Raw genomic sequence first — 57,671 nt, forward strand, 5'->3', positions numbered from 1 at the left:
AGCGCCGTATTCATTTTGGTCAGCTGAGTCCAGCACCAGCGAAGCATACCCACGAACCCGAGGGCTGGCGCATCCTTGCGCGCTGATTTACCGGTTTTCTTGGTCTTCTCGGATGCGTTCACGGCACGCCCGGCATCTGCGGTTTTGCCCGCCTTGCGGTTTGCGGTGTTTGTATCCTTTGCCTCTGTTGAAGTGTTTTCATCGTCGCTGTGTTCGGAAACCATGACAGCCCTCCTTTCTTAGATCGGTAGTTCGTAGGCGGGTAATGCCGCCTGTATCCATGACATCAGCTCGGTCCACAGCCCCGTCATGAGCAGTACCCCGATCAGGATGAGTACGGCACCGCCCACCCGCTGTATGCCCAGGCGATGTTTTCGCGCCCACGCCAGGGTGCTCACTCCCCTGCCCATGCCCCATGCCACAAGCAGAAAGGGAACGCCCAGACCCAGACAGTATGCGAGAGTCAGAACGACTGCCTTGCCGGTGCCGGAACCGCCCGTATATACGAGGGTCTGCACGGCCGCGAAGGTCGGCCCGATGCAGGGTGCCCACCCCAACCCGAAGGTTATGCCCAGAATCGGTGCACCCCACAGCCCGGCGACCGGGCGGCGATGCAAGCGCTTATCGGTCTGAAAGATCGAGAACCCGCCCAGAAATACGACTCCCATAAGCACAACCAGCGCGCCCAGAATCATCGTGACCCAGGACTGCCCCTTGAGCCAGGGTGCGGTGCCGAGCTGGGCGAGGACAACAGAGAGAAGCACGAAAATAGCGGAGAATCCCGCAATAAACAGGGCAACTCCGGCGAGTAACCGCCAGGTGGTTTTGCGGCGAGTTACAGCATACTCATTCGGCGTCTGAGCTTTACTCTCTGTTGTTATGGGCGCAGAAGCGCTGTGATTGTCTACTACATCCTGTGTTTGAGGCACCGTTGACGCTAAACGCCGCGCCGCCGCCGAGTTCACGAGGGCGAAAGTTTTCGCATCCACGGGCTCCTCCGCATGCCCATCAGCTTGTGATGCGCCCGTTGCCGGTATATTCGCCCCGGTCAGCCCCGCAACATATCCTAAATACCCCGGAACCAGCGGCAGCACGCATGGAGAGGCAAAAGAAATAAACCCCGCGAGCGCGGCAAGCGGTACCGACAGCCACAGCGAGCCATCTAGCACGGTCGAGCTGATGCTCGCCACGGGGAGCACCCCTACCCCGGCAATAGCGATGAGCGGCTGAACGGGCGTGTGCGGCACGCTAGGCACCCTTCGTCACGGTCTCGACAAGGGTTTTCAGGATGGATGGGTTAGCCTGCCCCAGCACGCGGGATGCCACGCGCCCCTTCTCGTCCAGGATGACGGTGGTGGGCACCGCCTGCGCGGGTACGTATTTGCTGAGCGAGAGAAGAACCTTGCCCGTAACGTCTTTGAAGGAAGGGTAGGTGACGTTGAAGCTGCGCTCGAAGGCTTCTGCCGTGTTCTTCTCATCGCGCACGTTCACGCCGTAAAAGGCGATTTTATCTTTGAATTCCTCGGAGAGCTTCTGCAGGTCGGGCGCTTCGGCGCGGCAGGGGGCACATCCGGCGTACCAGAAGTTCAGCAGTACCGGTTTACCGCGCAGGGATTCGGCGGTTACAGTTTTTCCGTCGAAGAGTTCGCCGGTGAAGGCGACAGGGTCACCGCGTTCGGCTTCCTGGTATTCGGTGACGGAACCATCGCCCGCGATATAGCCTTTGTTATCACCCGAATTCGCCTGTTTCGCCAGGGAATCATCGCTGGATGAGCACGCCGAGAGGAGCACGGCACCGGCGGCGGTGGCGCAAATACCCGCACCCGTGTGCAGAAGCGCGCGGCGAGTGAGTGGGGTATTTGGCGTCGTGGGTTTTGGCATAGGGTTCATGCTTTCCTTCCGTGCCAGCTGGCGGCGGCATCGGTGTGTGCGAAGGCCTGCGTTCTTAAACTATAGGAGACTAGCTTCCGGGAAGCTGAATTACACCGCCGTACAGGGGCGAGGCGGGTTCGGAGTATCCGCTCACCTGCGGCATTTCATGATCAAAATCCGTGCTCTTAAAGTCGAGGGAGGTGATCGAGGCAAGGTTACACTGGCGTGTGCGCGGGTCATGCTGCAGCAAGCGGCCTTCTAACCCCAGACGGGTGACCCAGATGGGCAGCTGATGCGAGACAATAATCGCTTGTGCGCCTTCGCCGCCTTTGTCGTAGGCGGTGCGTGCTGCATCCTGAATAGCGGATGCCATGCGTTTTACCTGGTCAAGGTACGGTTCCCCCCAGGATGGGCGTAGCGGGTTGTAGAGTTTGCCCCAGTGTTTACGGTTGCGCAGAAGACCCTGCCTGGTAACGTGCTCGCCCTCAAAATAGTTATCGGCTTCGATAACCCGCTGATCCGCATGTGCTTCCAGACCCAGCAGCTCGGTGATTGGCGCGGCAGATTCGCGGGTGCGCAGCAAGGGTGAGCATACCAGATGCACAATCTTGGCACCATCCTGCGCGCGCTGAGCAAATTCTTGGGCGCTCATGCGCACCATCTGCTGCCCCTTCTCGGAGAGAGCGTAGTGCGGCAGACGGCCGTAGACAATGCGTTCGGGGTTGTGAACTTCGCCGTGGCGCATCAGGTGAACCGTAACCGTGAGCTGAGTAGTCATTCTCTCAGTTTCTCAGACTTTCGGCGCTACCCCAAAATATATTGCGAAGTGTCCGGTTAGCGGGCAAGTTTCTTGTCGAGAATCTTACGCATGCGTTTGGGGTTAATACGCCAAAAATCCTTCGCTTCGCCGTCGATGCACAGCACCGGAATTTCGGTCTTGTGGCGTTTGAGTAGATCCGGGTTATCGGTAATATCGAGCTCGGTATAGTCCAGGCCGTATTCAGCGCAGATTTCGCTCACGGTTAAGCGCGCATCCTCGCAGAGATGGCATCCGGGACGGGTCAGAAGTTCAATGACAGGTTCAGGCATAGTTCCCAGTGTATACCCGTGCAGCTTCTTGAGGTTCTGTCACGCTGTCTTGTGTGCCCACGTCTGCACGCGATATATGTCTGATAGTTATGTTCCCCTGTGCTCTATATTCTTGTTCGCACATATGCTCGGTCGGGAATATATACAGGTCACAGCACCACATCTAGGTTTACGCACTGGTGTGCCAGAGGCAAAACGCCCCGCATCCTTGCGGTTGAACCTGCTGGATGCGGGGTGCAGAAGCCTTAATTACTTCTTATTGCGGCGCTGGTGGCGAGTCTTGCGAAGCAGTTTACGGTGCTTCTTCTTGGACATACGCTTGCGGCGCTTCTTAATAACGGAACCCATAGGATTTCCTCACTTTTCTAGACCCGGCCAAACCAAACCGGTTTGGTAGCTACCCGGGTATGTTTATACCGGTATAAACGCTCTAAAAGGCATTTTAGGCACAGCAGTGCCCAGGCGTTTTGAGAACGCTACCTTCCTAGGGTACAAGGTAATAGCCTATTTTCACCATTTGAGGGACAGAAAACCTTCGATTTTGCGAGCTTTCTCTCGCCCTCGGTGTCTTTTCCACCGCAGCTGATATACATGAGGCGGCGAGAACCACGGATGCATACTCCCGAGTTCCCGCCGCCCCAGATGGTGGCGCGATAGCGCTAGTGGCGCCTCTTGCGGTTCTTCTTCCCCTTCGAGAGGGCACTGGCGCCCTTAGAAGTACCGTTCTGAGCCGGTTTTTTAGCCTCGCTTGCGGAGCCCTGCGTCTTTGCCTGCTTCTTCTGAGCAGCAGCCGCTTCCGCCGCGTGCGCCCGCTCGACCGCTCCCAGGACGTCGAAGCCCTCAAAAGGATTCGGAGCACCGTTAGCGTCTACTGCCGTCAGAGCCTTCTTGTTAGCCGATGCAGACTTCGAAGCGCTACCTGCTACGGGCGCAGGCTTTTTCGTCTCGGGTTTCTTCGAAGCCGGTTTTGCTGATGCCTGGGCAATCTCCGAAGGTGACGGGGCGGGTTTTACCGGTGTTTTCTCGGTATCTGCCTGAGCCTTCTGCTTGGGTTGAGAATCCGCAGGCTTATTCTCAGTTTCGTTCACCGCAGAAGCAACCGGAGTCGAATCGACACCGCTCAGATTAGCCGTTTCTGGGCGGGCAACCGCTGGAACGGGCTGCGGTATGGCTGCAGCCGCAACCGAAACATTCTTCGCCGGAGCCTGAGAATCTGAATCCTTGCGATTGGGGCGTTTAACCGCCACGGGCTCAGCGGTCGGGGTCGGCACCGAATCGGGCGAAGGCTCGTCCAGAGTAATCGCGCTCTGCAACTCAGAACGTATCTCTTCCGGAGTTTCCTCCAACTCGACATTCGCCGCCGCCCTCTGAACGGGCGCATCCGAAGGATCTGCCTTCACAGCGTCAGAAGAATCCGTCTGAGGGGTCTCTACAGCGGGTTTCTCGCGCTTCGCAGAATCTACGCTCTGTGCGGGGGCGGATGCGGACTTTTCCGCAGGCTTAGCAGGCTTCGAATCTGTCTTATCCGAAGGTGCTGCCTCCGGCGCGGGCTCGGCGCTCTTAGAAGTTGCATCGCTCGATGGCTTCGAGGATTTCGGCGCCTCAGCAGGCTTGGGAGCCTCTGCCGCCTTCGCGGGCGATGGCTGAGCCGCTGGTTTCTTCGGTTCTGTGGAGGCTTCCCGCTCTTGCTCAGCCGCCGAAGACTTGGAAGTCTCGGCAGAGGCGGCGGCAGGGGCATCCTCAGGCGATGAAGCAGAAGCGGACTTAGGCTCTACCTTAGGAGGTTCTGTCGCAAATTTCGCGTTGTCTGCGGCTTTCTGCTCGGCCGCCTCCTGTGCCTCAACCAGCTTGACTGCCTGGGTATGCGGCAGGTCAAGACCGAAGTAATGGCGAACGCGGCGAATCAGGCTGATGCGCTCGCTCGCGGGTTTCTCCGCTTTCTCTGGCTTTTCGGACTTGCGCGGCGAGAATTGCGCGGGTCGCACGGGCGGCACGTTTCGGCGCAGGGGCGCACGAATAACATCGTCCTCCCCCTCAGCTTCGGTCTGGGTTGAGGTTCCGTTCTCGGCTTGCTGTCCCATGGTGCGCCACGGAATAAGGCCGGTCGCCACAAGCTCTTCGGCGGAAATTTTACCCACCGGAGCCTTCTCGACATAGACTTCCCTGACGTGTTCTTGTTCGTCAGGCGTCTCTTCAGCGTCTTTATCCTCGGTGCTTTCGATCGAGTCTTCGTGAGAGGCAGAGTCGTCCTGCGATGTGCCCTGCGCCTCTTCCGAAGACTTGGATTTTTCGGATCCGTCAGCAGACTTGTCGGGAGCCTTTTCTGCCGTTATCTCTTCAGCAGGCTCTTTGTCCTGTGCATCGTCAGATGCAGACTCACTGGACTCGTCAACCGGTAGAACGTCATCCTCAAATTCGGGCTGCACGCTCTCAAGCTGGGGTTCGTGCGCCGCGGTTTCCTCAAGGGGATCGATTGGAGACTCGTGGGTGCTCTCGACGGTTTCCTGCTGCTCGGGAATGTCAGCCGTGGGAGTATCACCCGTGCTCTCGGCGGATGCGGTTTCCTCTGCCTCATCTTCCTCGAAGCCCACGGCCACCGGGGTCGGCACGCGCATACGCCCTTGACGACGGCGTGAAACGGTGCTTCCTTCACGAATAATTTTTGGAAGCTGCGCGGCCGGAGATTTCTCCTGCTCAGCCTTATATTCTGATTCGGGAATATTCTCGTCGGTATCCTGCTCTGCTTCCGCTTCCTCGTGTTCTTCCACGTCAGCGTCGGCTTCGGGCTCTTCGGAAGAATCAGTGCTTTCCTCGGAGTATTCCTCCTCCTGGAATTCCTCGTCGTCCTCAGAGGGGTCACCAGGCATACCGTTCGGGGTATTTGCCGCCTGATCCAGCTCTATGCCAGCTTCGGAGTATAGCTCTTGCAGCTGGTGGGCAATTAGCTCGCGCGCGGTGCGGGCATCGCCATCTTTGACAGCGTCTACAATGGCACGGTTTTCCACCCGGATGCGCGTCATCGTGCTGCTCCACAGCGGCAAACGTCCCATAAGCGACAGCAGGGAATCGAAGGAAGACTGGCGGATCGCAACCAGCAAGCCCACGACCAGTTCGTTACCCGCCAAACGCACCAGCCGGTGGTGGAAGGTCAAAAGCTGGTCAAGAAACTCACCAATACTCAGAGTATCGTCTTGGAGCGTCTCAAGGGCCTCATCAACCTCATCAAATGAGACCTTGTCGGGGTCAATATTAGATACCGCCCAGCTCTCAAGCAGGATGCGGGTCTGCAGCATATCGCGGGTTGGGTAACGCGATGTAGACATGTGCAGACGAATAGGCCCCGCAGCCGCAGCCGCCGGTTCCTCATAGAGATAAGGAATGATCTCTTTACCGCGACCAGAGTACAGGCGCATCAATTCCATATCTTCAAGGGTTTTGAGTGCATCTCGGGTTCGGGAACGCCCCACACCGATGGCGTGGGCAATCCGCTGATCGTCAGGAAGGCTTTGACCGAGCTGAATATTGCCTTCAAAAAGCTCGGTCTCAAGCCAGCGCAGAATCTTGCGATGAATAGCCAATGAGAACTCCGTTTATACGAGTTAGAGGTGGGATGCTATGAGAACCGTCGTGCACGCGTGCGGTCTATACCGCACAACACCACGAGACGTATGCTGTGAAATATCCATGTTACCGGCGCCTTCCGAAAACGCGTGAAAGCAGCCCGCGCGGGGGTTCTTTCGGGGTATCTGCAGTGCCAAATGCTGAGGTGTATTCCGTCTGCGTCTGGTACGGAAGTTCCTCGTTCTTACCAGATTTTTCGGATGCCGCACTCTTCATCTTGTCAGAGGCATCGGCTGCCTCTTCGTCCTCTTGAGGACGGGCACCCTGCACGGAACTCATTTCCGGGGTGACGACGGGCAGCACCGCTGTGAAGGTCACGGAATCTGATTTGACCGGCGCATTCTCGGCGAGTTTAGCTTCCACAGCCTTAGCCTCTTCGGATTGTGCCTGCGTCATATTCTGTGCGGCAGCAGGGGCGGCTTCCACTGGGGTTTCAGCACCCGATTTTTGCGGTTCCTGAGCGGTTGACAATGACTCTTCCACCTGAGCCGCCGGCTTTTTCTCGGGCTCCTGAGTTTTTGCTGCAGCACCTGTGGAGGCGGTACCTTTAGCAGACCTAACCGTTGCGGGTTTTGCCGGTTCCTTGGTATCGGGCGAGCCAGCGTTCCCCTGACCTTTCTCGGTCTGCTTTTTCTGCGCAGTACCCTGTACCGCACGTTCCCCATTTTCCGTGCTCTTTTCGGCAGTGTCGATGCCGTAGCTCACGGTAGAAGATGTGCCGGGCTGGGTCGCGGTTTGTGCGTTGGTCGCCGTGGTTTCGGCGGGCTTATCCTCGGGTTTCTTCTCGGATGCAGCCGCCTGTATCGGGGATTCGGCGGGTTTCGCAGCCTGGGCTGGGGTTTCTTGAGAACCAGTGTGCGCTTCGGTTTTCGCACCGGGTTTTCCGGTATGCGCCTGCGCCGCCCGTTCCGAACCCGGCTTCGGGGCAGAAACCTCTTCACGGATCGATTGTGCCTGAGCCGATTCTGTTTTCGCGGCAGTTTGAGCCTGCGGCGAAGGTGATTCGGGTTTCTGAGGCTTTGTCTGAGCACTCTTGTGAGCATCCTTCACGGGCTTTTGCGCTTCGGCCTTCGCTACATGAGAGGCCTGTTTAGACTCGGCAGAGCTCGGTTTCGCGGGCTTAGCACTCTCGGATTGCTGGGCAGGCTGCTGAGCGCCCGAAACGTGCGTGTGCTCTTGAGTCTGTGCTTCAACGTGAGGCTGCTTCGTATCGTGCGAACGCGCGGGAGCCTTAGTCTGCTCGGCGCCCTTCACAGACGGTTCAGCGTCCTTCTGAGCTGACACGCCCTTGTCGGTCTTCTCGCTCTTCACTGCCTCCGGCTTTGCCTGTGCGGTGGTCCTATCCTGCGACTTTGACCGGGGAACAAAGCCGCGAGCCTCGGGCGAGAACCCCTGCTGACCGTCATCAATTCCGTCGTCATACCCATAGGACTGCTGCGGTTTCTCCTGATAGGAAGACCCCGAAGGCGTGAAAGGACGCATGGGAATAAATTCGTTTTCCTCAACGGTTCCGGCGGTTTCTGTGCCCTCTTCCGATGCGGCGGGTGCCGCCTGCTGAGCGGGTTTTGACACGATGCGCGCGGCGGATTTAGTCGAGGTCTTCGGCCCCAGACCGGAGGTCACCGAACTCTCGGCAGAACGTGCCTCATCATCAAAAATGGCGGGTTTTGCAATCGCGGCGGTCGTCGTCTTCTTCTTAGCCGACGATTCGCCCTCAGCGTGCGAATCATGAGCGCCAGCCTCGTGGGAAGCACCCTGCCCATCGCGATCTTTCTGCCCGGAAGCCTTCTCTGCATCCCGCTCGCCCGAAAGGCTCGCTCCGGGCTTCACGCCAGCGTTCGCGGAACCGGTAGAACCCGGGAAAGCCTCGAAACGCTTGCGCTGCGAGAGAGCCTTGGATACACGTTCCTGAGGCGTCGGCTCGGGCTGCTCAACGACGGACGAGGATTCAACGGGCTGGGCGGGTGCATCCGAATCCGAGGTCTTATCTTGATCTTGTACATCTTGAGCATGGGCAGTGGCAGCTTCACCAGCGGTTTCATCGGTAGTTTTACCGATAGCTTTAGGGCGCTGCTCTGCATCGCGTTGCTGATGCTCGTCAGTATCAGACTCGCCAGCGTGCGCAGTTTTCTCAGTCTTGACCTCTTTCTCAGTCTTGGCCTCGGCGCTGGGCTTTTCAGTCTTTTCGGTTTTCGCGGTGTCATCGTCTGAGGACTCGACAACATCGACAACCTCAATCACGGAAGCCTGTTTAATCTGTGACTCCCGCTGTTCCTTCGTGCTGTGTGCAATCGCCTGTATATCGGCAACCCAGGCGGTGATCTCGTCAAATACTTCAGGGTTCAGCGAATAGAGGCGGCGCTGCCCCTCGACCAGCACGGTGACTGCCCGTGCCTCACGTAGAACCTTAAGGTGCTTTGAGATAGTGGGTTGGCTCATGTTCAAGTGCTCAACAACGGCACCAACAGTACGTGTTTGTTCAGCCAGAAGATGAACGATATTGCGGCGGGTGGGGTCCGCGATCACTGAAAAAACGTCTGATTGCATATAGCGATTATGACATATTTCGGCGTATGCTCGATACCTGTTTTATGGGTTCTAGCCCGAAACTACGCGGTTTTTCGCTAAGCTTTCCGCGTATATTACCAAATGCTCATAATATTCCGTTCTAGCTATATACCGTTTAGGGCATATACACGCCCACACAGTGCATGCACCACAACAACCGTTCCAACATTATCCCTAGAAATACCTATGATGTTCCGCTCAGCTGCATGCCTGGGCGATACACTAGAGAAAGCTAAACATCCCCACCACGACCGTACCCCGCCCAAACTCTGCGCACGATCGGAAAGGAGGCACCCGTGGGACGCTATCTACGTCGCCTGCGCGCGCATCAGCGCAAACGGGTGCGCGATTTTTCTGAAGGTCGCATCTCCACCGCTATCGGCAAGGTTCCGCCTACATCGCCGATGATGTATGAACAGGAAGAGGTCACTCGCCGCTTCAACCCCTTCGATATCCGAAGCTACGAGAAGTTGCGCAACCTTATTGATACGACTGTCTTCTCTTCACCCTCACGAACCGCTATCGCGTCCTTCTTTCTGGTGATCGTTTTCTTCACCGTAACGTTGAGCCTGCCGATTTCTTCGGTCACGGGCGAACCTGCGCCATTTCACCATGCGTTCTTCACCGCCACCAGCGCGGTGACCGTGACCGGTTTGACGACCGTTTCAACAGCAGCCCAGTGGTCCGTATTCGGGCAGGTTATGATTCTGCTCGCCTGTCAGATTGGTGGTTTAGGTGCGTTGACCATGACCTCGCTTCTTGCCCTGGCGATCGGGCGGAAAATGGGTTTGCGCTCTAAACTTATCGCGCAGGAAGAGCTCAGTATCGGGCGTCTCGGTGAAGTCGGCAGCGTGCTTCGCACCGTCGCTTATACCTCAATCGGGATCGAATCGACGATCGCCCTCGTTCTTACCCCGCGTTTTCTGCTTCTTGGCGAGAATCTGCCCACCAGCCTGTGGCACGGTATTTTCTACGCCATTTCGTCCTTTAATAACGCCGGGTTCACCCCGCATTCTGATGGCTTAGTACCCTATGGGCACGATTTTTTCGTGCTCGCACCCGTGAGTATCGCCGTGTTCTTGGGGGCACTCGGATTCCCTGTGCTGATGACGATTCAGCAGAAACCCTTCCGCCCCCGCGACTGGACTCTAACGACCAAACTCACGGTGACGACTACGAGCATCCTGTTCGTGCTGGGTGCCCTGCTCTGGGGCATAGCCGAATGGGCAAATCCGCGTACTATCGGCAATTACGGCGCGGGTGAGAAGATTCTCAGCTCGATTTTCGCTTCCATCATGACGCGCTCGGGCGGGTTCAACCTAGTCGACATGAACGATATTCGCCCGGTCACCGGCCTCATAACCGATGTGCTCATGTTCATTGGCGGCGGCTCAGCATCTACCGCAGGCGGCGTGAAAGTCACCACTATTGCCGTGATTATGCTTGCAATTATTGCGGAGGCACGCGGCGATCAATTTGTGATGACTTTCGGGCGCACGATCCCGGTGTCGGCGCTGCGCATCGCCATTTCGGTGACGATGATGAGTACCGGAATTGTACTTGTGGGCACCGGAGTTCTGCTGGCGATAACAGACCAGCCGCTCGTGCGCGTGCTCTTTGAGGTCATTTCCGCCTATGCAACCTGCGGACTGTCAAATGGGCTCTCCACGGAGCTGCCGCCCTCGGGCATCTATGTGCTCTCCCTGCTCATGTTTATTGGACGAATCGGCACCATTACCGCCGCCACCGGTTTGGCGCTGAGGTCTCGCCGCCGCCTGTATAAGTACCCCGAAGAAAGGCCCGTCATTGGCTAGTAACCATAACGCCCCCGTACTGATTATTGGGTTGGGACGGTTCGGTTCGGCGACCGCCGCCCAGCTTCACGCCCAGAATAAAGAGGTTCTCGCCATTGAGAAAGACCCCGAAATTGCGCAGAAATGGACGGGCGTGCTCACCCATGTGGTCTCGGCAGATGCTCGCGATATTGATGCGCTCAGGCAGCTGGGCGCGAGCGATTTCGGGTCTGCGGTTGTGGGTGTGGGTACCTCAATTGAGGCTTCCGTGCTGATTACCGCGAACCTGGTCGATCTGGGGGTTGAGCGGATTTGGGCGAAGGCGATCACCCCCTCACACGGCAAGATTCTAGAGCGTATTGGCGCGCATCATGTGGTCTACCCGGAGGCGGATGCGGGGCGCCGCGCCGCGCACCTGGTGTCGGGACGCATGCTGGACTATATCGAATTCGACGACGATTTCGCGATCGCCAAGATGCGCCCGCCGAAGGAGACTCACGGGTTTACCCTGGCAGAGTCGGATATTCGCGCGAAATACGGGGTTTCTGTGGTGGGTATTAAGTCTCCTGGCGAGGAGTTTACCTACGCGGATGCGGCAACGCGCATCCATTCCCGGGATATTCTGATTGTCTCGGGGCAGGTGGATCTGATCGAACGTTTCGCGGCCCGCCCGTAGGTTCTGTCTTCCCCTTCTTCGTCATAAAAAGAGCCTTTATTTGAATAAAGGCTCTTTTTATGTAGGGAGAGGTAGGCAGGAGGCGGGGGCTAGTCAGCCGTGTACTGTTCGCTCAACTCAGCGGAACGAGCGGCGCAGGCGCGCATCGCATCCTCGGTGAGATCGAAAAGTCCCTTGTCAATAAAGGTATTGATAGCGCGCTCCGTGGTTCCATTCGGGCTGGTAACAGCCTTGCGCAGGGCGGCGGCATCCGGGTTACTATCCAGCAGGTACCCGGCGCCCGCAATCGTCGCGGATGCGAGCCTCTGTGCGGTCTCTTCATCCAGGCCGAGCTTCACACCGGCACTCGCCATAGTCTCTGCCAGCAGGAACCCGTAGGCGGGACCGGACCCCGAAACGGCGGTGACCGCATCCATCTGATCTTCTCGAACCTGCACTACCAGACCCACGGTCTCTAGGATCTTCTCGGCGAGCGCAAGCTGCTTCTCAGTCACGTTCTCACTCACCGAGATCGCCAACACGCCCTTACCCACGCTTGAGGGCGTATTGGGCATGCAGCGGATCACCGGCTGACCTGCAGGAAGAGCCTTCTGCAGCGTATCGAGGGTGACTCCTGCCGCCACCGAAATGACGAGCGCATCCGGGGCGAGAGCGGGCGAAATTTCGCGTGCCAATTCAACGATTCCATAGGGTTTAACCCCCAGAAGCACTACGGATGCGCCGCTAACCGCCTCACGGTTGGCTTCGGGCTTGAGCTCGCACCCGATCACGACGGCATCTCGCCCCTTAGGCCCCAACTGATGGCGCAGGCGGTCTATGGAGTTTTTGCTGCGCACGGTGGCGCGGATGGCCTCTGCGGGGTATCCGCCCGCGATGAGCCCGGCTGCGATGGAACCGTTCATGGAGCCGGTGCCGAGGAATGCTATATGTTCGGTCATCTTCGATCCTTACTGTCTGCTTCGTTCGTGTCGCGGGGCGCATGCCGCCCGCACCACAGGGTATGTTATCTAGCATACAATCCAACACCGGCTCCGGCGGCTCCCCGTATGTACTCCGGTACAAACAAGGGCTGCGGTTCGCGGCTAGAATGTAAAACGATGAAAACACGTCTGATTCGCTGTGCTCACCTTCTGCTGTGCACCGTGCTGATTGGCGCGGCCACCGGTGGCGGGGCGATTATTTTGCACTACCTCCTGGATATCATGCAGGAGGTCACGTTCGGGCATACGGAGGCGGAGCATCCGATCGTGACGGATCACAGCGATATCGTTCGACGTGTACTGGTGCTGATCGCGGTGGGCGTGGTGGTCTCCATCATCTGGTTTTTACTTCAGCGGCGCACTAAGCTGGTGTCCATTAAGGCGCAGATTCGCGGCGAAACTCCGCAGGAGCGCCACCCGGGATTTCTACGGCAAACCCTGCACAGCCTCACTCAGATTGTGGCCGTGGGTGCGGGTGCTCCGGTGGGTAAAGAGGTTGCCCCGCGCGAGCTGGGCGCACTGTTTGCTGGGCGTCTGGCGGATCTGATGCGCATCCCGCAGACCGTGCGCCCAGTGTTGGTAGCCTCGGCTGCGGCGGCGGGTTTAGCGGCTGTGTACCAGGTTCCGGTGGGCGGTTTTGTTTTCCTATTTGAGGCTCTCGGTTTAGCGCTGTCGCTGCGCAATATTTTCACGGGTGCGGTCCTGGTTCTTGTGGCAACCTGCACCGCGAATCTGGTGATTTCGGATGCGCCCACCTACCCCGTCCCGCAGCTGCAGACCACCGGTGAATCGCTGCTGCTCGCGGTTGTTCTTGGTCTGGCTATCACTCCCCTGGCGCTGTGGTTCCGGGCGGCGTCTCAACGCGCAGAGAGCCGCAAAACTACGAATCGGAACGTGCTCTGGCGGCTTCCCCTGGTACTTGCGTTGGTGGCGGTGACCTCGATTTTCCTGCCGGAGATTCTGGGGAACGGCCGCCCGCTGACCCAGCATATTTTCGATGCCGCATCCGGTTTATCTTCGAGCTCCGGCAGGCTTGACGCGACCGCCTTAGGCCAGGCTCTTCTCTATGCTCTCGCACTGCTGGCAGCCAAAGTGATCCTGGTGGTGGCGAGTCTGCGCAACGGTGCCTACGGGGGCACGCTCACACCGGGGCTGGCCCTGGGTTCCGCCTGCGGTTTCGTGCTTACGGGCGCTCTAATCCTCGTGTTCCCGACGCTGCTTCAGCTTCCACCGGGCGCGGGAGCGTTTCATGCGTCAGAACTTCTCGGGATCGCCGGGCTGCTGGGCGCGGTCACTTTCCTGAGCCTGTCGATGAACGCCCCGCTGAGTGCCTGCGCCCTGATTCTTGGGTTCGCCGGGCAAGACTGGCAGGCGTATGCGCCTTTCACGGTAGCGGTCGGCACGGCATGGGGTGTCAAATACCTGTGGATGCGCTTAGGTAACAAAACACAGCACGCCCCGCAGACCGTAGCGCCTAGTCAGCGTTAAGACTCGGCTGGCTGAGGCTGAGCACCTGTAAGGGAATTTCGCGTGCTTTACGCGTGTCGCACAAGCGGCATGCACGGGTTTCTTGTGTGGATGCGGCTATAATAATTTACTTTACAGTGCATCTATTTTAGGTGTGTTCAGGTTCTTCTACCCGCCGTCGGCTTCATGCCTACGGTACCGCGGGCGAAGATTCACCGGGTTTTCCGGGCGATGCACACACCCGAAAGAGGGTGCCTGCCGCGCATCCGACTGCAGGCTCAAGCTCGACTATACATATGGTGTTGTGCAAGGTAACTTCGTGTTGTACGCTGACTTGGAGATATCTCTCGCTATCCTTAAAGAGCCCAATATTTCCGGGGTGTTTAGGCAACTCGTGCCCGTTTTGGGTACTATTGCAGAGGTTATCCCGCGAAATTCCAGTTCGCAGCCTAGCCATACCGCTAACCGCGCCTTAGCTGAGCTCTTACCGGTGCCTAGCACCCGCTGGATTTTCTAGGCGGAAAACCACCCCGCCCGCACCGGCTCAACACCTGCCCACAGACTTTAACACCAGCCACAGCATCCGAGGGAGACACGATGAGCGATAAGAATCCTCATACCTCTGAGCGCATACAGGATTCGCACCACCAGGGAGGTGCTCCTTTCAGCAATCCTCGACGCTCTCAGACTTCGACGACTGTGCAGCACGCGCAGGAAGAATCACCTGCCCAAAACTCGCTGCCCCCTCAGGATGCCGGGCCGGATGCGACCGCCCAGACCCCGCAGGCGGCGCAGGATCCGCAAGACGCGAAGACTCAAGAGTCCGCTCAGAAATCTGCCGAGGATTCCTCTGCCGAGAGCGCTCACGCTACCCAGTCCACACCGTGGGGTTCACAGACCTCAAAGCCCCAGCCTGCCGAGGCCGAGAGCGCTCAACCCGCCGCCGTTGAGATCGATACGAACACCCCTGCGGAGGCGCTTCCCCAGAGTATTTCGCGCCCGGATGCTGACGAGGCTGTTCACCACGAAAATACTCAGACCCGTCAGCTGCCGGTGCAGAGCCGACCTGAGCAGGGCCCGCTGAGCTCGTATCTTTCGGAGAAGCCACAGGATTCTGAGGCTCCTGATCCTGCCGCTGCACACGCGGAGGCACCGGAGGCTGAACCTGTCGATAACATTCCGCAGTCCATCTCGCGCCCGGATGCTGACGAGGCTGGCGACGCGGAAGACGTGAGGACCCGCCAGCTTCCCGCCCAGGCCCAGGAACAGGGCGCATTCCAGTCCATCGCCGATACGATGTCTGCCGCTCGGGCAGAGCGCGGGTCTAGTGCCCCTGCCGACTCCGCCGCATCCGAAGCGCAGGCTTCCGCAGAGAAAACTGGGGCTAAGAAGGTGTATGAAGACACCATGCCCGCATCCGCAATTCCGATCATTACGGCGAACACCCCGGCGGTATCGGTCGGGGCACCGGCAAGCGGTCAGATAGCCGCGACCACGGGTTCGGTGCCTGCGGGTGCCGAGAAAACCCCCGAGCAGAAACGTTCGCGCGAGCTCAAGACCATTGTTACGGTGACCGCGATTCGTACCGTTCTGCTTGCCGCGTGCCTGGTGATGTATGGCTTCGGCTTTGGCGGCGGCGGAACCTTCAACATGATGCTTGGCTACGGCGGCGCTGTATATATGCTCGTGCAGATTGTGGCGTGTATTTTCGCAGTGCGCTCGAAGTCTACGAAGGGTATGCGCATCCTGAATGGAATTAGTGCCGGATTGGGTATTATTCTGCTGATCGTCACGGCGATCGTCTATGCTGGCTGGTCGGGTGAGGATTCTTCAGCCGGGGCCTATATCTTCATCATGGCGGATATTATTCTGAGCGTGATTATTGCTTCGGCTCGGTCGATTATCGAGCAGCCGAAGGAGGACGTTGAACCCGAGAGGTTAGCCCGCGAATAGGCGATCGCTTTCCCCTATAGTCTAAGGTCGGATGCACCGGGTACGGTCCTGGCGCATCCGACTTTTGTGTACACTCTTGTGAAAACACCAGGCTCTGCGGCGGAAAACTATCGGCTGGTACGGTTTGGGACTAAATGCCTGTGTACCCCGTCAAAGGGCTGCAGACACTTCTAGTCTTAGAGAAGCCTGCTTAATCGGTCGATTTGTTACAGACTGTGACGTCATGCCTTGTTTACTAGACACTCGTGCTTCTTCCCCGGTATAACACCTTCAAACCGTCGATTGAACATGTGTATATCTGAGCTGTATTTAGCTTACGAACATTAAGTTTTGATAAATCATCCCTGAGTATGAGGGTTTTTAATGCCGCAAAGGCATAGTATAGAAACTCAACCTATACACCAGACATGCTTGCGAACCATATTTTGGGGGAATCATGAGCACACGAGCAGCATCTGCGGGAGCGTACACCGCCCTAGGTGGCGTTGAGCGTGCGCACGGCATCCCGCAGCGTGGCTCGGGTGAGGTTACCTTCAGGCATACGTTGGCATCCGTGGGGTACACGGTACGCGTTCTGTTTATGGTACTCCCGTATGTGATGACGTTCTTCGCGCTTCTGGTGAGTGGCGATTTGACTAGCGACTGGAGCCACATACTGTTCCACCCGATGGGGCAGTTCATTCTGGTATACGCGCTGGGGCATATTGTTGCGAACGTGTGCTTCAATTTTCGGATGGGCACCGGGCTGGTGCGGTCCGTCAATGCTTTAGGCGCGGTACTGTGTGTGGCGGTTTCTCCGCTGTGGTTCCGACTGCTCACGAGCGGTAACTTGGCGCTGGATGCGCTGTGGACGCTCACGATCGTGCCCCTTGAGTTTGTGGCGTGCTTGACGTTTTACATGCACGCGGTACGGAGGGATGGGTAGACCCCTCCAGACCCTCGCACAGTGTCAGTGAGAGCACCTCCCTAGTGAGCACCCGACGTTCGTTCTTCCGTCGGGTGCTCACTCTCTGTCTGAAACTTTTCGCAGCGATACCAAAGCGATAGCGAAAAATTGCATGGGAACACGGTCTTCGCTTCTGAATTTTAGATACCCCGCATATTCTCGCGCGTAACAGCGCATAAGAGCGGGTAAAAGCTCCACCTGTTAAGTGCAGTGTTACCAAAATAACGCCTTGTCACGGAATATTGGAACACTGTTTATGTGGCGTGGGGTGTCTCAGATTCAACTTAAAGGTGTAAAATTCCTGCTGAAGACTAGCTCTACGACAAGTACGGCATTAGACACCCACTCGCCACAAGGAGCCCCGTCATGGACGACCACCGCCTCAACGCAGAGTCACGCATACAAAGCATTACAGAACCGCCGCTTTTAGAACCTTCTAAGCAGCGGACTGCCAGACCTATCGCCTGGTCGATTCTTATATGCGCGATTCTCTGCGTAATAGCCGCAATTATTATTCCATTCCTCACCAAACAAACCACTCTCTCACTTGTGCTGTATGCGATCGGCGGTGTGCTCACAGTTCTCGCACTCATCGTATTCACCCGCCGGAACCGGTCAAGCGTGGCGACGGTCGCCCACAAAAGCGTTGATATTTTTGGCGTTACACGTGCAGAACGTGAGTCTATCTACCAGCAAGCTACCGCTCAGCTTGAGGATCAGCAGGCGAAAACGCGGCAGAAAAGTCTCTATACCCTGCTTGCGCTCGTCGATAAATGCCTTGAGGACGAAACTTTAAGCTACGAAGACCGCAATAAGGAGGGGCAGCGCATTGTCAATAAGATCAGCGGGTACATTCAGTCTCCGCCGATTTTTGACCCGCACGCCCTGGAGCTTACGCACGGCGCATTTCACGCGAAGAGCGCCCTTCTGCGCGAAGAAGCTGAGCTGCGTTTCGGCCTGATGCAGCAGATTCGTGACCGTCTGCGCGCCCCCTCGGATGCGGGCGGCTACCAGGACGGCCCGTGGACGAACTTTGAATACGATTTTTCGGGAAGCACCTTCTTCTACCCCATCGAGTTCAGCCGAGTCTTCTTCAATAAGACCGCTGATTTCAGCGGGTGCACCTACAGGTACGAAGCCGATTTTAGCGGCACGATCTACCGTAACTGGGCGGATTTCCGCGGTTCTACCTATCTGGCGCACGCAAACTTTAGTGGGTCTTCGTACCACGGCGCGGCATCGTTGAACGATTCCGTATACCGCAGCACCGCAGACTTTAGCGGCAACCTGTACCTGGATCAGGCGAACTTTAGCGGGTCTACGTACCATGAGGCGGTAACTTTCGTGAATTCCACGTACCGCAACTGGGCGGTGTTCCGTAACTCAACGTACCTTGGCGCGGTGGATTTCAGCGGCTCTGTTTATCATAATCAGGCGAACTTCCATAACTCCGTCTACACCGGTACCGTGACCTTCAACAGCTCCGTTTATCATAATCAGGCGAACTTTCATAACTGCGTGTACACGCGGGTGGCAAGTTTTGGCGACTGCACCTATCATCGGGCGGATTTCAGCGGGTCTGTCTACACGGACGACGTGCATTTCAATCACTGCCGTTACGGTGGCGATGTGTATTTCCGCCGGTCTGTTTATAACGGTTGGGCTGATTTTCAGGGTTCGGTGTACAGCAAGTGGGCGAATTACACGAGCTCGCTGTACTACGGTCTGGCGGGGTTCCAGAACTCGACGTATGCCGACAAGGCGCTCTTTAGGGGTTCCGTGTATGGTAATGCGGTAACCTTCCAGGGTTCTGTCTTTACCGGCGCGGCGCCCGCTTTCATGAATGTTGAGGCGTGGGCGCAGTACATTTCGTTCTTCGCACCGACGGAGAATGTCTTCTCGCTGGGGCAGGGCTACTCTATCGACACCGGTGCATCCGGGCTGCCGAGCGAGTGCCCGCCACTGGCTGTGGAGCATCGGCAGTATTTGGCGCATAAGAACGGCGAGCTGCACGAGATCACCCAGCATCTTCACGGCGACGATGCGCGCAGCACCGATAGGCTGGGTCTAACCAAGGAACTTTCGGGCAGGCTAAAGTCTACCGTTGAGGAACTGCACGCCTGGCGCGAGAAAATCACGACAATCCCGCTGCAGGAGCAAGACCGCCAGCAGGTAGGGGTTTAGGGGGCTCTCTCCCCTGTCTCTTGCGCTTCTTGCGTAAAAAGGCTCTTTATTCGAATAAAGCGTACTTTTCGCCTCTTTATTCGGATAAAGAGCCTTTTTTAGCGGCTGAAATCTGTAGGCGGCGAATAAGGATGCGGTAGGGTGGGAAGAGGACGTACCCATCATCAGGAGTCTTCAAGTATGAAAAGCAAGAAACAGCTCTATATGGAGTATCAGCCTGAAGAAAATCCTAGACTACACAAAGCATGGTCGTGGACAAAACGGTGGTGGCTACCAATTGCAATTGTGCTGATTACCAGCGTTGGGTTAGTGTGCGCTCTTTCTATTCCGCAAAAGGTTTTTCAGACTCCTGCTAATCCTGACGACAAAAGTGCTTCTGTTTTACTAGCTCAGAGCAACCTGCGATTAGCCTTTCTTTATATAACTGGTGGTGCCATTGCAGTACTAGGTCTTATCGAAACGTTTCGCAGGAACAATAACGAAAAGCTCAAGAACGATCAGGAAAAAGAGAAACACGACAAGGAACACAGGCGACAAGTTAGAGCAGAGCGTCGAGAACGGTACACCAAAGCTGTTGAACAATTAACGCACAAAGAGGCCCCTGCCCGCATAGGTGGAATCTACACACTTGTAGGACTCGTAACTGAATGGCTTGAGGATGAAAATCTATCTGAGTATGAAAAAACCAGAGAAGGACAGTTTATTATTAATAACTTGTGTGCCTATATACGTTCACCTTTCGCACTGTCTTCACATTATGATGAACTTATGCAAGATAAACCTACAGGAAGCTATCAAGAAAAACCAGATAAATTTTATTCAGACAAAGCTACTCTTAACGCAGAAAAAGATGTTCGGCTAATTATTATCAAAGAAATACGTGATCGTCTACAGAAATCTACGCAAGAAGAATCGGGAACATGGTCAAATTTTGAATACAATTTTTCGGGAAGTACATTTTTCTATATCGTAGATTTTAAAGGTTCATATTGGAATAATTTATGTAATATGAAAAACTGTACATACTTAGAAGATGCTGATTTTTCTGGATCGAAATATACAGGTCTATTATATAGGAAAAACTGTAAATATAAGAAAAAAGTATCGTTTGAAAGTTCTATCTACAACCAGCCTAAATTAGAAAACAGTCAAAAATATTATTTCTTGTCATTTGAAGGTTCAGTCTACGAAGATACTGTTACATTTAAATGGTCCCATTATTATGTTAATGTAAAATTTTCCAGCCCGGAATCTCCTTCTAAATATAAGAATGTTGCTGATTTTACTGACTCTACATACAAAGAGGAAGTTTATTTAGAATATGCATCTTATATGTCATCAGCATTATTTTATATCTCTACATACTATTCACTCGCATCATTCGCAAATTCCATCTATCATGATCAGGTGGACTTCAGTCAATCAACATATATGAATATAGTTAAATATGATCATAATATATACATAAAGTCTGTAGATTTCTCCTATTCAAACTACTATTATACTCCCAGCTTTTCTACGCACTATAACGAAGGATCACTATTTTCTTATCTACACCTTTCTTCCTTTATGGTTTCAAAAAACAGTAATTCATTGATCGTACATCCAAATGAGAGTTTACCCCCTAACTGCCGTAAAATAAGCACAAAAGAAAATACTGCCTATAATTACATGCGAGAAAACAGCTCTCTTGAAGAATTAGAAAAATGGCTGCGGGAACTACAATCTGCCCAAAATAGCAATGAATCGTAAAAATCATATACTAATACCAAACATTCATTCATGATAAATATAATATTCAAAGCAATCAGGATACCATCATTACTTAGCTATTTAACACTCACAACAGAGTCTAGATTCAACACCCCAATAAGGATCCATCGAGCTCTGCGAAGCCAGAGCGGATGATAACTCACAAAGGTATGTAATATTCTACAGTCGCTGAAGTGGCAGATATGTATAAAGTAATCCTTGAGTCAAAATCTAGGAAAATCTGATATATGAGCTGAAGGTGCGATAGAGTAGAAAAGGAACACACCACTCACTCAGAGGAATAGATAGTTAATGCCAGAAGAATACGAAGATGTAGAGGCTACGTTAGAACAGGGCACCACGTCAGATGCTCCACAGCAGAAGGAGAAAAGACAGGAGCAGTTTGTATGCTGGCTCAAATCCCGGCCAATTAATAAGATCGTAGGTAGTACCCTCATCATCGAAGCGCTGTGGGTAGCCTTATTCTGGTTCATGCCTCAAGTCCTCCACTGGTGGAGTTGGAACCCAGCTGTTAGTGCCGAGCATTTCGCACAGTTCTATTTTGCTTGGGGTCTTGGGTTCCTCTCACTCGGATATATAGTGCTGATTCTGTGGCCCATTTTCAGGAAAGATGATGATCCTCGCTGGTTCCACGCACGTATTCTTTCTAGTGGCATAGTGGGTGGCTCATATGCGTTCCTGTTACCTGTTGTTATGAGCCTACCTGAAGGCAGCGTTAATTCTGGTGGAGCGGCGGCTCTTCGGCAAGCAATTCTTCTAGCGACAGGTGGGCTTATTGCTCTTATTGCGCTCGGGGAGACTCGTCGCAAAAACGATAATGACCGTGAAGCAGCTGAGAACCTTCGGATTCATCAACAAGATACTCTTGACCAACAGAAAGAACAGTTTGAGAAGCAGCTAGAAAAACAACAAAAACAGTTTGAAGCGAATGCATTTAAAGAACGTAAAGCAGAACGCCGAGAACGGTATACTAAAGCGGTAGAACAGTTAGGCGATGAGAAAGCACCTGTTCGTATGGGTGGCGTATATACACTCGTTGGACTTGTGGATGAATGGCTTGAAGAAGAAAATCTGTCTGAGTCTGAAAGAGTCAAGGAAGGGCAGGTTATCATCAATAACCTGTGTGCTTATATCCGTTCTCCGTTTACTCTTGCTTCTCACTATGATGAGCTATCTCAAAATACCCCTCTATCCGAAGGAATATATAAAGATAAAGAACAAGAATTCTACGCAGACAAAGCGACGTTAGATTCTGAAGCAGACGTTCGTCTAGGAATTATTAAAGAAATTCACGACCGTCTACAAGGCTCTGGCAAAAACGCACCGGGGGCATGGTCAGACTTTGAATACGATTTCTCGGGAAGCACCTTCTTCTACCCTGTAGACCTCACAAAATCCTATTACAAAAAAAACTGTTAAGTTCAGTGGCTCCACCTATAAGGAAGGGGCTGACTTCATCGGCTCCACCTACGAGGGCGGGGCTTACTTCACCGGCTCCACCTACAAGGGCTGGGCTAACTTCATCGGCTCCACCTACAAGGGCTGGGCTTACTTCACCGGCTCCACCTACAAGGGCTGGGCTAACTTCATCGGCTCCACCTACAAGGGCTGGGCTTACTTCACCGGCTCCACCTACAAGGGCTGGGCTTACTTCACCGGCTCCACCTACAAGGGCGAGGCTGACTTCACCGGCTCCACCTACAAGGGCGAGGCTGACTTCACCGGCTCCACCTACAAGGGCGAGGCTGACTTCACCGGCTCCACCTACAAGGGCGAGGCTGACTTCACCGGCTCCACCTACAAGGGCGAGGCTTACTTCACCGGCTCCACCTACAAGGGCCGGGCTAACTTCATCGGCTCCACCTACAAGAGTTGGGCTGACTTCAGCGGGTCTATTTTCTGTAGTGAAATATATTTTGGCTACAGCACGCACAGCGACAGTTCTTCTCGCTTCACAGGTTGCGCCCCTCAGTTTTATAACAAGACAAACCGTAAAAACACACTTTTTGGCTCGCATAATAATGATTTTACGGCGGATACCAGCGAAGGTTATCCTATTAATCTAAATTCCGAAGGCATACCTCCTGGCTGTAAATTCCTTACTTCAGAACAGAAGGAATACCTTGCAGATAAGTTCCAAGAAATAGAAGAAACGAATAATAAACTTCTTAAGGTAAAAGATCCCAAAGAGAAGGCAGAACTCTCGAAAAAGCTGCAAACTCTTAACGAAGAACTCCATGGATGGCGCAAGGAAGCTACCACAGTAAAAGTGGAAGACGTAGAAGCAGAAGATACAGAGAGCTAATCAACCTGTAGAGTTTTGGGGACAGCTATTTCTTTAATAGCTGTCCCCAAAACTCTACAGCTCTCCCCTAGTACACGAAAATACCGGCGGCTTATGTAGCCGCTCGTCCTTACTCCACCACCAAAGTTTTCAGGTTCAGTGGCGTACCAGTAACTCCATCAGATGCTCTAGGCACCTCAAAATCAGGTTCTCGTACAAAAACCCAATACCCCCTGGTATGCACTATTATTTCTCTTGATAGACATAATCCTTGAAATAGTCAGGGTCGCCATCGCTGTCTAGCCAGAGCTCAAACCAGCCGAGGAAGTCCTGGCGCTCACAGCAGGGGCTAACACCAACATCCGAAAAGCTCCACACCTCACCAGCGCACGACCCGGCGGTAATCAGCTCATAAGTCATGCCGCATCCTTCATCCATGAGCTCAACACCCTGGTTACCCAGCTTATGCTCAAAGGAGTCATCACTCAGCTGCTCTTCGTCCTCCTCAACCTCCCAAAGCCAACCGTCCGTGAGCGTCATCGGGAGGGAAAGGTCTTTGCGCTCAATCTCTGCGAGCCGGTGAATGGAACTGGTGCTGATGCCCTCCGTCGCCGGGTCGTTCCAGCCGTCACCAACCTCAAGCAGAAACAGCCTGTACGCCTGCGGCAGGCGGGTGTTGCAGGCACGCTCAAAAGCGATAATGTCTGCCTCCGAAACGGTAGGCCCCAGGTCGATATTCTTCTGAGCGATTTTAGCTTTAATACGCTCGATCACGGCCGGGTATTCTTCAGATGTATAGATGGGCACAAAAACTCCTCACGATAGGTCTTCGGTTTCACAGGATTAGCGCGAGCCTTTGTACGAGCCACTGCACGCTGTTGCTCTCCCAGCGGTCCTAAAGTTACGGGTGGGCTATGCCTGTCACCCACCTGAAAAAACACCTATGCCGAGGGAGAGTTGCTAGACGAATCAACTATCCTGAAATTCCGGATAGTTCGCCAAGGGGTCGGGCGGGCTCAGTAATCAGTACCTCTACTCCCCCACCAGAGTCTTCGGGTCCAGCGGCGTACTCGTACCTTCCGCCAGGTGCTCTAGGCGCCTCAAGATTAAACCTTCGCGCAGTGCCCAGGGGGAAACGCGCATTGTTTCGATACCGAAGGTTTCCATCGCAGCCTCAGCCGCCATTGCACCCGCGAGAACCTGGTCGGCGCGCATCCGGGAAACACCGGGCAAGTCAGCGCGCTCGGCGGGAGCCATAGCCTCCATTCGGCGAGTCCACAGGCGCAAATCCGTCACATGCATCTCACGCTTCACATGCGGCCCCGCAGAATACGGTGCCGCCCCGCAAATACGCGCCAGCGACCGGAACGTCTTCGAGGTGCCCACCACCATGTTCGGCTCCCCAAATGCCAGCAACCGCTGCGCCACCGGCTCAATCTGCTCGCGCACATACCTGCGCAGCCGCTTCGTCTGCTTCGGCGAAGGCGGCTGTTCATCAAAGAACTCGCGGGTCAGGCGGCCAGCGCCCAACGGCACCGACATTGCTGCATCCGGCAGGGCATCCGTGCCCGTGGAGAACTCGAAAGACCCTCCCCCAATATCAAAATTCAGGATGCGCCCCGCACCCCACCCCTGCCAGCGGCGCACCGCGAAATAGGTGATAGCGGCCTCTTGATCGCCCGAAATCTCGCTCAAACTCACGCCTGTCTTCAACCGCACATGCTGCAAAACCTCGGCACCATTACCGGCCTCACGAATAGCAGAGGTCGCAAAGGCAAGCAGATCTTCGGCATTGTTCTCAATGGCGAAATCGCGGGCAGACTTCACGAACTCGGTCAGCGCGGCGCGGCCCTCATCAGAAATATCACCCGACGGCGTCAAATACTGCACCAGCTGCAGCGGAATCTTATGCGAGGCGTACGGCTCAGGGCGGGCGCCCGGGTGGCCGTCAAGCAACAGCAGGTGAACAGTATTTGAGCCAACATCAAGAACACCGAGGCGCACGGCGCGCTCCTATCCCCCAGCCACCGCCGGGATAACGTACAACTTCATTAAGTGTGGCACAAGTCGCCGCATGATGCGCGCAATCCACCGCCGGGTATGCGCGAGTTCGCCCGTCGCACATGGATGCACAGACCAGGGAGCGCGAGCAGGTGGTTTTTGGCCGAACAGGTAGTATTTTCCTACCTGCTCGGCCAAAAACTACCTGCTCGCGGGGTAAGCACGCATAAAAGGCGGGAGGAAAAAACTCGCAACATGACAGGTAAAAAGCGACCGCACGAAAAAATCTCACAGGCTCAATGCCCGCGAGATTTTACGTCGGGTTTTTAGAGAAAACGGGAGGAAACCGTGTAACCAAGGGAGGTGGAGGCTCTGGCGAACGGCTTCAAGACGCGCGACTAGCAGCAAGCGCCTAAGGCTGTCGCGCACGGCAAAGCGAAGCGGAGCCGTCGTGACTGGTCGCCTTGTAAAGCGAGCGCAAGTCGCGCATCCATGTAAATCTTGCCAAGCGCAACAATACGGATACGTAGCCCACGCTTTCGTGAGCCACGTATCCGTATTGTTGGGGTGAAGAAAGGACTACTCCTTCTTAGCCGCAGTCTTCTTTGCAGTAGTGGACTTTTTAGCGGTTGTTTTCTTCGCGGTGCTCTTCTTGGCGGTCGTCTTTTTCGCCGCAGTTTTACGCTTCGCAGGCCCCTTAGCACGCTTTTCGGCGAGCAGTTCGACGGCGCGCTCATGGGTGAGCGACTCGATGGTTTCCGAACGCGGCACCGTAATGTTGGTAACGCCGTCGGTAATGTACGGTCCGAATCGCCCGTCTTTGACCACGATATTCTTTTCGCTGTTTGGATCTACACCAAGCTCGGCGAGCGGGGGCTTAGCGGCGGCGCGCCCGCGCTGTTTAGGCTGCGCATAAATATCGAGCGCCTGTTCAAGGGTGATCGTGAAGATTTCTTCCTCAGACCCAATCGACCGCGAGTCGGTGCCCTTCTTCAGGTACGGGCCAAACCGCCCGTTCTGCACGGTGATTTCGTTGCCTTCAGCATCGGTACCGAGCACGCGCGGCAAGCTCAAGAGCTTGAGCGCATCCTCTAGGGTTAAAGTTGCCAAATCCATAGATTTGAAGAGCGATGCGGTGCGCGGCTTAGCGGGCTTGGGCTTCTTCTTCGGCTTGGGTTTGCCGTTCTTGTAGTATTCGGTAGGCTGCGCATCCAGGTAAGCCTGAATCTGCTCCTCCGTCATCTCTTCGATAACTTCGGTTACGTAGGGGCCGTAGCGCCCGTCGCGGGCAATAATCTGGTTCCCAGAGGCGGGATCGGTGCCGAGCACACGCCCATCGGATTTGCCCTGCTCAAGCAGCTCTTTCGCCTTCTCAGCGGTCAGCTCGTCGGGCGCCAAATCGGTGGGAACGTTGGCGCGCACGGGGTCAGATACCTCACCGGTTTCGGTATTGACGGTACCTTCGGCCTCAAGGTAGGGGCCAAATTTACCCACGCGCAGCACAATGCCGTCAGCAATGCGGATCGAGTTAATATCGCGGGCATCAATATCGCCCAGATTATCCACGATCGGCTTGAGCCCGCGTTTCTTCTGCACCCCGCCGCCGAAATAGAAGTCGCCCAGCCACTCCACGCGCGATTCTTCGCCGCGGGCAATGCGGTCAAGGTCTTCTTCCATCTGCGCGGTGAACTCGTAGTTCACATAGGGGCCGAAACTGGTTTCGAGCAGGCGCACCACCGAGAATGCGGTCCACGAAGGCACGAGCGAACCGGAACGCACCTGCACATAGCCGCGATCCATAATCGTTGAAATCACGGCGGCGTAGGTGGAGGGGCGCCCAATGCCCAGCTCGTCAAGAGTCTTCACAAGCGAAGCCTCAGTGTAGCGGGGCGGGGGCAGGGTCTCATGCCCGGTGGCTTCGAGTTTTTCGGCGGTGAGCGAGTCGCCCTGCGCGAGCGCAGGCAGGCGTTTCTCGGCGTTCTTGGCGTCGCGTTCTGCCAGGCGGGTTGCGTCTACGCCTTCCTCATAGGCGGCGAGGAAGCCGCGGAAGGTGATAACGGTGCCGGATGCTGCGAACTCGGCGTCGCGCCCGTTGGATGCGGTTGCCCCCAACCGCACGGATGCAGTCGAACCGGTGGCGTCTGCCATCTGCGAGGCGATGGTGCGCTTCCAGATCAGCTCGTACAGCCGGTATTCGTCGTTGGAGAGCGTGCCGCGCACGGCGTCTGGGGTGCGGAACTTGTCACCCGCAGGGCGGATTGCTTCGTGCGCTTCCTGCGCGTTTTTGCTCTTGGAGGCGTAGGTGCGCGGCGCGGAGGGCACATATTCAGTGCCGTAGAGTTCGGATGCTTGGCGGCGTGCCGCCTTCACGGCCTGGTCTGAGAGTGCCACCGAGTCAGTACGCATATAGGTGATGTAGCCGCTCTCGTAGAGGCGCTGGGCAACCTGCATGGTTACGCGCGATGAGAAGCGCAGCTTGCGTGCCGCCTCCTGCTGCAGGGTTGAGGTGGTGAACGGCGCGGCGGGGCGGCGTTTATAGGGTTTGGTTTCGACCGAGCGTACCGCGAAGGGGGCGGCGGTGAGGGCTTCGGCGAGGGTGCGCGCATCCGCCTCTGAGAGGTGGGTGACCTTGGTGGAGGTGAGGGTGCCGTCATCGGCGAAGTCTTTGCCGGTGGCTACTCGGGTGCCGTCGACCGCCACGAGTTTGGCGTCAAAGCCTTCGTTGCTGGTGGTGATGAAATGTCCGGTTAGATCCCAGTAGTTGGCGGCGACGAATGCCATGCGTTCGCGTTCGCGTTCAACAACGAGGCGGGTTGCCACGGACTGCACGCGACCTGCGGATAGCCCGCGACCAACCTTGCGCCAGAGCACGGGTGAGATTTCGTAACCGTAGATACGGTCAAGAATACGGCGGGTTTCTTGAGCATCGACCAGGTGCAGGTCAATATCGCGCAGTTCCCCGAAGGCACGTTCAATGGCTTCGCGGGTGATTTCGGGGAAGGTCATGCGGTAGACGGGAACCTTGGGTTTCAGAACCTCTTTGAGGTGCCAGGCGATCGCTTCACCTTCGCGGTCACCATCGGTTGCGAGGTAGAGGGCATCCACGTCTTTGAGTTTGCGTTTGAGTTCGGCGACTTTTTTCTTTTTGTCGGGGTTAACCACATAGTAGGGGTCAAAATCGTCGTCGATATTGACCGCGAACTTGCCGACCGGGCCCTTTTTCAGGTTTTCGGGCAGTTCGGAAGGCTGCGGCAGGTCACGAATATGTCCCATGGACGAATCCACCAGAAATTCGTTTCCTAAATAACCGCTGATAGTCTTCACCTTCGATGGGGACTCAACGATCAGCAGCGCTTTTCCGTTCTTTGCCTTGGTGGGCACGGCTCTCCTCATATTTGTATGGTGTAGATGCGATACAACAATAGCGCACATTCTGGCGGTTACGCCTATTAGGTGCGCTTATCACGCATGTGTCTTATCACGTTTTACAGCTTGTGTTTGGATTAAGGGTGTGGATGCAACGATACCAGTTATTATGCACGTCTGTATCGAGTTGGCAACCGCAGATATGCGCCTTAGGCGAGCTGGCGGGCGAAATTAGTTGTACGGAAAATACCCTTCGCCCTGGGCCGGAAGAAGCGGGTATTCGCGGCCGTACACTTTGCGCGGCACAATGCGCACCCACTGCATGAGGTGCCCGCTTTCGTAGTGGCGCAGACCGAAAGTGTGCACGAGCGGCGGGGTCATTTCGGGCGGCAGCCAGTGCGCCACGCCCTGCACGATCACGGAGCGGATGCCGTTCTCTAGTTCCTCGTCGATTTCAAAGGAGACGCGGCGGCTCATGACCACGGCGGAGAAACGGTCGCCGCGGGTGGTGCGCAGATAGATTTCGTGGTCGGCTACCCCGTAGAGGACCGGCAGCACGTCTACAAAGTTGCCGTCGGTGAGTACGAGTCGCCCTAGATTGTTGGCCTGCAGGTGCGCCCAGCAGTCTTCGGCGCTCATTTTCTTGGTGGTGTCTGGGGTGTCTTGCATAGTCATTCTTTTAGTGTAGGGGTTTCTTCGTGCCGAAATTTGTGATATTCGGCGCGGCAAGGCGTGTTTTATAGGTTCGCGCTGGGGTGCCGGGGGTTAGCTGTTTTCGTCTGCGAAGTGCAGAAAACTTTTTTCGATGAGTTCTCGAATAGCGACCAGCAGGGTGTCGCGCGGATGCTCGTTCTCGGTACCGAAGGCAGCGCGCGCATCCGGCGTGTAGTCTTCCCAGCCGAGAAGCACGGCGAGCGCACCTAAAATCTGCCCGATGCTCAGCTCACCGTCGCATGCGGAAACGAATCCGGCGGTTTCGGTTGAGAGCAGAATTGTGCGGCACAGCCCGGATCCGGCGCGCAGCAGAATTACGTTTGGATGCTCGGCGCCGGGGCGGCCGTGGCGTTCTTCGGTCACGTCTTCGGCGAGAACGAGGTGGGCTTCGGCGAGCGCCTGATCGGTCAGAGCGGTGAGGCGGTCGAAGCGTGCCACGGCCTCGGTGATGCTTTGCGCGATGGGCTGGGCTATGGGGTAGGTGATGTCTTCAAACCGGTTCAGGGGTGCGGTTTCGGTGGTGTGTGCCCGGCGGCGGAGCCAGAGCATCCCGAACCCAATAGAATGAACGTTCCGGTTTTTAAAGTCGTCGAGATAGGCTCGGTAGGTGTTCTCGTAGTGGTCGCGGTCGCGGTTTTCGCTCGCGTCTTTGAGCCAGGTTTCCGCATAGGATTCGGGGGTGAGCACTTCGCGCTGAATTACCCACGCCTCGCTCGGGGTGCCAGTGGCTGATTCGGCGAACCAGGTGCGCAGGCGCGCGTCCCAGGGCTGCGCCTCGCCTGTGTTGTCGCGGTGAATTTCCCAGTTGCCGAGCATCTGGGCGCGCCCGCCGGGCACCAGAACCTCGGGGATGCGCCGAATAAGCGTGCTGACAATATCGTCGCCGGGCAGCCCGCCGTCACGGTACGTAAACTGGTCGTCGCTGCTTTCGTCTGCGCGGCGCGGGGTAATGACGAACGGCGGGTTTGAGACCACAAGGTCGAACTGCTCCCCCGCCACGGGATCCAGCAAAGAGCCTTGTCGAAGGCTGACGCGGGCTTCAAGGTTCTGCGGGTCAAGTTTCAGGGCGGGGGCATTCAGCAGCAGGTTAAAACGGGCGAAGGCGAGGGCGCGCGGCGAAATATCGGTGGCCGTCACGTGGTCTGCGTGGGCGAGCAGGTGGAAGGTCTGAATACCGCAGCCGGTCCCCACGTCAAGGGCACGCGCCACGGGGGTGCGCTCGGTAATCTGCGCCAGGGTTAGGGATGCCTGCCCAATACCCAGCACGTGATCTTTGCGCAGCACCCCGGGTCGCTGATGCGCCCCCAAATCAGAGGCCACCCACAGCTCGGTGCCGTCATCAGCCGAATGCGGTCGCAGGTCAAACACGGCGCGGTACTGCGGTTCTTCGCCGGGGTTCTCGGGGGTGCGGGCATTGTCTGACTCCGCCGGTTCCACGAGGTGTGCCGCGATCAGGTCGTTCAGCGCGGGTTCGCCGCCGAGCGCATCGGCAAGTTCCGTGCGGGTTAGGGTGCGTGCGAACAGGAAAAACCCGATCATGCGCCCCAGGCGGCGGTCGGGGTCGGTGGTGTGCGCATCATCAAGGATGTTCTGTACCCGCCAGGTTCCGGGCACAACCTGGTCGCGTGCCATTGCCTCAAAGGCGCGCTCACCCAGCAGTTCACGCACCCCATCGTAGCTGTAGTTAAGCCTCTCAAGGGCACCCCGGATGCGCTCAAGCCGGGCGGTATCGTCGCTTATGGGGGTGTCGGGGATGCGGGAGTACAGTTCATCAGCCATACTCCCCATTCTAAGCGCCCCGTTTCTTAACGCCGCGAGCAGGTGGTTTTGGTACGAGCAAGTAGGAAAATACTACCTGCTCGCGTTATTCCCACTCGATCTTGGGGGCGGGACTCCGCTATGCCTTTACCGTCAGCGCGGGTTTGATGTCCTTCACAATGGATTCGAGCATCCGCAGGTTGAAGTCCACGCCCAGCTGGTTCGGCACGGTCAACAGCACGGTATCTGCCGCCTGAACGGCAGCATCACGAGCGAGTTCTTCGGCAATCAGGTCGGGTTCGCCAATATAGCTGCGCCCAAACCGCGAGAAGGTATTGTCGATAATACCGGTGTAATCCTGCGAATCTTCCTGCGCGCGGCGACCAAAATAGCGCGCCGAATCGGCATCGATAATGGGGATCACCGAGCGCGAGACCGAAACGCGCGGCACGCGGGTGTACCCTGCCTTGACCCATTCCTCGCGGTAGAGGCGAATCTGCTCCGCCTGCTGCTGGTCGAAAGGCACACCTTTATCTTCGAGCATCAGCGTTGAAGACATGAGGTTCAGCCCCTGCTGTGCAGTCCACACGGCGGTGCTGTCAGTTCCCGCGCCCCACCAGATGCGCTTGCTCAGACCGGGCGACTGCGGCTGCACGGGGGCGTACTTGCCCTGCACCCGCGCGGAGGGTGCCATGCCTTCGCCTTGGATTGCCTTCATGAAGATGTCGAGGTGACGGCGTGCCATCGCACTCTCATCTTCACCCTCGGCGGGGAAATAGCCGAAGCTCTCGAAACCGCGGATAACGGATTCGGGCGAGCCGCGTGAGACACCCAGCTGCAGGCGTCCGGCAGAAATCAGATCGGCCATCGCGGCGAGTTCGGCCATGTACAGCGGGTTCTCGTAACGCATATCGATCACGCCGGTGCCAAGCTCAATGCGGCTGGTCTTCGCGGCGATAGCAGACAGAAGCGGGTACGGGGTGGCCTGCTGCTGATCGAAATGGTGCACACGGAAGAACGCGCCGTCCAGGCCGATGTCTTCGGCGCCTACCGCCAAATCGATAGCCTGGTGCAAAGATTCGGATGCGCTGTTCACGCGCGAACCGGGAATTTCGGCCCAGTGCCCAAAAGAAAGAAAACCAAGTTTTTTCTCTGTGCCCGGCTGTGGTTCAAGATTTTGTACCGCAAGTTCGGTTTTCTGAGTGTCTGATGCGTTCATTGTTATGCCTTTCGTATTGCCCTACAGGGGGTATTTCCTCGTGTATGAGTATTCAGCATACAATTATTTACTTTACAGAGCAAGCTTTAAATAAGATGAGTAAAACCACTCATATAACTACTAGTCAATACGCTTTTCGACATAAAATATATGCGACATATTAGGTAATGATTCATTTATATTTTTTTACGCGCAATACTTACCTCAAGGTAACGAATGTGCATTTCTTCTACCGTTAGTATATCCATACCTCGTTCAAAACTTTTATGTATAAGACCCCGACAGAAAAACCATATGATTCATTATTTTCTAGGTGCAGGTACTACAGACATTGCTTTTTGCCGTACCTGCTTGCCTCAGATGACGTAAATCCGGGAGCGATGTTTTGTTGCGAGTCCGCCGACAGGTGTTTCCTGGAAAACACGTTTCATGATTCTTTACTCGCCTTGCGCGCGTACCATTTCCCTACGCCCCACCACATCAGCGGCGTAAACGCCACCGCGATCAGCCAATACACAAGCCAGAAGCTACCCTTCAGACCGGTCACAAAAATCCCGGCGATAAGCAAAGCCGCCGCTATCAGACACGCCGCCACGCATTTTCTCAACTGCTGAGCGCTGCTGACCGCAACCCCCTCCGAGGCGGAGCCAGAGAATTTCCTGTCGAACGCGTGAATAATACTCCGACCAAAAACGATCGAGAAAGCGATATAGAAGGCCGCGAATCCGTGCATAAATTCTGCCGCGCCACTCTGGCTCAGCGTGATATAAGAAAACACCAGCAATAACAGGTCGATCACCGGGGTTGCCGCTAATAATACGATTCCGGTTCTGGGCATTTTCAAGGTATAACGAAATACGCAGCCTAACACCAGGCATGCCCAAAACATCGCCTCAGCGACAACGGTGGCAACAAGCATCGATTTCCCTCATATACTGGCGGAAAGGTACGTAAAGTTTAGCATCAGAATAAGTTTTTATGATGTAAATCGAACGTATTTTCATAACTATACTTTGGTACTCGGCTCTTCAAGATGCACCTGAATTTTCAGAAATACTTGATATTTGACCGACGACCCGCCTTACTCCCCCGAAGGCCCAGAATACTGGGCATAGCTAGCGCGGAACTCGTAGCATAGAGGGTACCTACACTAATGTGGGGCGCTCGCATCCTGTTCAGATGCGAGCGCCCCACAGGTGCATTCTGCCTCAATATTTTGGGCGGGCCGCTGCTGTTTTACCTATGAACGCAGGTCTGCGGCGGTATAGTGGGTGGATGCGTATTTGGTCTGCCCACCCGTCCCTTCTTGACCGTCGTGCCCTGATCGCGTGCTGGCGTGAGAGCTTGCTTGCGCAGAAAGTGCTGCGCGGGCTCACCCGAGGGTACACGAATCATCCGCAGCTCATTCGGTTTCGTGCGCATTCTCAGCCGGTAGAGGCTATTGGGGCTTATCTGCATGGGCTCGCCGATGAGGCGCATCTGCGCGGGTATTCCTTCAACCGTTCGCTGATTGCCACTGAGCGGGGTAAGAACCTGAGGAGCTCTATTCCCGTGACCGAGGGCCAGCTTGCCTACGAATTGAGCTTTCTGGCACACAAAGTTGCCGGGCGAGATGTCGATTGGGAGCCTATTCTTACCGAGCGTCTCGCGAAATTCACCCAGGCCGGTAAGCCCGCGGTGCACCCCGTGTTCGAGGTAGTCCCAGGCGAAATAGAGGCTTGGGAGAAGACTAAGGAGTTCTAGTCGGAGCGCTTTATGCCGAGGCAGGAACCTCTAGCAGCGGAACCCACAGTTCCATCGTGTAGTCTGCCGCCTGCATATCGCCGCGACCGTACACCTCCAGGCCGCCTAACGGGCGGTACTGCGGATGCGACGGGAAGAACTCACGCTCAAAGCTCTCAAAACCTGCCGGAATAGACCGCGAAATCGGCCCGGTAATCTCAACCACCGCGTAGGTGCTCTCGGGAAGGTCCAGCAGACCCAGCCCAAGTTTATGCGCCGAGGCACGGTCATCAACCAAAATACCGGCCGTGTAGCGCACGAAACCGTCGGTACTGGGCTGAGTGCACACGCCAATGTACTGGGTAACCGCCAGAATATCGAGCATCGCCGGGGATGCCTTCTGATTCAGCTCATCCCACAGCGGCGTGAAATCATCCCCCAGCTTATACACCTGGGAGACTCCCGCCACCAGCAAAGAACCGTGTTTCTCAATGCGCGCGGGTGAAACCGTCACGGGCGCCTGTACGGACTCGCTCATGAGATACCAGCGTGGGCGCTCTGGCGATCCACCGCGCATTCGGGCACGCAGCGGCGTTTCGCATCATCGGTGGCGCACTCGGGGCATAGGAGCACAAGTTCGCGGCAGCTCTCATTCGAGCAGTTCTCAAATTTATTAGACGGTGCCGAGCAACGCTCACACTGGCCAATTGTGACAGTATCCGGGGTGAACTCCATGTGCATGCGCTTATCGAATACGTAGAGTGAACCCTCCCACAGGGACTTATCGCCGTACTTTTCGCCGTAGCGCACAATACCGCCGTCAATCTGGTAGATCTCTTTGAATCCGCGGTTCTTCATGAGGGCGGAGAGGATTTCGCATCGAATGCCGCCGGTGCAGTAGGTGACGACGGGCTTATCTTTCAGATCGTCATACTTGCCCGATTCGATCTCGCGAATAAAGTCGTGGGTGGTGCGAACATCGGGCACCACGGCGTTCTTGAACTTACCGATTTTGGCCTCGAATGCGTTGCGTCCGTCGAAGAAGACGACTTCATCGCCGCGTTCTTCTACAAGCTTGTTTACCTCTTCGGGTTTGAGGTGCACGCCGCCGCCGACCACGCCGTTTTCGTCTACTTTGAGCTCGTCGGGAGCACCAAACGCCACGATTTCATCGCGCGCTTTGACCGATAGACGGGGGAAGTCTTCGGCACCGCCTTCAGACCATTTGAATTCCATGTTCTTGAAGCCGGGGTACTGGCGGGTCTCTTTGGTGTACGCCTTAACCGCGCTGATTTCGCCGCCGAGCGTGCCGTTAATGCCGTGTTTGGAAATGAGGATGCGCCCGCGCAAACCGAGCTTCTCGCACAGGGCACGCTGCCAGAGCATGACCGCCACGGGGTCGGTTATGGGGGCAAACTGGTAATACAAGATAATTCGATTCTGAGCCACCCTCCTATTTTACGCTTTCTGGGTACATCGTGTGTGCCGTGGCGGCGGAACTCGTCCCGTAACGTGGCCGATAATCCCTGTTTTCCCGCGGGATGCGCCCGCGATGATGGATTGCATGTGGTTTCTTCACCATGAGGTATGTCTCGTCGTTTTTCTGCCCCATTGCACCGGCTGGTTTCGCCGTTTTCTGGTAGCGAATACCTATCTGCCGGGGCGAGCGGAACATGCCGGGCGTCCCTTCGAATGCCCACGCCGGTTTACCGTACCCGAGGTTTTACAATGGTGTGATGCGCCCCGAACCTTCCTGCGACTCCCCGGCTGATGAGCACCCCGGATTCTCCCCTTCGCTGCGCCCCGACGAGAACCTTCGCGAACAGCTGAGCAGGCTTATGCCCAAGCTCCCCGGCGACGGCTCGCTGCCCCCGCAAATCACCCATGTGCACCGCATCCCCGCACGTGAAGGGCAGTATTCGCCGTGGCCGCACTGGCTGCACCCGCGCGTGATTGAGGCCTTCGAGTCGCTGGGCGTGCACAAACCATACACCCACCAGGTGCAGGCGGCACAGGCAGCGCATTGTGCATTCGATGCTGCACTCGCCGAAGACGCGCACCGGCTCTCCTTCGGGCGAGCATCCGGGCAGGGGCACGATGAGTCGGGCACAACGGCGCGGCATGTGATTGTGGCGACCGGGACCGCATCCGGAAAATCGCTGAGTTACCTCATGCCCGCCTTCGATGCCCTCTACCGCGGGGCGCACCGTGAACCGCTCAGCACCACGGCAGCGGATACGAGTTCCACAGGATTCCATCAGAGAGCGAACGTTCTATATATTTCACCGGCGCGGGCACTCTCAGCCGACCAGCTCAACGCCATCACCGCCTATCATCTTCCCGGGCTCAACGCCGCCACCTATGACGGCGACACCCCGGCGCAGGAGCGGCGGTGGGTGCGCGAACACGCTAATTTTGTGCTCACCACCCCGGATATGCTCAACTACGGAATTCTGGGCAACCACCGGCAATGGGCGAACTTCCTGCGCGGGCTGCGCTATGTGGTGCTTGACGAAGTGCACAGCTACCGCGGCGTGTTCGGCGCGCATATCGCCAATCTGCTGCGCCGCCTACGCCGAGTCTGCGCGCTGTACCGGGTGAGCCCGGTATTCTACGGGGCATCCGCCACGAGCGCGAACCCTGCCGAGTCTTTCGCCAAGCTCATTGGAGTGCCCGAGGGGAACGTAGACGCGATTACCACATCGACCGCGCCCCGCGGAGAATCCACCGTCATCCTGTGGGAACCGGAGTTCCTGCCCGATACGCAGGTGACCGATAAACTCGCCGTCGGCGCGAGCGCCTTCGACACCCGTTCCGAGGCGGAAAAGCAGGCGCCGCAGCGTATCTCCGCTATCGAACAGGGCGCCCAAATGCTCACCGACCTGGTACTCTCGCGCACCCGCACGCTCGCCTTCACCCGGTCGAGGCGCGGCGCTGAGCTGATCTCCCAGCGAGCGCAGCGCTACCTTGATGAGACCGAGGCGGGGCTGGCGCATCGGGTGGCGGCGTACCGTTCGGGGTATATGCCCGAGGAACGCCGTGAGCTTGAGCATCGGCTGCGCACCGGCGAACTGCTCGGGCTGGCAAGTACCTCTGCGCTTGAGCTGGGTATCGATATTTCCGGGCTGGATGCGGTGCTCGTGGCGGGCTGGCCCGGAACCCGCGCATCCTTTATTCAGCGGATTGGGCGCGCCGGTCGCGGGGGTCAGGATGCGCTCGCTGTGCTTATCGCCGGGGACGATCCGTTGGATACGTACCTGGTGCATCATCCGCAGGCGATTTTCGGGCAGAGCGTGGAGGCTACCGTATTCGACCCAACGAACCCGTATGTGCTTTCGCCGCATTTGTGCGCTGCCGCGGCGGAGTCGCCGCTGCGTGCCGAGGAGCTTTCGCTGTTCGGCGAGCATACTGAGGCTCTGCTTAACCGGTTGGTGCAGCAGAATTATCTGCGCCGCCGGGCGGATGGCTGGTATTGGACGCACGCGGAGTCGGCGACGAATCTGGTGGATCTGCGTGCCACCGGTGGTGGTCCCTATCAGCTGATTGATGCCGAGGATGGTTCGCTGATTGGCACGATGGATTCGGCGCAGGCAATGACTCAGGGTCACCCGGGAGCTATCTATATTCACCAGAACGCCCAGTATTTGGTGGAGTCCCTGGATGAAGCGGCGCGCGTTATTCTGCTCTCGCGGGTGTACCCCGACTATTACACGCGGGCGATTGAGGCGACCGAGGTGAAGATTCTGCAGGAAAAGGCGGGTGTGCGGTACGGGTTCGACGGCACCCAGCCCGATACTGCTGGGCTGACGCTGCATCGCGGGCGGGTTCAGGTGACCGATCAGGTTATGGGCTTTCAACGGTTCTCGGTGTACGGCAGTGAGTACCTGGGCGATGAGCCGATGGAGATGCCGCCGAGCATCCTGATGACCGAGGCTATCTGGTTTACCTTTGAGCCGAGTTACCTGTTTGCCGCCGGCGTGGCTGAACCTGATGCACCCGGAACCCTGCACGCCGCAGAACACGCCGCCATCGGCTTACTACCGCTGATTGCGACCTGCGACCGCTGGGATTTAGGCGGACTCTCCACCCTGTACCACGCCGATACGGAACGCCCCACCATCTTCGTGTACGATGCCGCACCCGGCGGAGCAGGCTTTACCCAGCGCGGGTTTGAGGCGGTTCGCACCTGGTTGGGCGCAACCCTGGACGCCATTGATTCCTGCGGATGCGAGAGTGGCTGCCCCTCCTGCGTGCAGTCCCCCAAATGCGGCAACCGCAACGAACCGCTGTCGAAGGCAGGCGCACAAAACCTGCTGCGGGCAATACTGCACTCACTCGATGAGGCCGAACGGGACATGCTGTAAAGACTAGAGCATTCCACAAGGTCTGACTAGCACCTCCTATCGGGCTCATCATTCGGATTTTACGGGCTTCCCGGCTCTTCAGCGGTTCGGTTGGAGGGGGCGTTCTCGGGGATCTCGTCGCTGGATAATCCCACATCGGTGCACCCGCCCCAGAGTCCGGATGCGGCGCCCCGGCACGCGATGTACCTTGCGCATCGCCGAAGAAAGCGAACGGTCCGTGCACAGCAGAGCTCACCCGAATATCCACGGTTTCGGGGCGGTCCGCGAGGGCGCACCCCACCAGATTGGCGTTATTATCACGGGCTACCTGGGCGGCAATATCGCAAGGGTCCCCAGGGGTGATTCCGCGCAGCGCATCCGCTGCGGCGAGCGCCGCCAGGTCTGCCGCCTGCGCCGCCCGCCGATTCGCCGTGCTTACCCCGGCAAAACCGATGATGACGGTTGCCAGGATCAGCAGGGCGGCGATAATGCCTACCGCGAGCACGGTGCCGCTCCCCTCCTCCGGGTTTTCGGTCGGCTGCGGTCGATCAACCGCCTTACACTGCGGTTTGACGAACAATGGCAGGCATGTATTCCAGATGAAACCGGGCGTGACCATGTTTATTCGCCGCCAGCCGTCGTGGCGTTATCCGAGCTGCCCTCAACCCGTGCGGTCGCGGTGGCCTGCAGCTTCCAGCCGGTTACTGAGCCGATAACCCCCGGTGCCGCACGCTCAACCTGAACCCGCACCTGCCGCGCCCCCGATGTTTCTTCTACGGTCTGCACCTGCAGGTTAATGCTGGGGTCTATCCGCGAAACTTCATGCTGTACGGCGGCGAGGTTATCTCCCCGAGCGAAGGCACGCGCCGCGACTCGCGAGGATTCTTCGAGCCGCGACTGGGCCATTCCCACCGCTGCCGCTGAGAGACAGAGCGCAAGCACCGCGATCACGGCGGGCAGAGCGACCGCGAATTCGGCAGTCACGGCGCCTTCATCACGTGCACGTAACCGCCAGGCGCGTATCATGCGGTGTATAAGCCTCATAGACGTTCCTTTCGTCGGGTTTGGGCAACTCTTTCGCGGTTTTCACGGGTAGTACCGGGTTTAGAAAAGCCCAAAGGTCAGCCCAGAGCCGCCCGTTGCAAGGGCGTTCTTGACCATATCTACGAGCATGCCGCGAATCTCGTCGGACTTGAGAATGGCGACCAGCAGACCGGCAAAACCTACGGCGGCGAGCATTACGATGCCGTATTCGGCGGTGCTGGCGCCCTCCTCAGGGTCGTTTTCGTCCGCGTATTCAACCTCGTCGGTGGGCAAGGTCATCTCGTGCAGTTCGGCAGCTTCATCCGTGCGAATTTCCGCGAAGAGTTCCTCGTGTTCACTCAGGGAACGGCATTCTGCGGCGCATTTATTGAGGGTGCAGCCGGCGGCGAGCGCCTGCGCTAGTTGTTGGGCAAGATGCGGTTCAAGCCGCTGCAGGTACATGTTCGTGTATTCGTCGAGTGCCTGCCCTAAAAGTACAGGGTTTTCTTCTGTGCGGGCATAGGCCTCAAGGCATTCCTGAGTGCTCCGGTGCGCGGTGTGCAGAGCGAGAGAAGAGTGTACAACAGTCATCGTTGTTTCCTTTCATATAGTGTTGTTTGATAATTTTTGTGGGTAGATTTGGTGCAACGTGCCCCGGGGTGAAGCCCACCGGATTCAGGCCAGCAGCCCCGGTAAAAGCGAGATCACAATCGGTATGATTCCGCAGCAGATAAAGGCCGGAAGCGAGCACAGTCCCAGCGGAAGAACCAGCGCCACGGCAAGTTTTGCGGATGCGCGCTCTGCCGCCCGGCGCTCTTCAAGCCGATATGTTGCCGCGCAGTGCCGCAGCAGTGCCGAGCTGGGTGTTCCCGCCGAATACGCCGGTGCCAGAATCCGAGCCAATTCCCGCAGGAGCGGATGGTCGTAACCGTCCCAGGCGGCCTGCCAATCGGCGCTTACCGTCAGGGTCAAGGTGATGTGCTCAAGCGCATCGCTTATCGCTCGTTCTTCATGGGCGAGTGCCCGGCCAAGAGCCTGTAAGGCGCCGGTAAGACCGAGCCCCGCACGCAATTGTGCGGCAAGAAGCTCAAGCATCAGCGCCGGATCCAGCGGCTCAGTCTCTGCAGAACCGCTAAACCCTGCCGGTTCTTTCGGCGGTTTCTTTTCTCTTCGGCGCCGTCTAGTTGCTTGAGCGCGGGCATTCTTCGGCGCGGGATCCTCGGCCAACACGGAGCTGCGTTCGGCCCGGTGCACAAGCCGAGCCGTCCAGCGCCTCCCAAGAAGCGCCAGCGTGATGCCGAAAAAACCAGTCAGCAAACCGGCCAGCGAACCAGTCAGCGCACCGACAGGATCCGTTCCCATCAGCCAGCCCATCGCTAACCCGATAAACGGCAGCCACGACAGTATCTTGCCGGTCGTTTTCGGCCCCGTCAGCGCACTTTCTCGCCCGAGAAGAGCATCCAGATGTTCTTCGGCGTGTTCGGCCGCAGCCCGTAGGGTCTGCGCCAGAGGTGCGCCGGTAGTTTCGTTCATACGTAAGCACAGGCCGAGTTCACGGATGCGCTCCCGGCTGTGCGCTCGCCGCGCGTTGAGGGCGCCCAGGGTTGTTCCCGCTGCAAAACCAAGCTGTTCTTCACGGGCCAAAGTGTCTAATAGCTCGTCAATATCGTCTTGGGTTTGCCGGTATGCCCGCTCGCCTCTGCTGCCCGTCAGCCGGTGCAGCGCCCGGCGAAGGAGCGAGGACTTTTCGGGTTCGTTCCCATCAGTGTTCCCCGTTTGCCAACTTTGTGCTGCGGAACCGTGAACCGTAAGGTCACCAGCGTCAGGCGGATGCCGAGTACGGTTTTCAGCCGTTGCCTCGCGCAGGCTCAGACCCGCATCCAGGGTTGCAGATATACCGCGCAACGCTTGCGGCCATAGACGCATCTCGGTTGAGGTTGGTGGAGTCGGCGGAATAAGCCTTTGAAACCGTGTCCTTAGCCGAGGCTGTGTTGTGGCGGGCAGATACTCGCCAAAAGCCATGCTGTCGCCCGCGTTTTTACGCGCCGTTCTCTGAGACGAACCGGCGGCGTGCGTCTTATGATCCACCATCAGACTCATAGTTCCTCTCCTCCCTGGCTGCTACGGTCGGTTTGTTCCCGTGGTGCGGTTGTGTAGGGCGGAACATCAGAATCGGTGCGAACCCCGGGGTCGTATCCATAGGTACATGCGGTCGGTGCAGTTGGCGTTTCGGGGTGTGCGCCGCGGTGTTCGTGTGCGGGCTGCACGACTGTCGAGCTTTCATGTGCAGCGTGCGTACCCGGTGAAATAGCGTCCGTGGGAGAGCTCGGCGGTAAGTTTTCTCCGGTCTCCTCCGGTAGGGCGCCACCCGCCGAATTGTCTGCCGTTGAACCTCCGTCCGCCAAGAGTTCACCCGCAGGCTCGCACAGCGTTACCACCAGCGCATCCTGGCGCAGGTCAAGCCGGTAAATTCCAGCGATCCGCCGCATGCCCTGCACCTGTTCCAGGTGAATAATGCGGTCAAATGCGGTGGAAGCGTGCAGGGCTACGGTGCGTTCATCCAAACCGGCAAGCGCACCCAGCGCGGCAAGACGATGCGGCACGGCGAACGCGGAATTCGCATGCAGCGTTGTACCTGCGCCCTGGTGCCCGGTGTTCATGGCGTTAAGCAGGTGCAGGATTTCAGAGCCGCGGCACTCCCCCACCATAAGCCGATCGGGTGCCATACGTAGGGCTTGCACCAGCAGGTCTCCCAGCGTGATCTCTCCGGCACCTTCGGCGTTCGCGGCACGGGTTTTGAGGCTCACCGTATGCGGATGCTGCGGGTTCAGTTCCGGGGTATCTTCCAGGATCATGAGGCGTTCCCAGGCTTCGCATTCGCCCAAAAGCGCGTTCAGAAGCGTGGTTTTTCCAGTACCGGTTCCCCCGCTGACGACAAAGTTTTGCCGGTGCGCAATCATGGTGCGCAGGGCTTGCTCGGTCGCCGCATCAAACATTCCGCTTTCGCGGAGCGCGGTAAGTGTCAAACAGCTTTGGGCGGGCAGACGAATAGACAGGTGCGTGTTTTCGACCAGCGGCGGAATAACCGCGTGGATACGCCGCCCGGAGTCATCGTGCACGTCATCCGCAGGATGCGCCGCATCGAGCCTGCCGCCGTGCGCCCTAATGAGACGGTTGGCGAGTTGGCGTACCTGCGCCTCGGTCTCGAAGGTGAGGGTTACCGGTTGGGTTTGTCCGTGTGCCTGAACCCACACATCCTGCGGAGAATTCACGTAAATATCGGTGATTCCGGGAATATGTGTGAGGGTTTCAAGCGCGCCCAGACCGTAAAGTTCGGCGTGCAGGCAGGACAGCGCACGCGATACAAGGTCGGGCTCGTGTTCGACGGGAAACTCATGGTTTTCGTCCCCGTACATGTCCTCTTCACAGGCCTGCTGCACCGCCAACGTTAGGTCTTTACTCGACCACAATCGGGGATTTTCGCCGTCTGCCGAAGCAGCGGGTGAAGCATGAACGGTCTCGGTGTGTGGGCTAGGTGGGCGCGCCAGCAGATAGGTGAGAGCATGCCGGGCGATGCGCCGCGCATGGTGATCCTCAAACACCGGAATAGGCGTGAGCCCCAGGCGCTCTCTCGTCTCGGCTGAAAAATCGGGTGCCATCAGCTCTTGAGGCGGCATGCAGGTACCAACAATCGAGAGGGTTTCGGGCGGGGCATAGTTTCCACAGGCAACGAAGTCTGTTTGCTCGGGGGCAACATCGGCGCCTACTGTCTCGGCGCTGCCCGATCTATAAGCGCTGTCGGCACCGCGAGAGAACGCCCGGAAAACGCCGTGTTCTGCCGTTCCGGTACGAAATACTGCCTGAGGTGGAGGAGGTAAAGCTGCCATACCCCTATTTCACAGGTTTTCGCGCATGCGCACGGCAGCCGAGTCACAGGCTGTGGATAACTTCGCCCTATGGGACACTTTTACGGTGTATCCACAGGGCAGGAGGTCGATCCCACACCGGTTGTCTGCTCACCAAGCACACAGACCACGCTTTTATGTCACTCTCTGACGCGCAGCACTAACCGCGCCGCTTTGTGCCCGGCCCATCAATCGCCTTACTCTGTTGCCTTGTCTTCACGAGACGGTTTATGTACCGGGTTATATGCAGACACACCAATGATTGCAGATCCAATGAGCACGGCTGCCAGACACCAGTGACGACGATTCATCTGCCCTCACTCACTTTCGACCGGTGTGACCAGTCCTGTGTTCCCATCGACCCGAATCGTCTGACCCGACACAATATCCTGCGTACCGGATTGAGTGCCAAGTACAGCGGGAATCCCGACCTCGCGCGCAACGATAGCCGCGTGAGAAAGCGGACCTCCAGTATCAGCCACCACGGCGGCAGCCACATTGAACAGTGGGGTCCAGGTGGGATCGGTGTACCGGCACACGAGTATTTCGCCCGGTTCCAGCAGCCCGAACTCTTCCGGCCCGTGGATAACCCGTGCCGTGCCCATCGTCACCCCTGGGCTCGCGCCAACTCCTTTGATGCCGTCCGTCTCAGACCGGTGATTCCCCCGGTCCCACCACAGAGTCTCAGCGGTTGTGCGCTTCTGCTTTCGGTGCGAAATCCTCTGCTGCAGATCGGAGGACGGTTCTTCTGCAAGCAGCGCAGATTCTACCTCATCAAATAGCGCATAGGTTACATCTGAGGGATTCGCCAAGATGCTGCGTTCAACGAGTCGATGTGCGATCTCATCCATGACCCTACGAGCCTCAACAAACCATTCTTCGATGAGATACAGAGAGCCTTCACGTGCGACATGCAGAGCCCGCAGCGCGGTGACCGTCTTATCCCAACGTTTATGCAGGAACCGTGGCAGTCGGCTGCGCACGAGCTGACGTTTATCGGCCCGATCTGCATCCATGGTGTGCCTGCCGCGAATACCAGCAGCAATCAGCGTGAAAAATGCTTCAGGGTTCTCGCCCCAAGACCTGCTTGAATAGGGCAGGTACATGCGCGGTGTGCGCGCCCCAATTCGCGACAGCGTCTGCTGAACCTCTTCGAGAAACGTCGGCCCGTTGGCGTGCTTCGAGAGAGATTCAACCGCGTTATCTGTTTCCACAAGGACGTCATCGAGACCGAGTTCGCGGGCGCGCTCGCAGAGACGCGAAATCTCACGGTCGATATGTGCCGTCACAAAATCGAGGTTCGCGAATAAATCCTCGGTGGTGATGCTCGGGCCGAGCCGCGCAATTTTAATCATCACATCCGCCTCAGCACGTTTGAACATTAGCGGCATGAGGTAGCGCGAGAAGCGAGCGCGCGTAAGCTCAGCTGCCGCATCAACCGCACGGTGGCTCCGCGCAATCAGATCACGGTCGGTTATACTCTCAAGCGTCCGGTTATCCGCCTGGAATGCTTCAAGTTCATGTTTCCAGTCCAGCGAATCTGCATCCCAGTCGGGGTTCACCGACGAAAAGGCCTGTCGGATCGTGCGCGGCAAGTGCGTTACGATGCGCGGCGAAACACGCGGCCACGTTGCATGAACGCTCGCAATCCCATCATCGCTGATGCGGATAACACGATCAACGGGTGGTGTATCCACACCGAAGGAACCGAGAACTTGCTGAACTTCCTGCTGTACCTTGCGCACGGGCATGATGTCCAAGGGATACGGTGCGGGATAATGCTCGATCAAGTCATCACGCATCATCTGCAGAATCTTTGACTGTGCAGGTCCGTGTCCCGAGTCGGTGTTCGACAGATTCGATAAAGATGTAATCGGTCGAGTCTGCAAGAGGTAGAGCTCATCGCCGCATATACCCCACTCGATATCTTGGGGTGCGTTGTAATAGGCGGATACCTGCCGCCCGAGAGCATGGAGCCGTCGAAGATCGGAGTCTGACAGGCATGAAGCCGCGCGATCATTCGGTGGAACCGGGCTTCTCTTAGTCCCGCCAGTGTGGTCGAGGTCGATGCGTGTCTCTTTATCCCCGATGATCGTCTCGACGGCGTGCCCCTGTGAGTCCAGCGTAAATGTATCCGGGTTGACATGGGCGGCGACGACGGACTCGCCAAGACCGTAGGAGGCGCTGACGAGCATCCGGTCCGTCATGCCAGAGATAGGATCTGCCGTAAATAAGACGCCCGCCACGTCTGCAGCAACCATTTCCTGCACCACCACGGCAAGTTCCGCCGATTCATGGGAGAACCCGGCTTCTGTGCGGTATGCCACTGCCCGATCCGTCCAGAGGGACGCCCAGCATCGCCTTAGAGCATCGACAACAGACTCTTCTCCCTGCACACCGAGATAGGTATCCTGCTGCCCCGCGAAACTCGCGCTGTCCAGGTCTTCCGTTGTCGCTGATGAACGTACCGCCACAACCGGCGATCCCAGCGCCCGATAAGCCTCGATGACGGCATCTCGCACGGCACGCGGGACTTCCTGCTTCAGGATCAGCTCTCGTGCAGCGTGAGAGTTCGTACCGGTTGCCTCGTGAATAATATCTTCAGCAATCGGTGCGACGGCTGCCCTGTAGGCGTCGGTTGTCACGCAAAATCCTGGCGGCACATTCAGACCGGCGCGATGCATCGTTATAAGGTTGGCTCCCTTGCCGCCGACGCTGACTACCTGAGCGTCCCCAGAGGGATGACCTCGCCGAAACCAGGATATGAACGCGGTCGTCTCTTGTTCGTGTGGGGTAGTCATCGCCCGATCACTGCCTTAATTGTGCTTCGTGCTGATTGTCGCCTTATCCAGTCTCAGCGGCAAAGTGCTCCTCTATCTTCTTAGAATATCTGCCGCGGCCGTGTTTGGACATAGATTACTGTCATCGAATTCGCCCCGACATGCAGGTTCATGCCTAACCGTCTTCGCATATTCGGGGTTCTCTCACCGATAATAGGAGTGTGTACATTCTCGTTGTTCCCCTCGATGCGCCCGCCAGCGGTTCGGTCATTCCGCTGGATGCGCATCCCGCGCGTGCCCACACGGGCACGGGAACATCGGGGCTGGGTTCCCCTTCCTCCCCCGCTTTTTGGGGAGTTTTTCACGTCGAATCTCTTGCCCCGGCGCAGCTGTCCGGGCCTCATACGAAACTCAATATTCTGCGTGCCGACCGCGTGAGTACCGGGAATCTGCCCGCCTATGTGCGCGAAGTCGAACGCCGCTCTGACCCGCGTATTAACCCCGAGTCGAAGCAACCGCACGCACGCTGGATATGGGCTGACACCCGCACGATTGCGCCTATTCTGCTGCGCAAAGGGGTGCGGGTTCAGCTATGCCACGATATGCGCCTGGTACAGCGAATTCTGCGCACCGCGAGCACTCACCCGAGCGGGCATGTTCGTTATGACCCCGTTCTCGACCTGGCGCAGGATACTGTCGAAAAACCTGCGGGTAAGCTGCCCGTCGCACGCCAAATTGCTGGTCAGGGCGAGCTTTTCGGGGACGACTTTTTGACGGCGGCGGAAGAAAATACTGTATCTGGTCATGAGGCGGCGCCCCCAACACTGACATCGGCAGATACCGAGCTGGTGCACCAGCATCTCGACGAATTTACCGCGCAGCTGCGGGCGATCGCCACCGGTGCGCATCCCGAAAGGCTGCGGTTATTGGCGGCGGCGGAATCGGCAGGATCCCTGGTCGCGGCAGAAATCGAATACTACGGAATTCCCTTTGACACCGCCGCGCATGATGCCCATTTGACTGAGATTTTGGGCCCGCGCCCGCCTGAAGGCGAGCATCCCGCCAAGCTGATGGAGCTTGCCGAGCAGATTCGCGCCGACCTTTTCGCGCCCCATCTGAACCCGGATTCCCCGCAGGAACTTTTACGCGCGCTTCACGCCGCCGGGGTGAACGTACCCAGTACCCGCTCCTATGTGCTCAAGGGCTGGGCTGAGGAGACTGCCACGCAGCGGGAACGGCGGTGGGCGCTCATCGAGCCCATCCTCAGGTACAAGAAGCTGTACCGCATCTTTACGGCGAACGGGTGGTCTTGGGCGGATTCCTGGGTGCGCAACGGTCGTTTTCGCCCGCATCTTGAAGTTGGAGGCGCCGCGACCGGGCGGTGGGGCGCATCCGGTGGCGGGGCTCTGCAGCTTCCCGCCGAGATCCGTTCGGCAATTCTAGCTCCCGAAGGCGAGGTTTTTCTCGTTTCTGACGGTTCGCAGATTGAGCCGCGCATCCTGGCGGCGCTCAGCCACGACGAGGCGCTGGCATCGGCGGGCCGCGGCACCGATATGTATGCGGGAATCGCCGAACTCGCCCGGCTTGAGGGCGTGGCGCTCACCGAACGCGCACAGGCTAAGGTGGGGCTTCTCGCCATTATGTACGGCGGGCGCAGCGGAGAGATTGGGGCGCTGCTGCCGCATGTTGCCAAGCTTTTTCCGCGTGCGATGGAGTTTACGGAACGTGCGGCGCGCATCGGCGAGGTCGGCGGGCAGGTCACCACCTTTTTGGGGCGTACCTCACCCGCGCCAGACGAACGTTTCAAACGGACGGTCGCAGACCGTTCTACCCCGGCGGCGGAGTCGCGCGCTGTCTCCCTTTCTCGCTCTTACGGGCGTATGACCCGCAATTTTGTGGTGCAGGGAACGGCTGCGGAATGGGCGCTGTGCTGGATGGGCAGGGTGCGTTCGCGTCTGCTGACCGAGACGGTTTTCGGCATGCCTATGCGCACCAAAATTGTCTATTTTCTGCACGATGAGCTGCTGCTGTGCGGCCCCAAGCTTGAGGCGGAGCGTGTCGAGAGGATTCTGCGGGAGTCTGCTGCAGAGGCGGCGCGCCTGCTTTTCGGGACGGTGCCGGTGGAATTCCCGGTCTCAGTGACGGTCACAACCAACTATGCCGAAGGTAAATAGGTCCACGCCGCCTACGCTCGTTTCTCTTCCCTCCCGCGAGCCTTTAGACACCCGCCAACGGCTGCTTACCCAGATACGGGCGCAGGTTTAAGTACCGAAGCATCCCACGGTACTGTCCAGGTGAGCGCATCAAAAATCTTATCGAGCACGATCGCAGTGAATCCCCACACGGTGAACTCGACCCGCGCATCACCGCCAGAGTGCACGACCTCAAACGCCGGGGTTTTATGGGTTATGCGCCCGCGCTTCACATATGCCGTATGCCGGTTGGCGGGGTTGAGCAAATCTCGCACAGGCACCCGCGCAATCAGGGCAGACTCGTTCGTATCGACCACGCCAACCCGCGTGGGTGAAGCCCACCACCCCAGCACCGGGGTCACCCTGAAATCGCTCACGGCAAGCGGCAGGGTCGGCAGCTCCCCCAGAATTTCAACACCCGCAGGGTCAAGCCCGGTCTCTTCCACGGCCTCGCGCAGGGCGGCGATGCGCCCTACCGGAACTCCCTGCTGGCGCGCCAGTTCGTAATCCTCGGGGTCGATTTTGCCGCCCGGGAATGCAGGCTGCCCGGCGTGTGAGCGCAGAGTATCCGCCCGCACCAAAAGCAGAACGTCCAGGTTCTCTCCCACGCAGTCCGGGCATCCGTCAAAGTCTGCGGATGCGCTCGGTTCATCATCGAGTACTCCGAAGAGAACGAGCACTGCCGCCTCTTTGGAGAGGGTACTGGTGGGTGCGTACCGCATGAGGGATTCTATCTTGAAATCGAGTTTTCCTGCGGCAAGGTTCGCGAGTGCATCGCGGGCTTGTTCGGCGGCGGTGTTCAGGGTGTTAGGCACTCAGCGGGTATCCTTCGGCGTGCAGTTGGCGGCGTGTGGCACCGGTGAGGAAGCGCAGGTGCAGGCGTTCACGACCGGGTGCCATTTCATATTTCATGAGTTTACGCGCTTTGGTTTCGTCCGTCTCGCCTTCACCCCAGGATGGGCACAGGTCGGCGATGGGGCAGACTCCGCTGGCGGGTTTGCGGGCGTGGCAGATACGCCGCCCGTGGTAGACCATGCGGTGTGAGAAGTCGGTCCATTCGCGCGGTTCGATAAGCTCGGCAACGTCGTGTTCGACTTTGACGGGATCGTCTTCGGTGGTGAATCCCATGCGCCGCGCGAGCCTGCCGAAATGGGTATCGACGGTCAGCCCGGGTACCCCGAAAGCGTTACCGAGTACCACGTTTGCGGTTTTGCGCCCGACTCCTGCCAGTTTCACCAGTTTATCGAGTGTTCCGGGCACTTCTCCGTCGTAGTCGTCGGTGAGCTGGCGGGCGAGTTTGACGATAGATTTCGCTTTGGCGCGGTAGAACCCGAGGGATTGAATATAGGGTTCGACTTCTTCTTCGGTGGCGGCGGCGAGGGCGGGCGCATCCGGGTAGCGGGCGAAGAGCGCCGGGGTTACCTGATTGACGCGCACATCGGTGGTTTGCGCCGAGAGCACCGTGGCGATCAGCAGTTCAAAGGCGTTCGTGAAGTCGAGTTCAGCCACGGCGTAGGGGTAAGTTTCGCCCAGGATGCGGTTGATTTTGCGGGCTCGGCGCACGGTGGCAAGGTGGCTTTCGGGGGCTTTGGCGAGTGCTTTCGCGCGGCGGCGTGCCGCTTGTGCCGCCTCAAACTCGGGCACGGTGCGGATGCTTAGCAGTTCACGTTCTTCTTCGGTGAGCTGTAGCTCTGGGGCTGTGTCGGTGGTGCTTTTCGGTGCGGATGCGCTCATAGCGCGAGCCTACCGTTTTTTGTCTGCTTTTCCCAGCTAGGGGTACCGAAGTTCGCCGTTACCGCACAGTTTCTGCCGCTTTTGAGCGGGTAAATATGCCACACTAGGGGTATGTCTGCAACGATTTTTGTTCTGAACGGCCCTAATCTGAATCTGCTGGGGCAGCGTCGCCCCGAGGTGTACGGGTACACAACCCTGCACGATATTGAACTGATGGTGCGCGAGCGCGCCGCCCTGCACGGCTTCGATATTGAGTTTATGCAGTCCAATCATGAGGGTGTGTTGGTGGATGAGATTCAGCGTGCACGCACCCGTGGCGCGGCGATTATTATCAACCCGGCGGCGTACACGCACACGTCGGTGGCGCTTCACGATGCGCTGGAGGCTGCCGAGCTGCCCGTCGTCGAGGTTCACCTCTCGAATGTGCACCGACGCGAGGAGTTTAGGCATCATTCGTATGTGTCCCCGCAGGCAACAGCGGTGATCGCCGGGGCAGGCGCCTACGGGTACGTGATGGCGGTAGATTTCTTGGCGCAGCATCTAGAGTCGGAGTAGATTTCTGCGTTAATTGAAGCACCCAGATGGGTTACGTTCTGTTCTAGGGGTAGCTACGATTAACCAACCCGCATTTTTCGATTCCACAGCGGGAAGGTGTACCCACCCCTGAAAGACTTCTTAAGGAGGACACATGAAGATCGCTCTTGTAGGTGCCACCGGAACAGCTGGTCGCGCCACCGCTCACGCCGCCCAGCAAGCAGGTCACGAGGTCATTGCTCTCTCTCGTGCCACAGGCATCGATCTGCATACCGGAGAAGGACTAGCTGAGGCTCTGAACGGCACCCAGGTGGTCATTGACACGTCCAATGCTTTTCCTGCAGACCCCGCGGCCAGCCTGGTTGATACTTTTTCAGACGTTACCAAAACCCTGGAGAAAGCCTGCCAGCATGCTGGGGTACAGCATCTGGTTCACCTTTCCATCTGCAATATTGACCACCCCGCATTTGACGATTTTGACTACTATCTCGCCAAGCGAGCGCAGGAGAAGGTTTTAGAGGACAGTTCCCTTCCGCACTCCATCGTCCGTTCTGCGCAGTGGATGGAGTTTGCTCTTAACCCTGCAGCCGTCACACAGACCGAGACCAACGTGAAGGTTCAAAACTGGCTGATTCAACCCATCGCTGTGGAGACTGTGGCAAAGGTACTCGTTCAAACTGCGACCGAAAGCCCGCGCAACCGGCAGATCGCTGGACCCGAGCAAATCTGGCTTCCAGAACTGACCCAAACCTACCTGCACGCCATAGGTGATCGTCGAGAAGTCAGCGTTGTAGATCCTGTCTTAGATGCGCTCGCTGAGGGTGTTCTGCTTGCCCCCAAGAATGCAGAGTTACTTGGGCCCACGGTCGCTCAGTGGGCGGAGGATCAGACACCCACAAACAGGTGACGTATTGGCACAGCATCTAGAGTCGGAGTAGAACCGAAAAGGTTCGTCGTAGAGCCTCAGCGTCGAGCGGTGAGGCGGGCACACAAAGGTGCCTCACGCATCCAATGGTAAGGATACGTGAGGCACCTTATATCTTGGTTGTCATCGCACGGTTACCCAGCGATAACATCATGCGTTTATCGTGTTACAGCAATTAGTTCTTGCAGGTTCCGGTCGCCACGGAAGCGGTGTTGCTGCCGCCAGCCTCAAGCGCCTGCTTCAGAGTAGATGCGGTTATCGCATAACCGGTCTGCCCCGTGCTGCTTTCACCGTCAGGAGCTTTACCGAAGACCACACCCACAACGTTACCGTTCTCGTCAAGAACAGGACCGCCGGAGTTACCGTGCTGCACATCTGCGGCAAGCTGGTAGACCTGGCGCATCGGGTTAGGCTTACCGGTCTCTACGTCAATGGTCTGGGTATTGCCCACACCCTGCACGGTCGCAGGGAGCGCCTTGAACGGTCCACCCTGGGGGTAACCCATGAAGGTTACGGTCTCGCCAGGATTAGCGTTCCTGCCGATCGGCAGCGGATCCAGGTTCATCCCGGGCACGCGGATAAAGGCAAGATCCTGGGCGGTATCCATATAGACCACCTCGCCCTGCCAGGTGCGCCCGCGCTGATCCCTCACCATAGGCGAGTTCACGCCCGAAAGCACGTGTGCGTTCGTTGCGATAAGCCCATGATCCACCACGAACCCGGAACCGGTTGAAGTGTATCCGCACTGTTCGGCGGCGCCAAGAATCTGCACAACAGAGGCAGATGCGTTATTGAGCGCCTCCGTCTCTACGCCCTGGGTTGGTGCGCTAGTTTCTGGGGCAATCAGCTGGCGCACCTCGGGAATAGTGCCGGATGCGAGCACATCATTACGAATATTTTCGATACCGTTGCGCAGACCATCCGGGGTGTTCTCGACCATCCATGAGAGGGTCTTTGAGTTGTTCAACGCGGCGTTGAACTGCGGCAGGGGTACGGTGCGCATCGTGAGCGTCAAAACCACGAGCACAAGCGCGCAGGCGGCAACATTGAGCACGCCGCCAAAGAAACGTTCCACGCCTTTAAGCGGGGTTATATCTGTGACGCGGCGCAGGCTGCGGCCTCCAATGAGTCCCAACCACTGCCCCAGCGTTAGGCAGAGAATCAGGATACCGATAGCGGTAATCAGCCCCCATTTAGATCCCACAGCCGCAACGGCAAGCGGGATGAGCCACGCGGCGGCGCATACGCCTAGAGCAAGACCAATAAAGGTGCCTAGCGTGGTGAAGAAGCCACTGCGCAGACCGGCGATGAAATAAAGCACGAGAATGACAGGAATAATAATGTCAAGGGGGCTAAAAGTTGCTGACATGAGCGTCCTCCTTGGTGAATACATAAAATGCGGTGAATCCGCACGGCGCGTCCGGAAGGCACGCCTGAGCATGAGAGAAGTCGAAGAGTTCGTGCGCTGCTCAACGCCCTCTCACACTGTACATGCTGATGCTAGAGTGCGAAGCTGTGAATTTCTTAAGTTTTCCCCGTAAGCGCAGAAAACTTTTCCTCCTGGATGTTGTTTTTTAGATGCGGAAATAAAAAATATGAGGTACGCTCAGTATTAGTATTAGTTGAATATGTCACACACCAGCGATGCGGTTCACATCGTATCCGTCTCGCAGATGCGACCGTGTGACGCACAGATTTTCGAGCGAAAGAATCGCCCGCTATCCCACTCAAGGAGTAACTATGGATCTCGATATCCTTCGTCGTTCCCCGCTTTTCGCGACTCTCGATGACGCCGCGTTCAAGCTGCTTACAGACGATATCCAAGAAATTGATTTGTCCCGCAACGCCGTGCTCTTCTACGAGGGCGATCAGGGCGACCAGCTCTTTGCTGTGCTCTCCGGCAAGGTCAAGCTCGGGCGCACCGCCGCAGATGGGCGCGAAAACATGGTTGCACTCATGGGACCCGGTGACGTCTTCGGCGAGATGGCGCTCTTCGACCCCTCCCCCCGCTCCACCAACGCCGTAGCGGTCTCCGAAACACGCCTGGCCGCTATTAAGCACGAATCCTTCAAACGTGCACAGCGACAGGACCCCAGCATCTCCGACCAGGTTATCAAGACCCTAGCACGCCGCCTGCGCCATTCCAACGAAGCGCTGGCAGACCTCGTCTTCTCCGACGTCCCCGGTCGCCTCGCCAAGGCTCTCCTCGACCTTGCAGACCGCTTCGGGCGCCCCGCAACCGACGGCATCCTCGTTGCCCACGAACTCACCCAGGAAGAGCTGGCACAGCTTGTCGGTGCATCCCGCGAGACCGTTAATAAGGCACTGGCAGAGTTCGTTTCCCGCGGTTGGATTCGCCTAGAGGCTCGCGCAGTCGTGATTCTCGATTTGCCGCGACTGCGCCAACGCTCGCGCTAAGCTCTCTGACAGCGCACAAAGTCTTTACAGAAAACCGCATCCGATACATCGTGTTATTCAACGATTTCGGATGCGGTTTTTGCGTGCTCTGCCTTTGCACCATAGTTTTCTTTAGCAGAAACGGGCTGCACGCGCAGGACTCACCCCCCGGTGTATTAGTTTGGTGAGGTACGCATCATTCGCTTGACAGGGAACCCGTCTCGCCTGGAGGCGATCCACCCTGAATCGCTTACGATGCGTCCTCATCAAGCACGAACCTCCGTGCCTCGGTAGGGTGTCCGCAGCGAGCGCCTAAGGCTGTCTCATAGGATGAAGCGAAGCGCAATCCGGTGAGACTGGTCGCCTTGTAAAGCGAGTGCGGAACATCCTACGAAGGCAAAGGTTCTTAGGACTTCATGCGTGCCCAGACGGTTCTTCGCGAGGTATCTCTTAATTAGCAACATAGACGTGCTGCCGGTTCAGGTCCTCACGTTCGGCAATATCGAGCAACGCAGTAGCCATATCCGCCGGGGTAATCATCCAGCCGCGTCGAAGCGGCTTGTGGGCATCTAATCGATAGGAACCTTTAGCTTTCATCGGCTGAATGCGAGGGGCACGCACCGCCGTCCACTGCGCGGTACTTTCCCACAACACCACATCCATACGCCGCATATCATCGTAGGTTGCACCCAAAAAGTGTTGTAGCAGCGGCAATACCACCCATAGCTTGAAGAGCCCTTGATGAGCCCAATGTTCGGCGACCTCCGAAGAGATCACAACCAAACGTGATACCCCGTGCTCCTGCATAGCGTCCAGAAGATTCTTTGTCCCGGCAGAGTAAAGGGTTGTCGGCGTTTTCGAGGTGCCAATCCCCACGGTACTAATGACCGCATCTACGCCTTGAAGCCAGGGTTTGAGGACCTGAGCATCAAGAATATCTACAGCGCCTGTAGTTAGGTTCGGGTGTTCAAGCTGAAGGTTCTGCGGGTTTCGGGCAAGTGCAACTACCTCATGACCACGCGCAAGCGCCTGTTCCACGACCAAATGACCCACGTTTCCGGTAGCACCAGATACTAAAATTTTCATAGTTTTCGACTTTTGTTAGGGAATAGTGACCACAAGTTTACCGCGCACATGCCCCGTGCCCAGTTCCTTATAGCCGTCACGGATGGATTCAAGCTTGAACGGGTACACATGCGCTAAGGTCACGTCAATATCTCCCGATGCCACCAGATCGGCGACTTCTTTCAGGTCACCGGGTTGCGCATGCCGCGCCCCCGTAAACTGCGCGCCTTTTATCATCGCCTTCGGTGTAGGAATCAGCGTGCCCATCGCGGACCCTTTCAGTCCGAGCTCTGCCCCTAACGGAATGTAGTCACCACCGTAGCAGTCAAGCATTTTCGTAACTGGGGTCGGTGCTGCCTTGAGAATACGTTCTTTCAAACCGTCACCGTATGCAACCGGAATAGCCCCTAGAGAGCGCACAAACTCCGCGTTTTTCTCCGATGCGATACCGATAACTGTTGCTCCCCGATGCACCGCAAGCTGAACCGCCACGGCTCCCACACCGCCGGATGCGGCACTGATAACCAGCACGTCCTCGGGTTTCAGATCGATTGCACGGAACGCCCCGCATGCGCTCTCCCCGGCGACACCCAAGGCTGCGGCAACCTCAAAGTTCAGGTTCTCAGGTTTCGCAACAATATTCTGGGCAGAAGTCACCAGTTTCTCAGCCAGTGAGCCTTTCGTCACGCCGGAGCCGGGAGTGCTGCGCAGGGTTCCCAGTACCGTATCGCCCACAGCAACATTGTTCACACCGGGGCCGAGGGCATCTATCACACCAGAGAAGTCACGCCCCACACCCTTCGGAAAACGTGCGGGACCGCGGCCAAACCACCAGGACGGGTGACGCAAACGGTTGCTCGTCTCTGCGACACGAAGCGGCTTATACCCCTCAAAAGTTTTCAGATCTATGGGGTTCAGTCCAACCGCTTTGACCGTCACACGGACTTCACCTTCGCCCGGTGTAGGCTCGTCTGACTCAACCATTTCTAGGACGCTGGGATCGCCGTAGGCGTTGTACTGAATTTTGCGAATCATGAGATTTTCCTTTCGCTGTGACTATCTGCCTACAACAAAGGCCGGATTCTCCACACAATGCGGAAAATCCGACCTTCCAAGTCTTATGAGGTGGCAACAGAGGCCGACTTGAGTGGACCGACTGTGCCAAGCGTTCCTGTTTTAGATGACACCGGCACAACTTCAGTAAACGAAAGCATACACGCGCCGTCATTCTTCACGAGCACGGGCTTCTTCACCTCAACAGTACGACGCTTTGCCAGCCACGATACCCCGGTTTCTGAGGCGGCGAGCGACTCAAGCATGCACATCACGGCGGGAGTCACCAGTTCCTCAAGGGTCTTACCCACCGTATTCGGCTGCCCGATACGGTCCCCCAGTTCCGAGGTATCCCTACTCTCCATGAGCGTGCGCACATTCACCCAACTGCCCCACACACCCTTGCCTTCCAGCAGCTTGGCGTTCTGCCCCACAGGAACAACCGTGGTGAAATAGGCGATATCGTAGCGTTTATGGAAGAAGTCTGGCGACTGCCAGCGCGATACCGGGCGCAACAGGTCTGTACGCAGTTTCAGCCCGCTTGAGGTTAGGAACTGCCCGAAGCTCTTGTCTTGATCGGCGATTGCCTCACGCTGACTCATCTGTTCTTCACCCGCGCCGCTCTCGGCGACGTTCTGCCCGTCCTCACCGGCAAGAAGCAGACCGGTCTCTTCAAAGGACTCGCGAATAGCAGCTATCACGGTGCGGCGCGCGCAGGTTACGTTTTTGAATTTGAACTTGGCAGACCATTCGTCGGGGGTCGGACCATACCAGGGGGTTGCGTCGTCGTCGCCGGGGGTCACGGTACCGCCCGGAAAAGCGACAACGCCCAAGGGTGAGGACCCCGGACGGTAGGTCAGAATGGTTTCAAGACCGTCTTCGCCGTCACGCACAAAGATGACTGACGCTGCTTGGCGGAGCGAGCATGCCCCAGCATCCTCACCGCCCTCGGATGCCCAGGTTTCGGCGGCGGTGCGCATAAACTCCGGGATTTTATAAAGACGCTGAATCTGCTCGGTACGTGCGGCAGGTGCAGAAGACCGCCCGGTAAAGATGCGCGGCTTCCGTTCTTCACCAACCACCGGAACTACTCCGGTGTACAGCTTCTGAGAAGGTGTCGTAGTCATGATCCTGAGAATATTAGACGTACTCGACGATGATTTCAACCTCAACGGGAGAGTCCAGCGGAAGCACCGGAACACCGACCGCCGAGCGGGCATGCGTACCAGCCTCACCAAAGATCTCACCTAACAGCTCAGAGGCGCCGTTGATCACGCCGGGCTGACCGGTAAATTCCGGGTCAGATGCCACGAACCCCACAACTTTCACGACCTTCTTCACCCGGTCAAGGTCGCCGATAACGGACTTCACAGCGGCAAGCGCATTCAGCACTGCAATGGCGGCGTACTTCTTGGCGTCCTGAGGGGTCACGAATGTTGAGTCACCCGAATCCGAGACTTTACCGGTGGCGGGCAGCTGACCGCTGACGAACGGAAGCTGCCCGGAGGTATACACATAGTTTCCGCTCACCACGGCGGGTACATAGGCGGCGACAGGGGCTGCGACTTCGGGAAGTTGGTAGCCGAGTTCACGAATGCTCAGTTCGTAACGGGATTCAGTCATGGGGTTCTCCAGGGATGTGGTTGGTGGCACGTGCGCCGCATATATGTAGTGTTGTGTAGAAGCATATCGCAAAAGGGACGCTAAACCCGGCAACCGGAGGATTCAGGTTAC

Annotated in this window: 46 protein-coding genes and 1 pseudogene (1 of these 47 only partly in view); 16 read left to right on the forward strand and 31 right to left on the reverse strand. The window is 57.3% G+C overall.

All coding sequences use genetic code 11. From position 1 onward, the window contains the following. From resB to HMPREF0733_RS02075, 8 genes are all read right to left on the reverse strand, one after another. Positions 1 to 224: the beginning of a cytochrome c biogenesis protein ResB gene (resB, locus tag HMPREF0733_RS02045; protein ID WP_013397726.1), read on the reverse strand. Its footprint begins 1,531 nt before the window's first position; only the first 224 of its 1,755 coding nucleotides appear in the window; it begins with the start codon at positions 222 to 224; its stop codon lies beyond the left edge, outside the window. A gap of 15 nt (positions 225 to 239) precedes the next feature. Further along, entirely contained in the window at positions 240 to 1,247 is a 1,008-nt protein-coding gene (locus HMPREF0733_RS02050; RefSeq protein WP_420865356.1) for a cytochrome c biogenesis CcdA family protein, read from the reverse strand. Position 1,248: 1 nt separating this feature from the next. Continuing rightward, the gene (locus tag HMPREF0733_RS02055) at positions 1,249 to 1,890 is read right to left on the reverse strand and encodes a TlpA family protein disulfide reductase (protein WP_013397728.1); all 642 of its coding nucleotides are present in this window, start codon (positions 1,888 to 1,890) and stop codon (positions 1,249 to 1,251) included. 70 nt (positions 1,891 to 1,960) lie between these two features. Then, positions 1,961 to 2,650, reverse strand: a complete 690-nt coding sequence (locus tag HMPREF0733_RS02060) for a histidine phosphatase family protein (protein WP_013397729.1) — start codon at positions 2,648 to 2,650, stop codon at positions 1,961 to 1,963. A gap of 56 nt (positions 2,651 to 2,706) precedes the next feature. Then, positions 2,707 to 2,961 carry a glutaredoxin family protein gene (locus HMPREF0733_RS02065; protein ID WP_013397730.1) on the reverse strand — a complete coding sequence of 85 codons (255 nt, stop codon included), beginning with the start codon at positions 2,959 to 2,961 and terminating at the stop codon, positions 2,707 to 2,709. 249 nt (positions 2,962 to 3,210) lie between these two features. Next, on the reverse strand, positions 3,211 to 3,309 hold the full coding sequence (locus HMPREF0733_RS10870) for a 30S ribosomal protein bS22 (protein ID WP_005504750.1): 99 nt from the start codon (positions 3,307 to 3,309) through the stop codon (positions 3,211 to 3,213). Positions 3,310 to 3,620: 311 nt separating this feature from the next. After that, positions 3,621 to 6,539: a FadR/GntR family transcriptional regulator gene (locus HMPREF0733_RS02070; protein WP_013397731.1), complete on the reverse strand. Its 2,919-nt coding sequence runs from the start codon at positions 6,537 to 6,539 to the stop codon at positions 3,621 to 3,623. A gap of 109 nt (positions 6,540 to 6,648) precedes the next feature. Then, positions 6,649 to 9,129 carry a metalloregulator ArsR/SmtB family transcription factor gene (locus HMPREF0733_RS02075; protein WP_013397732.1) on the reverse strand — a complete coding sequence of 827 codons (2,481 nt, stop codon included), beginning with the start codon at positions 9,127 to 9,129 and terminating at the stop codon, positions 6,649 to 6,651. Positions 9,130 to 9,554: 425 nt separating this feature from the next. On the opposite strand from HMPREF0733_RS02075, the gene HMPREF0733_RS02080 reads away from it, so the two are divergent. Continuing rightward, positions 9,555 to 10,964, forward strand: a complete 1,410-nt coding sequence (locus tag HMPREF0733_RS02080; protein ID WP_048752922.1) for a TrkH family potassium uptake protein — start codon at positions 9,555 to 9,557, stop codon at positions 10,962 to 10,964. Next, complete coding sequence (locus HMPREF0733_RS02085) at positions 10,957 to 11,619, forward strand: potassium channel family protein (RefSeq protein WP_004005437.1); 663 nt, start codon at positions 10,957 to 10,959, stop codon at positions 11,617 to 11,619. Before HMPREF0733_RS02080 ends, HMPREF0733_RS02085 begins: the two co-directional genes overlap by 8 nt. An 89-nt stretch (positions 11,620 to 11,708) precedes the next feature. Here the strand turns inward: HMPREF0733_RS02085 and proC are convergent, their stop codons facing one another. Continuing rightward, positions 11,709 to 12,557, reverse strand: a complete 849-nt coding sequence (proC, locus tag HMPREF0733_RS02090; protein WP_013397734.1) for a pyrroline-5-carboxylate reductase — start codon at positions 12,555 to 12,557, stop codon at positions 11,709 to 11,711. Positions 12,558 to 12,716: 159 nt separating this feature from the next. Here proC and HMPREF0733_RS02095 point away from each other — a divergent pair, with 159 nt between their 5' ends. The 8 genes from HMPREF0733_RS02095 to HMPREF0733_RS11325 all read left to right on the forward strand — a co-directional run bounded on the left by HMPREF0733_RS02095 (position 12,717) and on the right by HMPREF0733_RS11325 (position 23,227). Continuing rightward, positions 12,717 to 14,087 carry a chloride channel protein gene (locus HMPREF0733_RS02095; protein WP_013397735.1) on the forward strand — a complete coding sequence of 457 codons (1,371 nt, stop codon included), beginning with the start codon at positions 12,717 to 12,719 and terminating at the stop codon, positions 14,085 to 14,087. A 298-nt stretch (positions 14,088 to 14,385) separates the two neighbouring features. Beyond that, the gene (locus HMPREF0733_RS02100; RefSeq protein ID WP_041321543.1) at positions 14,386 to 14,583 is read left to right on the forward strand and encodes a hypothetical protein; all 198 of its coding nucleotides are present in this window, start codon (positions 14,386 to 14,388) and stop codon (positions 14,581 to 14,583) included. Between the two features lie 80 nt (positions 14,584 to 14,663). Beyond that, entirely contained in the window at positions 14,664 to 16,019 is a 1,356-nt protein-coding gene (locus tag HMPREF0733_RS02105; RefSeq protein ID WP_080556856.1) for a hypothetical protein, read from the forward strand. 436 nt (positions 16,020 to 16,455) lie between these two features. Then, entirely contained in the window at positions 16,456 to 16,944 is a 489-nt protein-coding gene (locus tag HMPREF0733_RS02110; RefSeq protein WP_004005442.1) for a hypothetical protein, read from the forward strand. Between the two features lie 387 nt (positions 16,945 to 17,331). Next, positions 17,332 to 19,149: a pentapeptide repeat-containing protein gene (locus tag HMPREF0733_RS02115; protein ID WP_013397739.1), complete on the forward strand. Its 1,818-nt coding sequence runs from the start codon at positions 17,332 to 17,334 to the stop codon at positions 19,147 to 19,149. 180 nt (positions 19,150 to 19,329) lie between these two features. Beyond that, on the forward strand, positions 19,330 to 20,901 hold the full coding sequence (locus HMPREF0733_RS02120) for a hypothetical protein (protein ID WP_013397740.1): 1,572 nt from the start codon (positions 19,330 to 19,332) through the stop codon (positions 20,899 to 20,901). 312 nt (positions 20,902 to 21,213) lie between these two features. Further along, a complete protein-coding gene (locus HMPREF0733_RS11320) occupies positions 21,214 to 22,341 on the forward strand; it encodes a hypothetical protein (RefSeq protein ID WP_013397741.1) in 1,128 nt (375 codons plus the stop codon). A 169-nt stretch (positions 22,342 to 22,510) separates the two neighbouring features. Further along, positions 22,511 to 23,227 (forward strand): pentapeptide repeat-containing protein, encoded by a 717-nt coding sequence (locus HMPREF0733_RS11325; protein WP_244864875.1) that lies wholly within the window; start codon positions 22,511 to 22,513, stop codon positions 23,225 to 23,227. 225 nt (positions 23,228 to 23,452) lie between these two features. Here HMPREF0733_RS11325 and HMPREF0733_RS02130 read toward each other — a convergent pair whose 3' ends face one another. The 7 genes from HMPREF0733_RS02130 to HMPREF0733_RS02160 form a co-directional block, all read right to left on the reverse strand. Further along, a complete protein-coding gene (locus HMPREF0733_RS02130; RefSeq protein WP_013397743.1) occupies positions 23,453 to 24,013 on the reverse strand; it encodes an SMI1/KNR4 family protein in 561 nt (186 codons plus the stop codon). 225 nt (positions 24,014 to 24,238) lie between these two features. Then, on the reverse strand, positions 24,239 to 25,210 hold the full coding sequence (locus tag HMPREF0733_RS02135; RefSeq protein WP_013397744.1) for a Ppx/GppA phosphatase family protein: 972 nt from the start codon (positions 25,208 to 25,210) through the stop codon (positions 24,239 to 24,241). A 576-nt stretch (positions 25,211 to 25,786) separates the two neighbouring features. Next, on the reverse strand, positions 25,787 to 28,588 hold the full coding sequence (topA, locus tag HMPREF0733_RS02140; RefSeq protein WP_041321546.1) for a type I DNA topoisomerase: 2,802 nt from the start codon (positions 28,586 to 28,588) through the stop codon (positions 25,787 to 25,789). A gap of 216 nt (positions 28,589 to 28,804) precedes the next feature. Next, on the reverse strand, positions 28,805 to 29,248 hold the full coding sequence (locus HMPREF0733_RS02145; RefSeq protein WP_013397746.1) for a pyridoxamine 5'-phosphate oxidase family protein: 444 nt from the start codon (positions 29,246 to 29,248) through the stop codon (positions 28,805 to 28,807). Positions 29,249 to 29,338: 90 nt separating this feature from the next. Then, the gene (locus tag HMPREF0733_RS02150) at positions 29,339 to 31,066 is read right to left on the reverse strand and encodes a DUF7059 domain-containing protein (protein WP_041321548.1); all 1,728 of its coding nucleotides are present in this window, start codon (positions 31,064 to 31,066) and stop codon (positions 29,339 to 29,341) included. Between the two features lie 118 nt (positions 31,067 to 31,184). Further along, positions 31,185 to 32,264 carry an LLM class flavin-dependent oxidoreductase gene (locus HMPREF0733_RS02155; protein WP_013397748.1) on the reverse strand — a complete coding sequence of 360 codons (1,080 nt, stop codon included), beginning with the start codon at positions 32,262 to 32,264 and terminating at the stop codon, positions 31,185 to 31,187. A gap of 427 nt (positions 32,265 to 32,691) precedes the next feature. After that, on the reverse strand, positions 32,692 to 33,183 hold the full coding sequence (locus HMPREF0733_RS02160) for a hypothetical protein (protein WP_013397749.1): 492 nt from the start codon (positions 33,181 to 33,183) through the stop codon (positions 32,692 to 32,694). Between the two features lie 356 nt (positions 33,184 to 33,539). Here HMPREF0733_RS02160 and HMPREF0733_RS02165 point away from each other — a divergent pair, with 356 nt between their 5' ends. After that, a complete protein-coding gene (locus HMPREF0733_RS02165; RefSeq protein ID WP_041321550.1) occupies positions 33,540 to 34,007 on the forward strand; it encodes a pyrimidine dimer DNA glycosylase/endonuclease V in 468 nt (155 codons plus the stop codon). Between the two features lie 10 nt (positions 34,008 to 34,017). On the opposite strand, the gene HMPREF0733_RS02170 is transcribed toward HMPREF0733_RS02165, so the two are convergent. After that, positions 34,018 to 34,524 carry a GyrI-like domain-containing protein gene (locus tag HMPREF0733_RS02170; protein ID WP_013397751.1) on the reverse strand — a complete coding sequence of 169 codons (507 nt, stop codon included), beginning with the start codon at positions 34,522 to 34,524 and terminating at the stop codon, positions 34,018 to 34,020. Further along, the gene (gene trhO / locus HMPREF0733_RS02175; RefSeq protein WP_013397752.1) at positions 34,521 to 35,435 is read right to left on the reverse strand and encodes an oxygen-dependent tRNA uridine(34) hydroxylase TrhO; all 915 of its coding nucleotides are present in this window, start codon (positions 35,433 to 35,435) and stop codon (positions 34,521 to 34,523) included. Before trhO ends, HMPREF0733_RS02170 begins: the two co-directional genes overlap by 4 nt. 224 nt (positions 35,436 to 35,659) lie before the next feature. On the opposite strand from trhO, the gene HMPREF0733_RS02185 reads away from it, so the two are divergent. Beyond that, positions 35,660 to 38,350 carry a DEAD/DEAH box helicase gene (locus HMPREF0733_RS02185; protein ID WP_013397754.1) on the forward strand — a complete coding sequence of 897 codons (2,691 nt, stop codon included), beginning with the start codon at positions 35,660 to 35,662 and terminating at the stop codon, positions 38,348 to 38,350. Positions 38,351 to 38,576: 226 nt separating this feature from the next. Here HMPREF0733_RS02185 and HMPREF0733_RS10875 read toward each other — a convergent pair. The 6 genes and pseudogenes from HMPREF0733_RS10875 to HMPREF0733_RS02210 all read right to left on the reverse strand — a co-directional run. Further along, a pseudogene (locus tag HMPREF0733_RS10875) lies at positions 38,577 to 38,948 on the reverse strand (Rv3654c family TadE-like protein); the annotation flags it as partial. A 2-nt stretch (positions 38,949 to 38,950) separates the two neighbouring features. Beyond that, on the reverse strand, positions 38,951 to 39,373 hold the full coding sequence (locus HMPREF0733_RS02190; protein ID WP_013397755.1) for a TadE/TadG family type IV pilus assembly protein: 423 nt from the start codon (positions 39,371 to 39,373) through the stop codon (positions 38,951 to 38,953). Between the two features lie 60 nt (positions 39,374 to 39,433). Beyond that, entirely contained in the window at positions 39,434 to 39,943 is a 510-nt protein-coding gene (locus tag HMPREF0733_RS02195) for a DUF4244 domain-containing protein (protein ID WP_013397756.1), read from the reverse strand. A gap of 84 nt (positions 39,944 to 40,027) precedes the next feature. Continuing rightward, a complete protein-coding gene (locus HMPREF0733_RS02200; RefSeq protein ID WP_013397757.1) occupies positions 40,028 to 41,452 on the reverse strand; it encodes a type II secretion system F family protein in 1,425 nt (474 codons plus the stop codon). Next, on the reverse strand, positions 41,449 to 43,239 hold the full coding sequence (locus HMPREF0733_RS02205; RefSeq protein ID WP_013397758.1) for a TadA family conjugal transfer-associated ATPase: 1,791 nt from the start codon (positions 43,237 to 43,239) through the stop codon (positions 41,449 to 41,451). The genes HMPREF0733_RS02200 and HMPREF0733_RS02205 overlap by 4 nt, the downstream gene beginning before the upstream one ends. Before the next feature lie 335 nt (positions 43,240 to 43,574). After that, complete coding sequence (locus HMPREF0733_RS02210) at positions 43,575 to 46,058, reverse strand: PEP/pyruvate-binding domain-containing protein (RefSeq protein WP_013397759.1); 2,484 nt, start codon at positions 46,056 to 46,058, stop codon at positions 43,575 to 43,577. A 200-nt stretch (positions 46,059 to 46,258) separates the two neighbouring features. Between HMPREF0733_RS02210 and HMPREF0733_RS02215 the strand changes: the two genes are divergently transcribed. Continuing rightward, positions 46,259 to 48,211, forward strand: a complete 1,953-nt coding sequence (locus tag HMPREF0733_RS02215; RefSeq protein WP_013397760.1) for a bifunctional 3'-5' exonuclease/DNA polymerase — start codon at positions 46,259 to 46,261, stop codon at positions 48,209 to 48,211. 65 nt (positions 48,212 to 48,276) lie between these two features. Here HMPREF0733_RS02215 and HMPREF0733_RS02220 read toward each other — a convergent pair whose 3' ends face one another. Beyond that, positions 48,277 to 49,044 (reverse strand): NUDIX hydrolase, encoded by a 768-nt coding sequence (locus HMPREF0733_RS02220; RefSeq protein ID WP_013397761.1) that lies wholly within the window; start codon positions 49,042 to 49,044, stop codon positions 48,277 to 48,279. Beyond that, positions 49,037 to 49,963 carry an endonuclease III gene (gene nth / locus HMPREF0733_RS02225; RefSeq protein WP_013397762.1) on the reverse strand — a complete coding sequence of 309 codons (927 nt, stop codon included), beginning with the start codon at positions 49,961 to 49,963 and terminating at the stop codon, positions 49,037 to 49,039. The genes HMPREF0733_RS02220 and nth overlap by 8 nt, the downstream gene beginning before the upstream one ends. 111 nt (positions 49,964 to 50,074) lie before the next feature. Between nth and aroQ the strand changes: the two genes are divergently transcribed. Together aroQ and HMPREF0733_RS02235 are read left to right on the forward strand one after the other, a co-directional pair. Continuing rightward, positions 50,075 to 50,518: a type II 3-dehydroquinate dehydratase gene (gene aroQ, locus HMPREF0733_RS02230; protein WP_004005487.1), complete on the forward strand. Its 444-nt coding sequence runs from the start codon at positions 50,075 to 50,077 to the stop codon at positions 50,516 to 50,518. A 133-nt stretch (positions 50,519 to 50,651) separates the two neighbouring features. Then, on the forward strand, positions 50,652 to 51,404 hold the full coding sequence (locus HMPREF0733_RS02235; RefSeq protein ID WP_013397763.1) for an SDR family oxidoreductase: 753 nt from the start codon (positions 50,652 to 50,654) through the stop codon (positions 51,402 to 51,404). Between the two features lie 193 nt (positions 51,405 to 51,597). On the opposite strand, the gene HMPREF0733_RS02240 is transcribed toward HMPREF0733_RS02235, so the two are convergent. After that, positions 51,598 to 52,791, reverse strand: coding sequence for a MarP family serine protease (locus HMPREF0733_RS02240; protein ID WP_004005488.1), 1,194 nt, complete (start codon positions 52,789 to 52,791; stop codon positions 51,598 to 51,600). A 371-nt stretch (positions 52,792 to 53,162) separates the two neighbouring features. Here HMPREF0733_RS02240 and HMPREF0733_RS02245 point away from each other — a divergent pair, with 371 nt between their 5' ends. Beyond that, a complete protein-coding gene (locus tag HMPREF0733_RS02245; protein WP_004005489.1) occupies positions 53,163 to 53,840 on the forward strand; it encodes a Crp/Fnr family transcriptional regulator in 678 nt (225 codons plus the stop codon). A 429-nt stretch (positions 53,841 to 54,269) separates the two neighbouring features. On the opposite strand, the gene HMPREF0733_RS02250 is transcribed toward HMPREF0733_RS02245, so the two are convergent. The 4 genes from HMPREF0733_RS02250 to HMPREF0733_RS02265 all read right to left on the reverse strand — a co-directional run bounded on the left by HMPREF0733_RS02250 (position 54,270) and on the right by HMPREF0733_RS02265 (position 57,560). Next, complete coding sequence (locus tag HMPREF0733_RS02250) at positions 54,270 to 54,905, reverse strand: NAD(P)-dependent oxidoreductase (protein WP_013397764.1); 636 nt, start codon at positions 54,903 to 54,905, stop codon at positions 54,270 to 54,272. A 15-nt stretch (positions 54,906 to 54,920) separates the two neighbouring features. Continuing rightward, the gene (locus HMPREF0733_RS02255; protein WP_013397765.1) at positions 54,921 to 55,919 is read right to left on the reverse strand and encodes an NADP-dependent oxidoreductase; all 999 of its coding nucleotides are present in this window, start codon (positions 55,917 to 55,919) and stop codon (positions 54,921 to 54,923) included. Between the two features lie 83 nt (positions 55,920 to 56,002). Next, positions 56,003 to 57,064: an NUDIX hydrolase gene (locus HMPREF0733_RS02260; RefSeq protein WP_013397766.1), complete on the reverse strand. Its 1,062-nt coding sequence runs from the start codon at positions 57,062 to 57,064 to the stop codon at positions 56,003 to 56,005. A gap of 13 nt (positions 57,065 to 57,077) precedes the next feature. Further along, positions 57,078 to 57,560: a RidA family protein gene (locus HMPREF0733_RS02265; RefSeq protein WP_013397767.1), complete on the reverse strand. Its 483-nt coding sequence runs from the start codon at positions 57,558 to 57,560 to the stop codon at positions 57,078 to 57,080. Positions 57,561 to 57,671: the final 111 nt, after the last annotated feature.

The organism is Rothia dentocariosa ATCC 17931, assembly GCF_000164695.2.
GTDB lineage: Bacteria > Actinomycetota > Actinomycetes > Actinomycetales > Micrococcaceae > Rothia > Rothia dentocariosa.

What these genes read in the sequence shown, in the direction of transcription:
- HMPREF0733_RS02080 (WP_048752922.1), top strand. Translation starts at nt 9,555, where the DNA reads ATGATGTATGAACAGGAAGAGGTCACTCGCCGCTTCAACCCCTTCGAT.
- HMPREF0733_RS02075 (WP_013397732.1), bottom strand. Translation starts at nt 9,129, where the DNA reads ATGCAATCAGACGTTTTTTCAGTGATCGCGGACCCCACCCGCCGCAAT.
- HMPREF0733_RS11320 (WP_013397741.1), top strand. Translation starts at nt 21,214, where the DNA reads ATGCCAGAAGAATACGAAGATGTAGAGGCTACGTTAGAACAGGGCACC.
- HMPREF0733_RS02095 (WP_013397735.1), top strand. Translation starts at nt 12,717, where the DNA reads ATGAAAACACGTCTGATTCGCTGTGCTCACCTTCTGCTGTGCACCGTG.
- HMPREF0733_RS02240 (WP_004005488.1), bottom strand. Translation starts at nt 52,791, where the DNA reads ATGTCAGCAACTTTTAGCCCCCTTGACATTATTATTCCTGTCATTCTC.
- HMPREF0733_RS10870 (WP_005504750.1), bottom strand. Translation starts at nt 3,309, where the DNA reads ATGGGTTCCGTTATTAAGAAGCGCCGCAAGCGTATGTCCAAGAAGAAG.
- HMPREF0733_RS02110 (WP_004005442.1), top strand. Translation starts at nt 16,456, where the DNA reads ATGAGCACACGAGCAGCATCTGCGGGAGCGTACACCGCCCTAGGTGGC.
- HMPREF0733_RS02245 (WP_004005489.1), top strand. Translation starts at nt 53,163, where the DNA reads ATGGATCTCGATATCCTTCGTCGTTCCCCGCTTTTCGCGACTCTCGAT.
- aroQ (WP_004005487.1), top strand. Translation starts at nt 50,075, where the DNA reads ATGTCTGCAACGATTTTTGTTCTGAACGGCCCTAATCTGAATCTGCTG.
- HMPREF0733_RS02260 (WP_013397766.1), bottom strand. Translation starts at nt 57,064, where the DNA reads ATGACTACGACACCTTCTCAGAAGCTGTACACCGGAGTAGTTCCGGTG.
- HMPREF0733_RS02170 (WP_013397751.1), bottom strand. Translation starts at nt 34,524, where the DNA reads ATGAGCGAGTCCGTACAGGCGCCCGTGACGGTTTCACCCGCGCGCATT.
- HMPREF0733_RS02195 (WP_013397756.1), bottom strand. Translation starts at nt 39,943, where the DNA reads ATGACTGTTGTACACTCTTCTCTCGCTCTGCACACCGCGCACCGGAGC.
- proC (WP_013397734.1), bottom strand. Translation starts at nt 12,557, where the DNA reads ATGACCGAACATATAGCATTCCTCGGCACCGGCTCCATGAACGGTTCC.
- HMPREF0733_RS02200 (WP_013397757.1), bottom strand. Translation starts at nt 41,452, where the DNA reads ATGAGTCTGATGGTGGATCATAAGACGCACGCCGCCGGTTCGTCTCAG.
- HMPREF0733_RS02065 (WP_013397730.1), bottom strand. Translation starts at nt 2,961, where the DNA reads ATGCCTGAACCTGTCATTGAACTTCTGACCCGTCCCGGATGCCATCTC.
- HMPREF0733_RS02255 (WP_013397765.1), bottom strand. Translation starts at nt 55,919, where the DNA reads ATGATTCGCAAAATTCAGTACAACGCCTACGGCGATCCCAGCGTCCTA.
- HMPREF0733_RS02265 (WP_013397767.1), bottom strand. Translation starts at nt 57,560, where the DNA reads ATGACTGAATCCCGTTACGAACTGAGCATTCGTGAACTCGGCTACCAA.
- HMPREF0733_RS02210 (WP_013397759.1), bottom strand. Translation starts at nt 46,058, where the DNA reads ATGACTACCCCACACGAACAAGAGACGACCGCGTTCATATCCTGGTTT.
- HMPREF0733_RS02165 (WP_041321550.1), top strand. Translation starts at nt 33,540, where the DNA reads ATGCGTATTTGGTCTGCCCACCCGTCCCTTCTTGACCGTCGTGCCCTG.
- HMPREF0733_RS02235 (WP_013397763.1), top strand. Translation starts at nt 50,652, where the DNA reads ATGAAGATCGCTCTTGTAGGTGCCACCGGAACAGCTGGTCGCGCCACC.
- HMPREF0733_RS02115 (WP_013397739.1), top strand. Translation starts at nt 17,332, where the DNA reads ATGGACGACCACCGCCTCAACGCAGAGTCACGCATACAAAGCATTACA.
- HMPREF0733_RS02190 (WP_013397755.1), bottom strand. Translation starts at nt 39,373, where the DNA reads ATGAGGCTTATACACCGCATGATACGCGCCTGGCGGTTACGTGCACGT.
- HMPREF0733_RS02185 (WP_013397754.1), top strand. Translation starts at nt 35,660, where the DNA reads ATGCCGGGCGTCCCTTCGAATGCCCACGCCGGTTTACCGTACCCGAGG.
- HMPREF0733_RS02105 (WP_080556856.1), top strand. Translation starts at nt 14,664, where the DNA reads ATGAGCGATAAGAATCCTCATACCTCTGAGCGCATACAGGATTCGCAC.
- HMPREF0733_RS02145 (WP_013397746.1), bottom strand. Translation starts at nt 29,248, where the DNA reads ATGACTATGCAAGACACCCCAGACACCACCAAGAAAATGAGCGCCGAA.
- HMPREF0733_RS02120 (WP_013397740.1), top strand. Translation starts at nt 19,330, where the DNA reads ATGAAAAGCAAGAAACAGCTCTATATGGAGTATCAGCCTGAAGAAAAT.
- HMPREF0733_RS02155 (WP_013397748.1), bottom strand. Translation starts at nt 32,264, where the DNA reads ATGAACGCATCAGACACTCAGAAAACCGAACTTGCGGTACAAAATCTT.
- HMPREF0733_RS02160 (WP_013397749.1), bottom strand. Translation starts at nt 33,183, where the DNA reads ATGCTTGTTGCCACCGTTGTCGCTGAGGCGATGTTTTGGGCATGCCTG.
- HMPREF0733_RS02250 (WP_013397764.1), bottom strand. Translation starts at nt 54,905, where the DNA reads ATGAAAATTTTAGTATCTGGTGCTACCGGAAACGTGGGTCATTTGGTC.
- HMPREF0733_RS02205 (WP_013397758.1), bottom strand. Translation starts at nt 43,239, where the DNA reads ATGGCAGCTTTACCTCCTCCACCTCAGGCAGTATTTCGTACCGGAACG.
- HMPREF0733_RS02060 (WP_013397729.1), bottom strand. Translation starts at nt 2,650, where the DNA reads ATGACTACTCAGCTCACGGTTACGGTTCACCTGATGCGCCACGGCGAA.
- HMPREF0733_RS02150 (WP_041321548.1), bottom strand. Translation starts at nt 31,066, where the DNA reads ATGGCTGATGAACTGTACTCCCGCATCCCCGACACCCCCATAAGCGAC.
- HMPREF0733_RS02055 (WP_013397728.1), bottom strand. Translation starts at nt 1,890, where the DNA reads ATGAACCCTATGCCAAAACCCACGACGCCAAATACCCCACTCACTCGC.
- nth (WP_013397762.1), bottom strand. Translation starts at nt 49,963, where the DNA reads ATGAGCGCATCCGCACCGAAAAGCACCACCGACACAGCCCCAGAGCTA.